Source organism: Streptomyces sp. NPDC017991, assembly GCF_044328075.1.
In the GTDB taxonomy this organism is placed as follows: domain Bacteria; phylum Actinomycetota; class Actinomycetes; order Streptomycetales; family Streptomycetaceae; genus Streptomyces.
Window position 1 is genome coordinate 285,861 of the sequence record NZ_JBIRGP010000010.1, and the last position, 56,510, is coordinate 342,370.

General features: G+C 71.3%; 49 protein-coding genes (2 of these 49 cut by a window edge). 24 read left to right on the forward strand and 25 right to left on the reverse strand.

Going from position 1 to position 56,510, the window contains the following annotated elements; translation table 11 throughout:
- Positions 1-490, forward strand: the 3' portion of a protein-coding gene (locus ACH4DZ_RS28735; protein ID WP_398290261.1) for a cytochrome P450. 737 nt of this gene lie to the left of the window's left edge; the window shows 490 of its 1,227 coding nt (coding positions 738-1,227); the start codon falls outside the window, past its left edge; it ends in the stop codon at positions 488-490.
- Between the two features lie 145 nt (positions 491-635).
- On the opposite strand, the gene ACH4DZ_RS28740 is transcribed toward ACH4DZ_RS28735, so the two are convergent.
- From ACH4DZ_RS28740 to ACH4DZ_RS28765, 6 genes are all read right to left on the reverse strand, one after another.
- Positions 636-1,901 (reverse strand): cytochrome P450, encoded by a 1,266-nt coding sequence (locus ACH4DZ_RS28740; RefSeq protein ID WP_398290263.1) that lies wholly within the window; start codon positions 1,899-1,901, stop codon positions 636-638.
- A complete protein-coding gene (locus ACH4DZ_RS28745; protein ID WP_107019020.1) occupies positions 1,898-2,515 on the reverse strand; it encodes an ATP/GTP-binding protein in 618 nt (205 codons plus the stop codon). The genes ACH4DZ_RS28740 and ACH4DZ_RS28745 overlap by 4 nt, the downstream gene beginning before the upstream one ends.
- Complete coding sequence (locus ACH4DZ_RS28750; protein WP_398290264.1) at positions 2,496-2,852, reverse strand: DUF742 domain-containing protein; 357 nt, start codon at positions 2,850-2,852, stop codon at positions 2,496-2,498. Before ACH4DZ_RS28750 ends, ACH4DZ_RS28745 begins: the two co-directional genes overlap by 20 nt.
- Entirely contained in the window at positions 2,849-3,268 is a 420-nt protein-coding gene (locus ACH4DZ_RS28755) for a roadblock/LC7 domain-containing protein (RefSeq protein WP_398290373.1), read from the reverse strand. The genes ACH4DZ_RS28750 and ACH4DZ_RS28755 overlap by 4 nt, the downstream gene beginning before the upstream one ends.
- 124 nt (positions 3,269-3,392) lie before the next feature.
- A complete protein-coding gene (locus tag ACH4DZ_RS28760; RefSeq protein WP_398290265.1) occupies positions 3,393-5,111 on the reverse strand; it encodes an ATP-binding protein in 1,719 nt (572 codons plus the stop codon).
- 446 nt (positions 5,112-5,557) lie between these two features.
- A complete protein-coding gene (locus ACH4DZ_RS28765; protein ID WP_398290266.1) occupies positions 5,558-6,469 on the reverse strand; it encodes a LysR family transcriptional regulator in 912 nt (303 codons plus the stop codon).
- 113 nt (positions 6,470-6,582) lie between these two features.
- Here ACH4DZ_RS28765 and mgrA point away from each other — a divergent pair, with 113 nt between their 5' ends.
- The 5 genes from mgrA to ACH4DZ_RS28790 all read left to right on the forward strand — a co-directional run bounded on the left by mgrA (position 6,583) and on the right by ACH4DZ_RS28790 (position 13,038).
- Positions 6,583-7,575, forward strand: a complete 993-nt coding sequence (gene mgrA / locus ACH4DZ_RS28770) for an L-glyceraldehyde 3-phosphate reductase (RefSeq protein ID WP_398290267.1) — start codon at positions 6,583-6,585, stop codon at positions 7,573-7,575.
- 564 nt (positions 7,576-8,139) lie between these two features.
- The gene (locus ACH4DZ_RS28775) at positions 8,140-8,550 is read left to right on the forward strand and encodes a hypothetical protein (protein ID WP_398290268.1); all 411 of its coding nucleotides are present in this window, start codon (positions 8,140-8,142) and stop codon (positions 8,548-8,550) included.
- A gap of 78 nt (positions 8,551-8,628) precedes the next feature.
- Entirely contained in the window at positions 8,629-10,965 is a 2,337-nt protein-coding gene (locus ACH4DZ_RS28780) for an FHA domain-containing protein (RefSeq protein WP_398290269.1), read from the forward strand.
- A gap of 19 nt (positions 10,966-10,984) precedes the next feature.
- Positions 10,985-12,085: a hypothetical protein gene (locus ACH4DZ_RS28785; RefSeq protein WP_398290271.1), complete on the forward strand. Its 1,101-nt coding sequence runs from the start codon at positions 10,985-10,987 to the stop codon at positions 12,083-12,085.
- Positions 12,085-13,038 (forward strand): serine/threonine-protein kinase, encoded by a 954-nt coding sequence (locus ACH4DZ_RS28790; RefSeq protein ID WP_398290272.1) that lies wholly within the window; start codon positions 12,085-12,087, stop codon positions 13,036-13,038. The genes ACH4DZ_RS28785 and ACH4DZ_RS28790 overlap by 1 nt, the downstream gene beginning before the upstream one ends.
- A gap of 71 nt (positions 13,039-13,109) precedes the next feature.
- Here the strand turns inward: ACH4DZ_RS28790 and ACH4DZ_RS28795 are convergent, their stop codons facing one another.
- Both ACH4DZ_RS28795 and ACH4DZ_RS28800 read right to left on the reverse strand, forming a co-directional pair.
- Entirely contained in the window at positions 13,110-13,757 is a 648-nt protein-coding gene (locus tag ACH4DZ_RS28795) for a class I SAM-dependent DNA methyltransferase (protein ID WP_398290273.1), read from the reverse strand.
- A gap of 30 nt (positions 13,758-13,787) precedes the next feature.
- Positions 13,788-15,065 carry a streptophobe family protein gene (locus ACH4DZ_RS28800; protein WP_398290274.1) on the reverse strand — a complete coding sequence of 426 codons (1,278 nt, stop codon included), beginning with the start codon at positions 15,063-15,065 and terminating at the stop codon, positions 13,788-13,790.
- A 174-nt stretch (positions 15,066-15,239) separates the two neighbouring features.
- Here ACH4DZ_RS28800 and ACH4DZ_RS28805 point away from each other — a divergent pair, with 174 nt between their 5' ends.
- Positions 15,240-16,532, forward strand: a complete 1,293-nt coding sequence (locus ACH4DZ_RS28805) for a DUF6777 domain-containing protein (RefSeq protein ID WP_398290275.1) — start codon at positions 15,240-15,242, stop codon at positions 16,530-16,532.
- A gap of 15 nt (positions 16,533-16,547) precedes the next feature.
- Here the strand turns inward: ACH4DZ_RS28805 and ACH4DZ_RS28810 are convergent, their stop codons facing one another.
- A complete protein-coding gene (locus tag ACH4DZ_RS28810; RefSeq protein ID WP_398290276.1) occupies positions 16,548-18,014 on the reverse strand; it encodes an esterase in 1,467 nt (488 codons plus the stop codon).
- A gap of 149 nt (positions 18,015-18,163) precedes the next feature.
- Positions 18,164-19,390 (reverse strand): epoxide hydrolase family protein, encoded by a 1,227-nt coding sequence (locus ACH4DZ_RS28815; RefSeq protein WP_398290277.1) that lies wholly within the window; start codon positions 19,388-19,390, stop codon positions 18,164-18,166.
- A gap of 158 nt (positions 19,391-19,548) precedes the next feature.
- Between ACH4DZ_RS28815 and ACH4DZ_RS28820 the strand changes: the two genes are divergently transcribed.
- Positions 19,549-20,031: a VOC family protein gene (locus tag ACH4DZ_RS28820; RefSeq protein ID WP_398290278.1), complete on the forward strand. Its 483-nt coding sequence runs from the start codon at positions 19,549-19,551 to the stop codon at positions 20,029-20,031.
- A gap of 230 nt (positions 20,032-20,261) precedes the next feature.
- Here ACH4DZ_RS28820 and ACH4DZ_RS28825 read toward each other — a convergent pair whose 3' ends face one another.
- The gene (locus tag ACH4DZ_RS28825; protein WP_398290279.1) at positions 20,262-22,034 is read right to left on the reverse strand and encodes an ABC transporter ATP-binding protein; all 1,773 of its coding nucleotides are present in this window, start codon (positions 22,032-22,034) and stop codon (positions 20,262-20,264) included.
- Between the two features lie 273 nt (positions 22,035-22,307).
- On the opposite strand from ACH4DZ_RS28825, the gene ACH4DZ_RS28830 reads away from it, so the two are divergent.
- From ACH4DZ_RS28830 to ACH4DZ_RS28855, 6 genes are all read left to right on the forward strand, one after another.
- Positions 22,308-23,891 (forward strand): ABC transporter substrate-binding protein, encoded by a 1,584-nt coding sequence (locus ACH4DZ_RS28830; RefSeq protein ID WP_398290280.1) that lies wholly within the window; start codon positions 22,308-22,310, stop codon positions 23,889-23,891.
- Positions 23,892-23,893: 2 nt separating this feature from the next.
- Positions 23,894-24,850, forward strand: coding sequence for an ABC transporter permease (locus ACH4DZ_RS28835; protein ID WP_398290282.1), 957 nt, complete (start codon positions 23,894-23,896; stop codon positions 24,848-24,850).
- The gene (locus ACH4DZ_RS28840) at positions 24,847-25,746 is read left to right on the forward strand and encodes an ABC transporter permease (protein WP_398290283.1); all 900 of its coding nucleotides are present in this window, start codon (positions 24,847-24,849) and stop codon (positions 25,744-25,746) included. Before ACH4DZ_RS28835 ends, ACH4DZ_RS28840 begins: the two co-directional genes overlap by 4 nt.
- Positions 25,746-27,500 (forward strand): dipeptide ABC transporter ATP-binding protein, encoded by a 1,755-nt coding sequence (locus ACH4DZ_RS28845; RefSeq protein ID WP_398290284.1) that lies wholly within the window; start codon positions 25,746-25,748, stop codon positions 27,498-27,500. Before ACH4DZ_RS28840 ends, ACH4DZ_RS28845 begins: the two co-directional genes overlap by 1 nt.
- A 254-nt stretch (positions 27,501-27,754) precedes the next feature.
- Entirely contained in the window at positions 27,755-29,770 is a 2,016-nt protein-coding gene (locus ACH4DZ_RS28850; protein WP_398290285.1) for a CocE/NonD family hydrolase, read from the forward strand.
- Complete coding sequence (locus ACH4DZ_RS28855; RefSeq protein ID WP_398290286.1) at positions 29,737-30,417, forward strand: TetR/AcrR family transcriptional regulator; 681 nt, start codon at positions 29,737-29,739, stop codon at positions 30,415-30,417. The genes ACH4DZ_RS28850 and ACH4DZ_RS28855 overlap by 34 nt, the downstream gene beginning before the upstream one ends.
- 2 nt (positions 30,418-30,419) lie before the next feature.
- Here the strand turns inward: ACH4DZ_RS28855 and ACH4DZ_RS28860 are convergent, their stop codons facing one another.
- Positions 30,420-31,382 (reverse strand): SGNH/GDSL hydrolase family protein, encoded by a 963-nt coding sequence (locus tag ACH4DZ_RS28860; protein WP_398290287.1) that lies wholly within the window; start codon positions 31,380-31,382, stop codon positions 30,420-30,422.
- A gap of 155 nt (positions 31,383-31,537) precedes the next feature.
- Here ACH4DZ_RS28860 and ACH4DZ_RS28865 point away from each other — a divergent pair, with 155 nt between their 5' ends.
- Positions 31,538-32,830, forward strand: a complete 1,293-nt coding sequence (locus ACH4DZ_RS28865; RefSeq protein WP_398290288.1) for an MFS transporter — start codon at positions 31,538-31,540, stop codon at positions 32,828-32,830.
- On the opposite strand, the gene ACH4DZ_RS28870 is transcribed toward ACH4DZ_RS28865, so the two are convergent.
- Positions 32,778-34,211 (reverse strand): pyridoxal phosphate-dependent decarboxylase family protein, encoded by a 1,434-nt coding sequence (locus tag ACH4DZ_RS28870; protein WP_398290289.1) that lies wholly within the window; start codon positions 34,209-34,211, stop codon positions 32,778-32,780. The genes ACH4DZ_RS28865 and ACH4DZ_RS28870 overlap by 53 nt on opposite strands.
- A 263-nt stretch (positions 34,212-34,474) precedes the next feature.
- On the opposite strand from ACH4DZ_RS28870, the gene ACH4DZ_RS28875 reads away from it, so the two are divergent.
- A complete protein-coding gene (locus ACH4DZ_RS28875; protein WP_398290290.1) occupies positions 34,475-35,170 on the forward strand; it encodes a L,D-transpeptidase family protein in 696 nt (231 codons plus the stop codon).
- Between the two features lie 123 nt (positions 35,171-35,293).
- Here the strand turns inward: ACH4DZ_RS28875 and ACH4DZ_RS28880 are convergent, their stop codons facing one another.
- The 3 genes from ACH4DZ_RS28880 to ACH4DZ_RS28890 form a co-directional block, all read right to left on the reverse strand.
- Positions 35,294-35,713: a hypothetical protein gene (locus ACH4DZ_RS28880; RefSeq protein ID WP_398290291.1), complete on the reverse strand. Its 420-nt coding sequence runs from the start codon at positions 35,711-35,713 to the stop codon at positions 35,294-35,296.
- 219 nt (positions 35,714-35,932) lie between these two features.
- Positions 35,933-36,739, reverse strand: coding sequence for a sensor histidine kinase (locus ACH4DZ_RS28885; RefSeq protein ID WP_398290292.1), 807 nt, complete (start codon positions 36,737-36,739; stop codon positions 35,933-35,935).
- Positions 36,736-37,005 (reverse strand): hypothetical protein, encoded by a 270-nt coding sequence (locus ACH4DZ_RS28890; protein ID WP_398290293.1) that lies wholly within the window; start codon positions 37,003-37,005, stop codon positions 36,736-36,738. Before ACH4DZ_RS28890 ends, ACH4DZ_RS28885 begins: the two co-directional genes overlap by 4 nt.
- Before the next feature lie 243 nt (positions 37,006-37,248).
- Between ACH4DZ_RS28890 and ACH4DZ_RS28895 the strand changes: the two genes are divergently transcribed.
- From ACH4DZ_RS28895 to ACH4DZ_RS28910, 4 genes are all read left to right on the forward strand, one after another.
- A complete protein-coding gene (locus ACH4DZ_RS28895) occupies positions 37,249-40,275 on the forward strand; it encodes an AfsR/SARP family transcriptional regulator (RefSeq protein WP_398290294.1) in 3,027 nt (1,008 codons plus the stop codon).
- A 69-nt stretch (positions 40,276-40,344) separates the two neighbouring features.
- Positions 40,345-40,620, forward strand: coding sequence for a hypothetical protein (locus ACH4DZ_RS28900; protein WP_398290295.1), 276 nt, complete (start codon positions 40,345-40,347; stop codon positions 40,618-40,620).
- A 16-nt stretch (positions 40,621-40,636) separates the two neighbouring features.
- A complete protein-coding gene (locus ACH4DZ_RS28905) occupies positions 40,637-42,511 on the forward strand; it encodes a RiPP maturation radical SAM C-methyltransferase (RefSeq protein WP_398290296.1) in 1,875 nt (624 codons plus the stop codon).
- Between the two features lie 20 nt (positions 42,512-42,531).
- Positions 42,532-43,998: a S8 family serine peptidase gene (locus ACH4DZ_RS28910; protein WP_398290297.1), complete on the forward strand. Its 1,467-nt coding sequence runs from the start codon at positions 42,532-42,534 to the stop codon at positions 43,996-43,998.
- 11 nt (positions 43,999-44,009) lie between these two features.
- Here the strand turns inward: ACH4DZ_RS28910 and ACH4DZ_RS28915 are convergent, their stop codons facing one another.
- Positions 44,010-44,780, reverse strand: a complete 771-nt coding sequence (locus tag ACH4DZ_RS28915; protein WP_398290298.1) for a hypothetical protein — start codon at positions 44,778-44,780, stop codon at positions 44,010-44,012.
- Positions 44,781-44,971: 191 nt separating this feature from the next.
- On the opposite strand from ACH4DZ_RS28915, the gene ACH4DZ_RS28920 reads away from it, so the two are divergent.
- Complete coding sequence (locus tag ACH4DZ_RS28920) at positions 44,972-45,658, forward strand: response regulator (protein WP_398290299.1); 687 nt, start codon at positions 44,972-44,974, stop codon at positions 45,656-45,658.
- A gap of 123 nt (positions 45,659-45,781) precedes the next feature.
- On the opposite strand, the gene ACH4DZ_RS28925 is transcribed toward ACH4DZ_RS28920, so the two are convergent.
- The 4 genes from ACH4DZ_RS28925 to ACH4DZ_RS28940 form a co-directional block, all read right to left on the reverse strand.
- Positions 45,782-46,984, reverse strand: coding sequence for a Gfo/Idh/MocA family protein (locus ACH4DZ_RS28925; protein WP_398290300.1), 1,203 nt, complete (start codon positions 46,982-46,984; stop codon positions 45,782-45,784).
- A gap of 62 nt (positions 46,985-47,046) precedes the next feature.
- A complete protein-coding gene (locus tag ACH4DZ_RS28930) occupies positions 47,047-48,396 on the reverse strand; it encodes an ABC transporter substrate-binding protein (RefSeq protein ID WP_398290301.1) in 1,350 nt (449 codons plus the stop codon).
- Positions 48,397-48,406: 10 nt separating this feature from the next.
- The gene (locus tag ACH4DZ_RS28935; RefSeq protein WP_398290302.1) at positions 48,407-49,339 is read right to left on the reverse strand and encodes a carbohydrate ABC transporter permease; all 933 of its coding nucleotides are present in this window, start codon (positions 49,337-49,339) and stop codon (positions 48,407-48,409) included.
- 17 nt (positions 49,340-49,356) lie between these two features.
- Positions 49,357-50,328, reverse strand: coding sequence for a carbohydrate ABC transporter permease (locus ACH4DZ_RS28940; RefSeq protein ID WP_398290303.1), 972 nt, complete (start codon positions 50,326-50,328; stop codon positions 49,357-49,359).
- Positions 50,329-50,501: 173 nt separating this feature from the next.
- On the opposite strand from ACH4DZ_RS28940, the gene ACH4DZ_RS28945 reads away from it, so the two are divergent.
- Both ACH4DZ_RS28945 and ACH4DZ_RS28950 read left to right on the forward strand, forming a co-directional pair.
- Positions 50,502-51,692 carry an ROK family protein gene (locus tag ACH4DZ_RS28945; protein WP_398290304.1) on the forward strand — a complete coding sequence of 397 codons (1,191 nt, stop codon included), beginning with the start codon at positions 50,502-50,504 and terminating at the stop codon, positions 51,690-51,692.
- A 117-nt stretch (positions 51,693-51,809) separates the two neighbouring features.
- Positions 51,810-52,022 (forward strand): hypothetical protein, encoded by a 213-nt coding sequence (locus tag ACH4DZ_RS28950; protein WP_398290305.1) that lies wholly within the window; start codon positions 51,810-51,812, stop codon positions 52,020-52,022.
- 95 nt (positions 52,023-52,117) lie between these two features.
- Here ACH4DZ_RS28950 and ACH4DZ_RS28955 read toward each other — a convergent pair whose 3' ends face one another.
- From ACH4DZ_RS28955 to ACH4DZ_RS28970, 4 genes are read right to left on the reverse strand one after another with little or no spacing between them, the layout of a single operon-like run.
- Positions 52,118-52,945, reverse strand: a complete 828-nt coding sequence (locus tag ACH4DZ_RS28955; protein ID WP_398290306.1) for a carbohydrate ABC transporter permease — start codon at positions 52,943-52,945, stop codon at positions 52,118-52,120.
- A complete protein-coding gene (locus ACH4DZ_RS28960) occupies positions 52,942-53,835 on the reverse strand; it encodes a carbohydrate ABC transporter permease (protein WP_398290307.1) in 894 nt (297 codons plus the stop codon). Before ACH4DZ_RS28960 ends, ACH4DZ_RS28955 begins: the two co-directional genes overlap by 4 nt.
- Positions 53,825-55,171, reverse strand: a complete 1,347-nt coding sequence (locus ACH4DZ_RS28965; RefSeq protein WP_398290308.1) for an ABC transporter substrate-binding protein — start codon at positions 55,169-55,171, stop codon at positions 53,825-53,827. The genes ACH4DZ_RS28960 and ACH4DZ_RS28965 overlap by 11 nt, the downstream gene beginning before the upstream one ends.
- Before the next feature lie 38 nt (positions 55,172-55,209).
- Positions 55,210-55,944: a sugar isomerase domain-containing protein gene (locus tag ACH4DZ_RS28970; protein ID WP_398290309.1), complete on the reverse strand. Its 735-nt coding sequence runs from the start codon at positions 55,942-55,944 to the stop codon at positions 55,210-55,212.
- 270 nt (positions 55,945-56,214) lie between these two features.
- On the opposite strand from ACH4DZ_RS28970, the gene ACH4DZ_RS28975 reads away from it, so the two are divergent.
- A protein-coding gene (locus ACH4DZ_RS28975; RefSeq protein WP_398290310.1) for an alpha-N-acetylglucosaminidase crosses the window boundary here: on the forward strand, positions 56,215-56,510 show its 5' end (the start). The gene runs 1,900 nt beyond the window's last position; the window shows 296 of its 2,196 coding nt (coding positions 1-296); its start codon is at positions 56,215-56,217; its stop codon lies off the right edge, out of view.

The following is a 56,510-nucleotide window of genomic DNA, read 5'->3' on the forward strand; positions in this document are numbered from 1 at the left end:
CCTCGCCAACCTGCTGATGCATCCCGAGCAGTTGGCGGCGGTCCACGAGGACCGGAGCCTGATCCCCGCGGCCTTCGCGGAGACGCTGCGCTACACCCCTCCGGTCCACATGATCATGCGGCAGTCGGCCACCGAGGTCGAGGTGTCCGGCGGCACCATCCCGCAGGGGGCCACGGTGACGTGCCTCATCGGAGCCGCCAACCGGGACGAGCGCCGCTACGGCAACCCCGACCGGTTCGACATCTTCCGGGACGACCTCACCACGACCTCGGCGTTCTCGGCCGCGGCCGACCACCTCGCGTTCGCGCTGGGCCGGCACTTCTGCGTCGGCGCGCTGCTCGCCAAGGCGGAGGTCGAGATCGGTCTGAACCAACTGCTCGACGCCATGCCGGACCTGCGTCTCGCCGACGGCTTCGACCCCGTGGAGCAGGGCGTCTTCACCCGGGGCCCGCAGTCACTGCCGGTACGTTTCACCCCGGCCGGCACCTGACCACCCCCATGAACTCCGTGTGCCCGGAATCGGCGAGGATGATTCCGGGCACACGGCACTCCGATCGGCTGCGCCCCGAAGGGGCGCGGGGAACTGCGCTCCAGCCCCGACGCGCCCGCAGACACACACCGCACCCGGCGGAGCGCTAATGCACCGCCGGAGTGAACTGCACCGGCAAGGAGTTCAGCCCGCGCATCCAGATGGACGGACGCCAGGTCAGCTCCGAGGGATCGACGCCCAGCACCAGGTCGGGCAGTCGCTCCAGAAGGGTCTCCACCGCCGTGCGTGCCATCACGTCCGCGAGGAGCGGCGCCGGATACGGGCAGCGGTGCTCGCCGTTGCTGAAGGACAGGTGCGAGGAGTTCTCCGCGCCGACATGCGACTCGGGCCAGATCTGCGGATCCGTGTTGGCCGCCGCGAGGCCGAGGACGAGGCAGTCGCCCTCGCGGATGAGCCGCCCGCCGAGCTGGGTGTCGCGCACGGCCCAGCGGCCGATGAAGTTCTGGGTCGGCGTGTCCAGCCACAGCACCTCGTTCAGCGCGTCGCCGACACTGACCCGGCCGCCGGAGACGTTGACCGCGAACCGCTCGTCGGTCAGCAGCAGACGCAGGGTGTTGCAGATCCAGTTGGCGGTCGGCTGCTGGGCCGCGGCGATGACGGAGATCAGGTCCTGCACGATCTCCTCGTCGGTGAGCCCCGCCGGGTCCTGCAGCATCCGTGAGGTGACATCGGGCCCCGGCCGGTCCCGCTTCTCCTTCACCAGCTGCATGATGCGCGCCCCGACGCGCATGTACGCGGCCACCGGGTCGTCGCCCTCACCGGCGTCGAGCGAGATCCGCAGGTCGTCGACGAGCTGCTCGGTGTCCGCGCTGCCCTGCGGCATACCGCACATCCACAGCACGGCGCGGGCCGGCAGGGCGTGCGCGTACGTGCCCATCAGCTCGGTCTGCCCGCTGCCGCCGAACGAGGCGATCAGCTGCTCGGCGATCGACTGGCACTCGCGGGCCAGTTCGAACTGGTCGACCCCCTCCAGCGCCTGCGTGATGACACCGGCCCGGCGCTGGTGCTCCGGACCCTCGGTGAACAGCACGGACGGCTGGTAGCCGACGAACGGCATCAGGGGCCAGTCCGCCGGAATGTTCGGCCACTGGTTCCAGCGCCGGGAGTCCCGCGCGAACAGCTCGTCATGGCTGGTCACATAGCTGACCTCGGGATAACCGAGGACGAGCCAGGCCGGGATGTCCCCGTCGAGGAAGACCGGAGCCACCGCTCCGTGGTCCCTGCGCATCGTGCGGTAGAGCTGAGAGGGCGTCTGCTGGTACTCCAGGCCGCCCAGCTGCACGGCGGAACCGTGCGCGGGGCAGCCCGGTGGGGGAGTGTTCGAGGAACGGGAGCCGGTGGTGTCGCTCACGACGTTCCCTCCTGGGACAGGGCCAGTGCGTAGAGGTGGTCCACGAGAGTGATCAGGACTTCCTTGCCCGACGACCTGACCCGCGCGTCGCAGTCGACCATGGGCACATGGTCGCCCAGCGCGAGTGCCTGCCGGATCTCGTCGAGCGAGAACCGCTGCTCGTCGTCGTCGAAACGATTGACGGCCACCACGAACGGCGTCTTGTGGTGTTCGAGCCTGTCGATGGCGTACCAGGAGTCCTCCATGCGCCGGGTGTCGACGAGGACGATCGCGCCCAGGGTCCCGGAGAACAGCCGGTCCCACAGGAACCAGAAGCGTTCCTGGCCCGGTGCGCCGAACAGGTAGAGCACCATCCGCTGGTTGAGGCTGATACGCCCGAAGTCGAAGGCGACGGTGGTCGTGGTCTTGCGCTCCACACCCGCCGTCTCGTCGACGCCCTGCCCCGCCTGCGTCATCACCTCTTCGGTGTTCAGCGGCCGGATCTCGCTGACCGAGCGGACCAGGGTGGTCTTGCCGGCGCCGAAACCGCCCACGACGACGATCTTCAGTCCGGTCTCGGCGGCATCGGCCAGCGGCGTGCGCTGGGCGGGCAGCTCAGAGGTTGCGGAGCCCATGGAGCACCTCCTGCAGCAGGGCGGTTTCGGGGAGGGCCGCGACGGAATCGGCCGCGCGGGGGTGACGGGCGCTCACCTTGCCCATGGCATGGAGGTCGCCGAGGAGGATCCGTACGACGGTGATGGGCATCTTGAGCTCCGCCGAGACCTCGACGAGTGCCGTCGGGTGTCGGCACATCTCAAGGATCCGGACGTGCTCGGACTGCATCCCGGCGGCCGGCTCGCACTCACTGACGATCAGCGTGACCAGGTCGAAGGCGTCATCGGCTTCGCTGCGTCCGCCCGTGACCGTGTAGAGCCGGTCGGGGTCGCCGATGTCCACGGGTTTGCGGCTCACGCCGAGGCACCCCTGATGACGGGGGTACGGGGTTCGGCCCGCAGATGGTCACCGATCTGCTCCACCAGCTCGGTCATCTGATGACCGACGACGCCGGGGTCGGCGCTCTCCTCGGCGACGACCGCGAGGTGCGCGCCCTGGCCGGCCTCGACGATGAACAGGAGGCCTCCGTGGAACTCGGTCATGGAGTGCCGGACACCGCCGGTTCCGTCGCCGAACTCCATGGACGCGCCCTGCGCGAGAGCCTGGATGCCGGAGCAGATCGCCGACAGCTGGTCGCCCTGGTCGAGGGTCAGGTGTTCCGTCCAGCACAGCTTCAGACCGTCCCGGGACAGGACGAGTGCGTGGCGGGTGCCCGGCGTGCGCTCCAAGAGGTTCATCAAGAGCCAGGTGAGGCTGTTGTCAGTGGTCTCCATGATGGGCGGGCCGGGTGTTGACCAGTCGGTGGTCACCCGGCTCGTTCCTCCAATCCAACGGGGTGCGGCGAATCAGTGCGGGGTGGGCTTGCGGAGCTCTGAACTGTGCGAAGGGCCGGGCGCTCTAGCCGCCCGCCCCGGGCCCGGTCCCGGGCCCGGTGTCCTCGCCGGGAGCGGCGGGGGAGCCGTCGGCGGCCCCTCCGGCGTGCCGGCCGCGGTGGAAGGCGCCGAACCGGCTTCCGGCGTCGCGCGCCGGACCGTCCCCGTCGGGCTCCGCCTTGGACGGCTCGGCAGCGGTCTTCGACCGGCCCCGTTCCGCCTCGGCCATGGTGCGGCCGGGAGCCCGGACCGGTAGTCCGCCCGGAGTGGCCGCGCCGCGCCGGCGGGGGATGTCGACCGGGGGCGCCTCGTCCACGGGCGCGGTCGCCTGCGGAGTGCGTACCGGAAACGATTCCTCTGCCGGGATCGGCGCGGGGGCCGGTGGCGCGGCCGGTACGGCGGCGGGTGCGGCGGCCGGGAGGTCCGCGCCGGGGCGCGGACGCTCGGGACCGACCGGCTCGCGCTGCTGCGCCACCAGCTGGGGCGGCAGCAGGACGACGACGCCGGTGCCGCCGCGCGAGGAGGGGCGGTAGTTGACGCTGATGCCGTGCTTGGCGGCGAGCCGTCCCACCACGCTCAGGCCCAGCCGGGTGCCCTGGAGTGAGGCGAGGTCGGTGACCTGGCCCGACACCGACTCCTCGGCCCGGCGCATGGAGGCGTCGGACATCTTCAGTCCGCTGTCCTCGATGGTGATGACGAGACCGGCGCTGCGCTCCTCCACGTACACGTGGACCTCGTCGATCGGCGGCGAGAAGTTGGCGGCGTTGTCCATGAGTTCGGCCAGCAGGTGCATCACGCCCTCGGCGGCGAAGCCCGCGATGGAGGCCTTGCTTGAGTTGTGCAGCCGCACCCGCCGGTACGCGGCGATCCGGCCGACGGAGCCGCGCAGGATGCTCTCCATGACGATCGGCTTGTTCCACACGCGGCTGGAGCGACCACCCATCAGCAGGGCGAGCCGGTCGGTCATGAGGCCCAGCTGGGAGGTGCTGTGGTCCAGCCGCAGCAGGTCGCCGAAGATCTCGCCGCCGTGCCGGTCCTGCATGTCCCGGAGGTCGGCGAGCATGCCGACGGTCTTGGCCTGGACCCGGCTGAGCGCCTTCGCGGAGGCGGCCTGGGCGGCGGCGGACCGGCGCTCGCTGTACGCCAGTTCACGGATGAACGATTCCGCGGGGGAGCGCAGCAGCGGGTTGGTCGGCCAGTCGAGCTTGGCGAGCACGGTGTCGGCCGAACTGCCCTCGCGAAGGAGGGACACCGCGGCGGGCAGGGTGTCGTTGGTCAGACGCTCAAGTTCCTGCGTCCCCTTGGCCAGTTCGCGGCGCATCATGTCGAGGTCCGACTGCGCGTCGGTCGTCCGCCGTACGGACTGGGCGACCTCGGTGGTGAAGACGTGCAGCATCCGGCGCAGATACGGGTCGGAGGGGGTGGGCAGACCGGCCAGGACCTTGTCGGCGCCGGCGCCGTTCTTCAGCTGCTCGGCCACCGCCGGCAGGGTCACGTTGACCAACTGGTCCGTCTCGGCGCCGTGCTGGCTCCAGTTGTTCTTGGTCATCTCCAGTTCGCCGGTCCGCGACACCGTCTGGCGGTGGGCCTTGCGCAACCGGGCGGCGGTGAAGGCGACGACGGCGGCTATGCAGCCCCAGGCGGCGACCGCCGTGCCCGCCACCCAGGGGCGGGCTCCCTCGGGAGCGAGGCCGACGGCCGCTCCGGCACCCGCGGCCGTGACGACCAGGACCGCGGGGAACATGACCGGAGTGGAACCCGTCCTCTGCGCAGATCGGCGCTGACGGGGGCGAGCAGGCACTGGCATTCCGCGGTCCCTCGGTCCGTGCGAGCAGGAGTACGTCCACAGGTGAGACAGCGCCCGGAACACGGAAGGTGGTAGGCCGCCTTCCGGATCAAGCGCGTCGCTCATGCTAGTCACCGGACCTGGCTGTAGGGCCCGGCAGGGGTCTCATCCCCCCGATGACTTCACATCGTCGGGAAATGGCTACCTCGAAACGTCTGTGTGGTAGATGAACTGAGTTGCCGTCAACCGGACGCTGACATGCGGCAGTCGGCATTTTCATGCGCTTTGCCGCTCCCGAGCCGTGTTCGAGCCCTCGTCACCTTCGAATCCGGGGGTGCATTTTCGGCCAACTAGCCGCTGATCCTGGCCGATGATCCGACTGTCGGCACGGTGTGACGGTTGGTTCAAGAGTGGTGTGGCCCGTCGTGGGCCGGTGCCAGGGCGTCCGTGTCGAGCAGGGACATGAAGGCCCTCGCCGCCGGGCTGGTCGCCTCCGGCGGCGGCAGCATCGCGACCGTCTCGTACGGCGTCTCGGTGTCGGCCTTGAGCGGGAAGGCCGGGAGGGCCGGCCGCTTGTGGGCGAAGTGACGCGGTACGACGGCGATGCCGAGGCCCTCCTCGACGAGGTCGAGCAGACTGTGCACATCGTTCACCTCCAGGGTGACCGTGCGCTGCACCCGTGCCGCCGCGAAGGCCGCGTCGGTGGTGCGGCGCGGCCCCCAGTCGGGGTGGAAGTCGACGAAGGCCTCGCCGCCCAGCTCGTGCGGGGTGACAGGACCGCCGCCCGCCAGCCGGTGCGAGGGATGGCAGACGACGGTCATCGGCTCACGGGTCAGCGGCAGGCTGCGCAGCTGCTCCGTGTCGGCGCGGGTCGTCACCGCGAACGCCAGATCCAGCCGGCCCGCGGCGACGTCCTCCGCGAGCGCGCCCGAGCCGGCCTGCCGCAGCCGGATCTCCACGTCCGGATGCCGTCTGCGGAACTCGGCGAGCAACGGGGCCACGTGCACGCCCGCGATGCACTGCTCGGTGCCCAGCGAGAGCGTGCCGCGCAGCACGCCCTGTACGGCGGCCACCGCGTCGTGGGCCGCGCGGACCTGTGCCAGGATCCGCTCCGCCTCGGTCAGCAGGGCCCGCCCGGCCTCCGTGAGCGTGACCCGGCGGGTGGTGCGGACGAACAGGGGCGCGCGCAGCTCGCGCTCCAGCGCGCGGATGGAGGCGGACAGGCCGGACTGCGACACCATGAGGCGTTCGGCCGCCCGGGTGAAGTGCTGGTCCTCGGCGACGGCGACGAAGTGCTGAAGGTGGCGCAATTCCATGATTGAGAAGCGTATCCGCTGAATCCCATCCGATTCTCCTGTTGGACCGCTGTCCGTGGGGCAGGCGAGAGTGGACAGCGGTCCACTCCGTACCGACCCCTCTGGAGAACGTGTTGTACACCGCACACACCGACCGCTACGCGGACATGCCCTACCGGCGCACCGGACGCAGCGGCCTGAAGCTGCCCGCCCTCTCCCTGGGCCTGTGGCACAACTTCGGCCCCGACCGGCCGGTGGACACGCAGCGCGCGATCCTGCGGCGAGCGTTCGACCTGGGTGTCACCCACTTCGACCTGGCCAACAACTACGGGCCGCCGCCCGGCGCCGCCGAGTCCGCCCTCGGTGAGGCGCTGAAGGCCGACTTCGCGCCGTACCGCGACGAGCTGGTCATCTCCTCCAAGGCCGGCTACCTGATGTGGCCGGGCCCCTACGGGGAGTGGGGCTCGCGCAAGTACCTGCTGTCCTCGCTCGACCAGAGCCTGGACCGCATGGGCCTCGACTACGTCGACATCTTCTACTCGCACCGCCCCGACCCGGAGACTCCCCTTGAGGAGACGATGGGTGCCCTGCACTCGGCCGTCCAGCAGGGCAAGGCGCTGTACGTCGGTGTCTCGAACTACTCGCCGGAGCAGACCCGTGAGGCCGCCCGCATCCTCGGCGAGCTGGGCACCCCGCTCCTCATCCACCAGCCGCGCTACTCGATCCTGGACCGGCGCCCCGAGGAGGAAGGGCTCCTGGACGCGCTCGACGAGCTGCGGATCGGGTCCATCGCCTACTCGCCGCTGGAGCAGGGTCTTCTCACGGGCCGCTACCTGGACGGGATCCCGGAGGGGTCGCGGGCCGCGAGCGACAGCCCCTTCCTGAGCGCGGACAAACTGACCGAGGAGCTGGTCGCCGACCTGCGCGCCCTGAACGACATCGCCAAGTCCCGCGGGCAGTCCCTCGCCCAGATGGCGCTGGCGTGGGTGCTGCGGGGTGGGCGGGTCACGTCCGCGCTGATCGGTGCGAGCAGTCCGCAGCAGCTGGAGGACAGTGTGGCTGCCACGGGGAACCTGGAGTTCTCGCAGGAGGAGCTCGACCGGATCGACGGGCTCGTCAACGGGTAGCGCTCCGCTTGGGGGCGTGGTGGTTTGGCGGCGGGCCCGGTGGGGGTTGGTCGCGCAGTTCCCCGCGCCCCTTGGGGGGTGGGGCGTGGTGGTTCGGCGGCGGGCCCGGTGGGGGTTGGTCGCGCAGTTCCTCGCGCCCCTTGGGGGGTGGGGCGTGTGGGTTGGCTGTGGGTTCGGTGGGGGTTGGTCGCGCAGTTCCCCGCGCCCCTTGGCGGGGTGGGAGGGGGTGCCGGATCCGGGGCGCCCCGTCGTGGGTGGCCGGTCGGGGGTGCCGGATACGCTCCGTAGCCGGCCGTCCCCGGGCAGGGTGATGGCGTCGAAGCCGGTGACGCGCGCCGCCGGGGGCGGATCCCGTACAGCCCATCCGTTTCGGCCACGCAGGGCCTCGAATATGCCAGGAGACTGGCCGGAAAGACATGGTGACACTGTGTCAGGAGTGGCGATACTCAAAGGCTAGGGCAATTCACCCTTCACCACTCCTCGGAACAGCGCCACGGTGCACGCCGGAACGAGCCGCGGGAAAGAGAGGCCGACAGGCGGCGGCGGATGCGATGGGGAGTGATCGTGCACGATGAATTCCTGTGCCACGTCACCGCGTACGGGGTCTGTGGCGGAATGTGGGTCGGCGTACCACTCGGCACCTATCGGGCGCCCACGCTCGCCCTGGCCATGTGGTGGTTGCGGGACCGGGCGTCCTGGATCGCCGAGCGCCTCGATCCCGACCCGGGTGCCCCCTACTTCCCGCCGAACTCGATGGCCCCCGTCGCGGGCACGAGCCCCGATGTGCCCGGCCTGCTGCGCAGGTGGTGCGGCGACGACGCGCAACAGGCGCTCGCCGCCGAGGAGTTGGCCGCCGGGCATCTGGTGCGCATCGCCACGAGCGACGAGACCACCGAGTACGAACTGCTCGCGGAGTCGGTCGACGCCCTGCGGATGCAGCGGACCCTGCCCCTCCTGTCCGTCCCGGCCGCCTGAACCGGCATCCCTCCTCCGGTAGCCCGGGCTACGCGCCCGCAGCAGGCGCGTATGTGGACGAATAGCTAGAATTCAGGCATGGGAGAGCGGTCTGCGGTGCCCGAACTCGTCCTCGAAACGGAGACGGGCTCCACGGTGCTGACCCCGGACCACGCGTACCACGTCGGCCGGGACCCGCTCTGCGACATCGTCATCGAGGACGCCCGGGTCTCCTGGCACCACGCGGTCCTGCGGCCGGGCACCGATCACTGGACGCTGGAGGACGAGAACAGCACGAACGGTACGTACGCCGACGGCCGCCGCGTCCACGAGTGGGACGTCGGAGCCGGCAGCGTCATCCGCTTCGGCGCCCCCGCCGACGGCCCGTGCGCCGTGCTCGCCGACCGGGCCCCGCCCGCCCCCGAACGGCCCTCGGCCGTCTCCCTGCCCGCCGCGACCGGCACCTTCCGGCAGCCCACCAGTGTGCGGCCACTGCCCTCCCGCACGTTCCGTATCGGCCGCGGCGGCGACAACGACCTCGTCGTCGACGACCTCGGCGTCTCCCGGCTCCACGCGGAGCTGCGCGCGCTGCCGGACGGGACGTACGAGATCGTCGACCTGGGCAGCCACAACGGCACGTTCCTCAACGGGCAGCCCGTCACCCGGGCCCGTATCGGCGCGGGCGACATCGTCGGTATCGGCCACTCGGCGTTCTGCCTGGTCGGCGACCAGCTCCAGGAGTACGTCGACACCGGCGAGGTCTCGCTCGACGTGCAGGACCTCGTCGTCGCCGTCGACCGGGGCCGCAGGACGCTCCTCGACCGGGTCTCCTTCCCCGTCGGCGAGAAGTGCCTGCTGGCCGTCGTCGGGCCCAGCGGCGCGGGCAAGTCCACGCTCCTCAACGCCCTGACCGGGCAGCGGCCCGCCGACCGGGGCACGGTCCTGTACGACGGCCGCGACCTCTACCGGGACTACGCCGAGCTGCGCCGGCGCATCGGCCTCGTACCGCAGGAGGACATCCTGCACGCCCAGCTCACCGTGCGGCGCGCCCTCACGTACGCCGCCGAGCTGCGCTTCCCCCAGGACACCGCGAAGGCCGAGCGCAGGGCCCGCGTCGACGAGGTCATCCGCGAACTCGGTCTCGAACAACGTGCCGAGCAGCCCATCCACAGCCTCTCCGGCGGCCAGCGCAAACGCGTCAGCGTGGCCCTCGAACTGCTCACCAAGCCGTCCCTGCTCTTCCTCGACGAACCGACCTCCGGCCTCGACCCCGGTATGGACCGCTCCGTGATGCACATGCTGCGCGGACTGGCCGACGACGGGCGGACCGTCGTGGTCGTCACCCACAGTGTGCTCAGCCTCGACGTCTGCGACCGGCTGCTCGTCCTCGCGCCCGGCGGAAAGGTCGCCTACTACGGGCCGCCCGACGAGACGCTCGCCTTCTTCGGCTACGAGCAGTGGCCGGAGGCGTTCGAGGCGTTCGAACGGGACCGCGACCGGGATTGGGCCGGCGACTACCGCGCGTCGGTCCAGCACCGCCGGTACATCGTGAACTCCTCCACCCAGCCGCGCCTCCCGCAGCCTGCACCCGCACCCGGTACGTTCCCCCGGCCGCCCAAGGCGCAGAGCTGGGGCTCGCAGCTGGGCACACTCGTACGCCGGTACGCGGCGGCTCTCGGCGCCGACCGCACCTTCCTGGCCATCATGATCGCCCTGCCCTTCGTGATGGGAGCGATGGCCCGGGCCCTGGCGGGAAGCAGGCTCACGCAGGAGACGGCGATGAACGCGCTGCTCATCCTCTGCGTCGGCGGAGTCCTGACGGGCGCGGCCAACGCCGTGCGCGAACTGGTCAAGGAACGGGTGATCTACCAGCGGGAACGGGCCGTCGGCCTGTCCAGATCGGCGTACCTGATGTCCAAGGTCGTCGTTCTGGGCACGGTCACCGTGCTCCAGGCCGTCGTCCTGACCCTGGTGGCCCTGTTCGGCGTCGACCTGAACGCGCCCGGCGGCGAGGGAGTCCTCCTGCCGCCCCTCGTCGAGATCACGGTCGCCGTCGCGCTGCTCGCCTTCACCGCGATGATGCTCGGGCTCCTCGTCTCCGCGCTGGTACGCAAGGAGGAGGTCACGATGCCGCTGCTCGTGCTCCTCGCCATCGTGCAGGTCGTGTTCTGCGGCGCGCTGCTCAAACTCGACGGTGTCCCCGGCATCGAACAGCTGTCGTGGCTGGTGCCGTCGCGCTGGGCGCTCGGCGCCATGGCCGGCACCGTAGGACTGGCCCGGCTCGTGCCGGGCGAGCTGACGGCCGACCCGCTGTTCCGGCACTCGGCCGGTGTGTGGCTGCTCAACATGGGCATGCTCGTCGTCCTCTCGGCCGTCTTCGGCTACCTCGTGTTCCGGCTGCTCAGACGGCACGAACCCGCGGTCATGCGGAAGTAGGAAGGGGGAGCCGGACGCGATGACGACGACAACTCCCGGATTCCGCCCCACCCACGTGGTGCCGCGGGACGGCATGGCTGCCTGGGACGCCCCCGACCCGGCCCGGCCCACCGTGCCCCTCGACGCCCTCCTGCCGGTCCGGCTCATGGAGCGCCGCGGCGACTGGGGGCACGTCCTCTGCGCCAACGGCTGGTCCGCGTGGGTCGACGGCCGGCTGCTGGTGGCCGTCCCGCAGGACCCGCCCACCGCCGGACAGCCGCTCGCCCGCACCGCCGACCCGCGTCCGCTGCTGGCCCGCGTCGAGGAGACACTGCGCCGCTACCGGCAGCACGTGGAGGATCTGGCGGCCGGCCGCCTCGACCGGGAGGCGTTCCACGACCTGACGACGGGGACGCGGGTCGGGATCGTCGTGGAGGGGGAGGCGGTCTGGCTGTACGAGGCCGAGCACGAACGGTGGGTGTACTGCGACGGCACACGCGTGAGCACGTACGCGACGCGGGAGCCGCCGTCCGCGGCGGTGGGGGGCCTGGACCCACCGGTTGCCGGGGCTCCGCCCGAGCCACCCGCCGGGCCCGGTCCCGGCCCGTCCGGCACCGCGTCCCCTTCCGGCCCCGCGGCGACCGGCCCAGCGACGACCGGCCCCGCACCGCCCGCCGCGGGCGGCCACGCGCCCACGCAGGTCGTGCGGGGCGTGGGGCCCGACCCCGCACCGTTCGCGCGGCCCCCCGAGCCGCAACCGACACGCGGCGCGCGGAGTGCCGCGCCGGAGCTGCCTCATGTCGAGCGGGGGGTCGCACCGCAGTCGGCTCAAGGCGCCCCGGGGAGCGGACCCGAGCCACCGCCGGGCGGGCTGGAGGGCGGGCCGCAGCCGACGCGAGCCGTGCGGAGTGCCGAGGCCGGGCCGGTGCGAGACGTGCGGGGTGTTGGCCCCGAGCGCACTCGGGGCGTGCGGGAGGACGGGCCCGAGTCGACGCGAGCCGTGCCGGGTGGTGAGCCGGAACCTGGCCGGGGTGTGGCAGACGCGGGGCCGGAGCCACCCGAGGGTCAGGAGGGGATCCGGCATGCCCCGACCCGGCTTGTCACGGGTGACGGCGACAGTGCCGGTCACGGTGACGAGTGATGGCGTACGACACGGGTCCGCACTCGGGGCGACCCTCCGAGCTGATCGGCAGGCAGATCGCGGGCTACCGGATCGAGCGCGAGGTCGGCCGGGGCGGCATGGCCGTCGTCTACCGTGCCAAGGACCTGCGCCTCGACCGCACGGTCGCCCTGAAACTGCTCGCCCCGGAACTCGCCCGCAACGACACGTTCCGCAAACGCTTCACCTACGAGTCACGCGTGGCCGCCGCGATCGACCACCCCCACATCGTGCCGGTCTTCGAGGCGGGCGAGACGGACGGTGTCCTCTACATCGCCATGCGGTACGTGGCGGGCCGCGACCTGCGTCATCTCCTGGACAAGGAGGGGCCGTTGGCCGTCACGACGGCCACCCGCATCGCCGTCCAGGTGGCGTCCGCGCTCGACGCCGCCCACGACCACGGGCTGGTCCACCGGGACGTCAAACCCGGCAACATCCTGGTCGCGGCGGGCACGGACAACGACCACCCCGAGCACGTCTACCTCACCGACTTCGGGCTGACGAAGAAGTCGTTGTCCCTGACCGGCTTCACGACCGTCGGCCAGTTCGTCGGCACGCTCGACTACGTGGCACCCGAGCAGATCTCCGGGCGTCCCGTCGACGGCCGCTGCGACGTCTACAGCCTCGCCTGTGTCGTGTACGAGACCCTGGCGGGCGGGCCGCCGTTCCAGCGCGACGACGACATGGCGCTGTTGTGGGCGCACCAGTACGACGTGCCGCCGGCGGTGTCCGGGAAGCGGCCCGATCTCGCCGGTGGCGTCGACGACGTCCTGGCGAAGGCTCTCGCCAAGAGCCCCGATGACCGGTACGGGTCCTGTCTCGCGTTCGTGGCGGCGTTGCGGGCGGCGGTGGTGGGGGAGCCCGAGCGGGCTTGGGCTCCGCCCTTGCCTCCGGAGTGGGCTCGGCCCGTGTTTCCCGAGGCCGGGGGCCTGTAGGCGTCGATCGTCGGGTGCGGGCCGGGGGGGCCTGTCGCGCGGTTCCCCGCGCCCCCTTCGGGTCGGGGCTGTCAGGTCCTGGTGAGCAGCAAGTGGGCGTGGGGGAACTGGCGTTCGTCCTCCCTGGGGGCCCTGACGAGGCGGGCCTTTTCCGTGAAGCCCGCCGCTGTCAGCAGGTCGGCCACGCGGTCGGGGGACCAGCGGTAGGCGAGGGCCACCTTGTGGTCGAAGGACTCCGCGAGCTCCGAGGGGTCGTCGTGGGCCTGGAACGCGAGCAGCAAATGACCGCCCGGCGCCAGTACGCGGTGGAACTCCGCGCACACGCCGGGCAGTTGCTCCGGCGGGGTGTGGATGATCGAGTAGCGGGCCATCGCCCCGGACAGCTCGCCGTCCGCGAGGTCCAGCGCGGTCATCGAGCCCACCTCGAACCGCAGGTCCGGACGGGCCGCACGGGCGAGGGCGATCATCTCCGGAGAGAGGTCGATGCCGGACACGTCCAGGCCGAGCGAGTCCAGCAGAGAGGTCACATGGCCCGGACCGCAGCCGAGGTCGGCCACCGGGCCACCGCCGCCGTCCGCACGTACGAAGGCGGCGAACGCGCCGAGCATCGCCCGGTCCAGCGGGAAGTCCTCCAGCCCGTCGGCGAAAAGCTCGGCGTAACGGCCGGCCCACATGTCGTAGGCCGTTCGGGTGGTGTGAAGGAAGTCCGGCTCGATCATGGATGCGTACGGTAGTACGGCTCGCGGTCCTCAGTCCCTCGGATTCTCCAACTCGCCGTGATGACGCGTACGGGAGGCGAGCAGCGCGCCCAGGAAGCCGGTGACCAGGCCCCAGAGCAGTGCGAGACCGAGCGCGCCCCACAGCCGCGGTCGCAGGAAGAGTTCGCCGGACAGTCCGCCGCCGAGGTCCCCGATGCCGAACAGCGACAGCCCGTAGTGCGCGTCGATCCGGCCGAGCAGGCAGACGGTGAGCACCGTGAGCGCGAGCGCGACGGCCATGTGCAGGCCGTGGCGCCAGGCACGCGTCCGGGCCGGGGAGCGCGAGGCCATCAGGAAGGCGACGGCCAGCAGGAGCGCCGCGTCGACGACCACGAGCCACCACACCCTGCCGTCCTGCTCCGAGAGCGTGCTCAGATTCAGGGTCGAGAGGTCCGGCGTACGCAGCACACGGTCCAGCACCTGCGGCATCGGCAGCCCGAACGGTCCCTCGACCCGGCCGTCCCAGGTCGCTCCCAGACCGATCGTGAAGACGGGCCAGACGAGGTTCGGCAGCCCGAGGAGCACCACGGCGAGCGTCTGGGCGGCATGCCCCCGGGTCACCGCCACCACCAGCGCGATGACCACCCCCAGGGCGACGTACGCGAGCAGCAGCACGACCATGGCGTACGCGGCCGGCCGCACCGACTCCTGGAAGCGCAGCAGCCGGGGCGGGAGCGGCGCCCCGGGCGAGACGAGCAGCGCGAGGACGAGGACACCGGCCAGCCACAGGAGGCCGAAGGCCAGCGTCACCGGTACATCGGTCTCGAACCCGACCCGCGGCGAGGAGGCGCCGAACAGATCGCCGAGGTCGGAGAGCCTGCCCTCACCGGGGGAGACCGCGAAGGTCCGGCGGGCCGACAGCGCCAGTGCGGTCAGGGCGAGCAGCCACAGGACGGCGATGCGGCCGGCCCAACCCGCCAGTTCGGGCGCGCCCGCGACGGCCCGGTGGCGCAACGGCCGCAGGAAACCGGCGGCGACGACCAGGGCTCCGGTCAGCGTCACCGAGAGCGGAAGCGCCGTCAGCCCCACGCGGGTCTCGGCGACCGCTCCGGCGTTCCCGGCGAACTGCACCGAACCGCCGACCGCGGTCACCACCGTCGCGGCGACGACCCGCGGGAACGCGCCGCCGGGGAGGTCGGCGGCCCCCGCCGCCCACAGTCCGAGCGCGGCGACCACGAGCATGGCGATCACCCCGGCGAGGACCGTCGCCAGGGCCTGGACCCAGCCGTGCCGGGACACCGCCTGGTCAGGGGCTGTAGAGAAGCTCACGCTGTCACGCTAGGCAGGCCTGTGGCGGCGCGCCTGCCGGGAGGGCCGACCGCGTCGGCTTGCGAGCGGCACGGGACCGATGCACACAATGGGCACGCTATTGGATGAAAGGGTAGGTAAGCGGCGCAAACTGCGCACAGTCCCGCAGTGTCGCTACGCCGGGAAGAGGAGCTCGTGAGCGTCGAACCGCCGTCCTCCGGTCGCCCCACAGGACCGCCGTCCGGCCCCCTGTCGGGGCCGACCCGGCCGAACCCCGTACCCCCACCAGGCGGAAGCGGCCCCACGGGCTCGTCGATCGGCGGACCGGGCGAGGGAAGTGGCACCGGGGCGGGAACGGGAGGCGGGTCGGGCGGCGGGGCCTCCGGCCCGCCCGGCTCGGGCGCGGGCAAGGGACCCGAACGGCCCTGGTGGAAGTCGGTGCCACGGGTCGCCCTCATCGCCGCCGCGGTCGTCGTCGCCGTGGTCCTGGCCGTGGTCCTCACCCGGCCCGACGGCACGACCACCGCCACGGACTCGGACGGCGAGGTCTTCCTCCAGGCGGCGGGCAAGTCCGGGCCCGATCCGTTCACCGGGTCGACGGCACGGGACAGCTCCGCCGCACCCGTGACGCCCTCGCCCACGGACACCTCCGGGTCGGGCAACGTCACACGGGGCGTGGACGGGTCGACACCCGGCCTCTACGGCGGAACGCGTGACGTGGCCGGCTGCGACGTCGAGAAACAGATCTCGGCGCTGGACCGGGCTCCCGACAAGCGGCAGGCGTTCGCCTCGGTGCTGGACCTCAAGACCTCCGCGGTACCCGCGTATCTCCGCTCGCTCACCCCCGTACAGCTGCGGATGGACACCCGCGTCACCAACCACGGCTACCGTGACGGCAAGGCCAGGCGCTACCAGGCCGTCCTTCAGGCCGGCACGGCGGTCCTCGTCGACGACCGCGGTGTTCCCCGGGTGCGCTGCGCCTGCGGCAACCCGCTGCTGCCGCCGGTCGCGCTGAAGACCACACCCAGGCGGACCGGTGACTCCTGGCCGTCGTACTGGCCGTCGAACGTCGTGGTCGTCTCGCCCGCGACCCAGGTCGTCGACATCTTCGTGCTCTTCGACCCGGACAGTGGCGACTGGTTCACCCGGCACAAGGGCGACACGGGCGGCAAGGACAGGAAGACGGATCCGCCGGCGAACCAGCCGTCCCCGTCCGTGAGTTCCCCGCCGCCCTCGTCGGACTCCCCGTCACCGTGTGTGTCCGTGGGGGACGGCGCCCCCGTGCCACCGGGCGGGTCGGCGAGACCGTGCCCCTCGACCTCCCCGGACACACCGTCGTCGCCCTCCGAGGAGTCCGGGGCGCCCTCGTCCGAACCGCCGGCGCCGGACTCCTCCGAGCCGGCGCCCGACGACACCTCCGGCACGACGACGGAGTCGGCCGCGAGTCACAGCGTCCCGGAGTCGGCCGCGACCTCTCAAGGCCTGTGAGGAGCCTCCCGGGGACTACTCGTCGATCGCGGCGCCGAACGCGGCGCCCAGGTGCGGCGCGCCGAGGGTTTCGGCACCGTACGTCCACGCGCCCGCGGCCGTGACGCCGCCCGCCCCGGCCGACAGCACCCAGACGAAGCCGTCGCCCGCGTTCTCGCCCGGCGCCGAGGCCAGCAGCCCGAAGCGGCCGTCCCTGTTGGGGTCGGTGAGACGGACCTGGCCGCCCCACTTGTCGCCCTTCTCGGGGACACCGGGCACATCGGCGGAGTCCTGGTCCCACGACTTGGCGCCCGTCGCGGTCAGGCCCGCGGACGCGCCGCGCAGTACCCACACCGCGCCCGCGTCGGCGACCGTGCCGATGTCCTCGCCCGCGGCGCCGATCGCCACGTCCGCGTACCCGTCCCCGTCCGTGTCCGCCACGGAGAGGTCCGTGCCCCAGCCGTCGCCGCGCTCGGCGGTGCCGGGAACGCCGGGGGAGTCCTGCGTCCACCACTGGATCTCGTCCGCGGGCCCGTTCCCGCCGCCGTAGCGCACGCCCACCAGACCGCCGGTCATGGTCTCGCCACCGTCGTCGGGGGAGTTCGGCTCGCCGGTCACCAGGTCGTCGTAGCCGTCGTTGTCGATGTCCCCGGACGCGGTGACCGGGCCCCCGCGCAGATCCCGCTCGTACGTCAGTCCGTCCGCGTTCCCGGACAGGTACGTGGACCAGCCGTGACCGGGCTCGTCCCCTGCCGTCACGCCCGAGACGACAAGGTCCGCGAACCCGTTCCTGTCGTAGTCGCCCGTGGTCAGCGACGTGGGCAGGATGTGGCGCTCCTGCGCCCGGGCGGAGAGCCGTGCGGACGAGCGCCGCTCCAGCGAACCGGTCGCGGCGGGGTCGTAGGCGAACAGCTCCAGGTCGTCGTGGTCGAGGACCGCCAGCAGGTCGCCCGGCGTCTCGTTCGTGAAGTGCGCCGCGGCCAGTCCCGTCCCGAACTGCTCGCCCGCGGTGGGCTCCTGGGTCTCCAGCCAGTCGCTGGCCGCACCGGAGAGGCCCGCCTTCGAGCCCCACAGGATCGCGACACCGCCCGCGTCCGCGACCGTACCGAGGTCTTCGCCGGGGATGCCGACGATCGCGTCGTCGTACCCGTCCCCGTCGAGGTCGCCGGTGCCGACCGCCCTGCCGAAGCCGTCGCCCGTCTCCGCCGCTCCCGCGACGCCCGCGGTGGACTGGCTGAAGCGGGCGGCACCGGTCGTCCCGATGCCTCTCGACGAGCCGTACTGCACGGTCACGAGTCCCGCGCCCTTCTTGCCGCTGACGGTCGCGTCGGGGGCGCCCACCAGCACGTCCTCGTACCCGTCGCCGTTGAAGTCGCTGTTGCGGTCGCCGGCCCGCGTACCGCCGGGAGTGCCCGCGTACGCGGAGGGCGCGGATGCGATGCCCAGTCCCGCGAGCAGAAGAAATGATGCCGCGGCGAGTGCTGTGGAACGGTTTTTGCGCATGAGTCGGCTCCTGTCAGGAAGAACGGCTGGGCAGCGCGGGGGTGTCCGGAAAGGGCCCGTTCCTTGTCCGGCGCCCTGTTTGACACCGCATGGGGTCCAAGGGTTGTACGGGAGTTCCGACGCCGTTCACAGCAGGCCGTGCCGGCACATCAACTCGCGCTGTCGCCGCCGCCCCGCAGCCGGCGGAAGAACGCCCGTACGTCCCCGACGAGCAGGTCCGGCTGCTCCATCGCCGCGAAGTGTCCGCCCCGGTCGAACTCGGTCCAGCGCACGATGGAGTTCGTGCGGTCCGCGTGGTGCCGCAGCGGAATGAAGTTGTCCCGGGGGAAGACGGCGAGCGCGGTCGGTGCGGTCGACGGCTGCGCGAGCGCGTTCTCGCCGACGGCGTGCGCGCGCTCGTAGTAGACCCGTGCGGACGAACCCGCCGTGCCCGTGAGCCAGTACAGCATCACGTTCGTGAGCAGCTGGTCCCGGTCCACCGCGTCCTCGGGAAACTCGTCCGAGTCCGTCCACTCCTTGAACTTCTCGACGATCCAGGCGAGTTGGCCGACGGGCGAGTCCGTGAGCCCGTAGGACAGGGTCTGCGGCCGGGTCGACTGGATGTCGGCGTAGCCCTGCCGTTCGCGGGTCCACTCCTGGTGGCGCCGCCAGGAGGCGAGGGTGCGTTCGCGTTCCCGGGGGTTCAGCGCCGCCAGGTCCTCCGAGGTCGGCTCGGAGGTGGCCTGGGCGCCGGGCAGCAGGTTCAGATGGACGCCGATCACCCGGTCCGGGTGCGTCCGGCCCAGCTCGCGGGAGATCGCGGCGCCCCAGTCACCGCCCTGCGCACCGAACCGCGGGTAGCCGAGCCGGTCCATCAGCACGGCGAACGCGGCGGCGATACGGCGGTACTCCCAGCCGGTGTCGCGCGTGGGCCCCGACAGGCCGAACCCGGGGATGCTCGGCACCACCACGTGGAAGGCGTCGGCGGGATCACCGCCGTGGGCGCGCGGATCGGCCAACGGGCCCACGATGTCCAGGAACTCCGCGATCGAGCCCGGCCAGCCGTGGGTGACGATCAGCGGGGTCGCGTCGGGCTCCGGCGAGCGGATGTGGGCGAAGTGCAGGTCCGCCCCGTCGACGACCGTCGTGAACTGCGGCCACTCGTTGAGCCGGGCCTCCGCCGCGCGCCAGTCGTAGGAGTGCCGCCAGTACTCCGCGAGCTCCTTGAGGTAGGTCCGCGGGACCCCGTGGGCCCAGCCCACCCCTGGCAGCTCGTCCGGCCAGCGCGTGAGGTCCAGGCGCGCGTGCAGATCGTCGAGGTCCGCCTGGGGAACGTCGATGCGGAAGGGGCGGAGGTGGCTGACGGGCTGAACACGGTCGCCGTGCGGGGAGGTCATGGCGGGCCATGCTAGTGCCGTGACAGGCACTGGTTCCGGCGCGGACAGCGGGCCTGTGCATAAGAACGTCGGGAAAGTCGGCGCGCCACCGATGAGTTTCGCGTCGGGGACCGGTCGGTACGGATGACAGCGTTCCCGCTCCCCTCCAGGAGGTAGTCATGAGCACCGACGGATTCACCACGTGTCTCTGGTTCGACGGCCGGGTCGAGGAGGCCGCGAACTTCTATGTGTCGCTCTTCAAGAACTCCGAGCTGGGGAAGGTCGTCCGTGCCACGGAGGCCGGCCCCGGACCCGCCGGCTCCGTGGTCACCGTCGACTTCGTGGCCAACGGCCAGAAGTTCGTCGGGCTGAACGGCGGACCGCAGTTCAAGTTCACCGAGGCCATCTCCTTCCAGATCGACTGCGCGGACCAGAGCGAGGTCGACTTCTACTCGAACGCGCTCATCGAGGGCGGCGGCGAGCAGGGCCCCTGCGGCTGGGTGAAGGACAGGTTCGGCCTCTCCTGGCAGGTCGTGCCGACCAGGCTCATCGAGATGATCAGTGATGCGGACCAGGAGAAGGCGGGCCGTGCCACGGCGGCCATGCTCAAGATGCACAAGCTCGACCTCGCCGCCCTGGAGAAGGCGTACGCCGGGGAGTGAGGCGCCCGCCAGGGGGTGCGGCTCCCGCCATCGCACGACGGCCGCCACCGCACTGCGCCCGCCACCGCACGACGGCCGACGTCCGGCGGCCAGGCCGACAGCGGCCGTCCGGCACGTACCGCGCCAGAGCCGCCGCCCGCCCCTGGGCGCGGGCGGCCTGCGCGGGCCCGGGCCAAGGGGCGGAGCCGACCGCCCACGGCTCAGGGGCGGCTGGCGCCCTCACCCCGCGTTCAGGCCGGCAGGCCTCCGTGCAGCGCCGTGTAAGCCCCCGCCCGGGACATCAGCTCCTCGTGCGACCCGACCTCCCGGACCGCGCCGTCCCCCATCACCACGATCCGGTCCGCACCCCGGATCGTCGACAGCCGGTGCGCCACCACGAAGGTCGTACGCCCGTGCACCAGGCGGGCCAGGGCCTGCTGGACCAGCGCCTCGGACCGCGTGTCCAGCGCGGACGTCGCCTCGTCGAGGATCAGGACGCGCGGATTGCGGATGAGGGCCCGCGCGATGGCGAGGCGCTGCCGCTGACCGCCCGACAGCCGGGCCCCGTGCTCGCCCACCACGGTGTCGAGCCCCCGCGGCAGCCGGTCCACGAACTCCAGCGCGTTGGCGTCCCGCAGCGCCGCGCGCACGGTCGCCTCGTCGGCGTCCGCGTCGTCCATGCCGTACGCGACGTTCTCCCGCACGGTTCCGTCGAAGAGGATCGACTCCTGCGGCACCACCGACACGAAGCGCCGGTAGGTCCGCAGGTCCAGGGTGTTCATGTCGGCCCCGTCGAGCAGCACCCGGCCCGAGGTCGGCCGGATGAATCCGATGACGAGGCTGAGCACCGTGGACTTTCCCGCGCCCGACGCACCGACGAGCGCGATCGTCTCGCCCGGCGCGACGGAGAGGCTGAAGTCCCGCACGGCGGGCCGGTCGGCGTCCTCGTACGCGTAACCCACCCCCTCGAACTCGACGGCCCCGCGCAGCGATTCGAGCCGCGCCCTGCCCTCGTTGTCCTCCAGTTCGGGGGCCTGCAGCACCTCGCCGACGGACCGTACGGACTCCAGGCCCTTGGTGATGACCGGGGTCAGCCCGGCCAGCGTGGTCGTGGAGTTGGTGAGCGTGGTGAGGAACGCGCTGAGCATGACGACGTCACCGGGGGAGACCGCCCACACGCCGTAGTACGCGACCAGCGCCGCCGCGGTGAGGAAGACGACCCCGATCATGTTCAGGAACACCCAGGCCAGCGAGGCGAAGCGGCCGTTGAGGAGGTCGAGCCGCAGCCCCGAGGCCAGGACCTTGTGCAGCGTGCCGTCCATGCTCCGCAGGGCCTTGCCCTCCAGACCGTGCGCCCGCGTGACCGGGATGAGCCGGGTTATCTCCGTGACCCGTGAGGACAGCTGCTCGACCTCGTGCCGGAAGTCCTCGTTGTGGACGCGCAGCCGGCCCCGCAGCCGTGCCACGAGCAGTGCCGCGACCGGGACCACGCACAGGAACACGGGGACGAACTCGGGTGTGCGTACGGCGATGATGACCAGCCCGCCCGTGAGCACGGTGACCGCGCCGAGCCCCGTCTCGGCGGTCTGCTGCACCATCTGCTCGACCGTCTCCACGTCACGGACGACCTTCGCCTGGAGGACGCCCGCGCTGACGCGTGAGTGGTAGCCGATGGAGAGGTGCTGCATGCGCGTGCACAGCGCGGAGCGCAGGGCCGTGCCCATGCGGCGCACGCTGCCGTAGAGCAGCCGCACGTACAGCAGGTGCAGCGGCATGTTGACGACCAGGATCGCCAGGACGACTCCGGCGCTGAGCCAGAGGTCACCGATCGGTCCGTGCCGCACGACCGTGTCGATGATGGTCGCGGTGATCAGGGGCAGCAGCCAGACCGGGCTGTGCTTGACGGTGAAGACGGCGAACGCGGCGGCGAGCTTCCACCGGTCGGCCCGGAACAGATAGACGAGGGTGCGGATCGGGTGCTCGCCGCGGTAGCGGTGGTCGAGCGGTTTCTCCCACGAGGCCATGCCGGTCGTCCCTCCCCAGGGAAGTGGTGAACACGGGGCAAGCGCTTTCTCCCCCTCTCTCGATCACCTACACCCGCCGCCCCTCGCTCACCTGACACCGTCGGCGTCCGGCCTCCTCCGGCGGTCACGGGCCACGTAACGGCTCGGTTTCCGACGTAAATTTCCGCGTTCCGAGGGTTGGCGGACCTCCGCCGGCTGGTTATCGTTCACGCACTTCACTCAATCGTTCCGCTGAACGAATAGCGAACGCATAGCGAGAGGGACGGTCGGCCCATGCCCGACATCCATCACCCGGGACGGCGCTCCGTCCTTGCCGCGGCAGCCGCGGGCAGCGCGTCGCTCGGTGCGTCCTGGCTGCTCACCGGCTGCACGGGCGCCTCGGCCGCCCCCGCCCTGCCCAAGGGCGTGAAGCAGGGCACCCCCGACCGCGGCGGCACCCTCCGCATCGCCAGGCCGCCCGCCTCCGAGGCCGAGACCCTGGACCCGGCGAGCGCCCTGTCCGCGTACGAATACCTCGGCGCCCTCTACAACCGGCTGGTCCGTATCGGCACGGACGGCGACCTCGCCCCCGACCTCGCCGAGTCCTGGGAGCCGGACGCCAAGGCCCGCACCTGGACCTTCCGCCTCCGTCAGGGCGTCACCTTCCACGACGGCCGCGAACTCACCTCCGCCGACGCCGCGTACACCCTGCGCCACATCCTCGACAAGGCGACGGCGTCCCCGCAGGCCGCCGTCCTCGCGCCGCTCATCGACCCGGCGAAGCTGCGCACTCCCGACGCCCACACGCTCGTCGTGCCGCTGAAGACCCCCAACGCGGAGTTCCCGAGCCTGCTGACGCACTACAACTGTTACGTCATCCCCGACGGCAGTGCCCGGGGCATCGGCCGCACGGGCATCGGTACGGGCCCCTTCAGGCTGGAGTCCTTCGCCCCCGCGGGACCCGGCCGGATCACCGCGTTCAAGGACCACTGGGCGGGCCGTCCGGTCCTGGACGCCATCGACTTCTACTCCGTCGCCGACATGTCCGCCCGCTCGAACGCCCTGCTCGCCGGGCAGGTCGACCTCCTCTCGCAGACCAACCTCGACTTCGCGACCGCCCGGGTCGTCGCCGCCTCCGACCGCGCGACGATCGCCCGCGTCGAGAACGCCCAGTGGTACGTGCTGCCGATGCTCACCACGGAGAAGCCCTTCACCGACGTACGCGTCCGGCAGGCGATGAAGCTGGCCTACGACCCGGAGCACGTGGTGAAGGTCGCCCTCCAGGGCGCCGGCACGCCCGGCTGGGACAACCCCGTACCGCCGAGCGACCCCGCCCACCTCGCCACCCACCCGGAGCACGACCCGGAACAGGCCCGGCACCTGCTGAGGAAGGCGGGCCACGAGGGCCTGGCGGTCGACCTCTACACCTCCTCGTACGACCCGGTCTTCACGCCCATGGCCCTCGCCTACCAGGACTCGGCCAGGCGGGCCGGCATCCGGGTCCGGGTGAAAACGGCCTCGGCGGACTCGTACTACACGCAGATCTGGATGAAGAAGCCGCTCATGGCCACCTACTGGTACACCGGCAGACCCGTCGACCAGCTCTTCACGCAGGTCTTCCGCGGCGGCTCCTCCTACAACGAGACCGCCTGGTCGGACAAGGCGTTCGACGCGCTGCTCGACCGGGCCCGGCAGGAGACCGACGACCAGCGGCGGCGCGAACTGTACGGCGAGGCGCAGACCTTCGTCGTCGAGAAGGGCGGGGCGATGACCCCGATGTTCGCCGACCGGCTGGTCGGCATCTCGCGGAAGGTACGCGGCTACGCCGAGCACGGCTTCGAGTTCGACTACCTCGGCATCGGCCTGAAGGGAGCCTGACCATGCTCTCGTTCATCGCCCGCCGCGTCCTCGCCGCCCTCGGCACCCTCGTCCTCTCCTCCGTCCTGGTCTTCCTCGCCGTCCAGGCCCTGCCCGGCGACGTCGCCACCCAGGTCCTCGGCAAGGACGCCACCCCCGACGCGGTCGCCGCCCTGCGCGAAAAGCTCAAGCTCGACCAGCCCGCCTGGGAGCGGTACGCCGACTGGATCGGCGGCGCCCTGCACGGCGACTTCGGACTCTCCCTCGTCTCCGGCAAGGAGGTCGGCGGCGAAGTCGGCATGTACCTCGGCAACTCCGCGCTCATCGCCCTGGTGACCGTCCTGTTCGCCGTCACCGGCTCGATCGTCCTCGGCATCCTCGCCGGCCTGTACCGCGACCGCTGGCCGGACCACCTCATCTCGACGGTCAGCCTGGTCGGGATGAGCGTCCCCGAGTTCGTCGTCGCCACCGTGCTCGTACTCTGCTTCTCGGTCGCCCTGCCCTGGTTCCCCGCGGTCGTCCTCTACGGCCCCGAGGCGACCGTCGGCCGGCTCATGCCCGCCGTCTGGCTGCCCGCCCTCGCCCTGGCGATCGTCATGGCCGCCTACATCGTCCGCATGGCGCGCACCTCGGTCATCGACGTCATGGCGAGCGAGTACGTCACCACGGCCCGCCTCAAGGGCCTGTCGAACTGGCGGGTCGTCACCCGGCACGCGCTGCCGAGCGCCCTGCTGCCGACCCTGCACGTCATCGCCCTGAACGTCGCCTGGCTCGCGGGCGGAGTCGCCGTCGTCGAGAACGTCTTCAACTACCCCGGCATCGGAAAGCTGATGCTCGCCTCCGTCCAGAACCGGGACCTGCCCGTCATCCAGGCCATCGCCCTGATCAGCGCGGTCGTGTACGTCGTCTGCAACCTGGCCGCCGACCTCGGCGCCATGGCCCTCAACCCCAAGCTCCGTACGCGCGGGAGGACCCGATGACCACCCTCGACACCCCGGCGGACGCACCCGCGGCCCCCGCCGCCCCACCGTCCGCGGTGGCCCGCGCCTGGCGCACCGTGCGCTCCTCACGGGCGGCGGCCATCGGCCTCGCGATCGTCACCGTCCACGTCCTGATCGCCCTGCTCGCACCACTCCTCACCTCGTACGACCCGATCGCCAACAACGCCGACCAGGCGCTCCTCGGCCCCAGCGGGAGCCACTGGGCGGGCACGGACCAGTACGGCCGTGACGTCCTGGCCCGCGTCCTGTACGGCGGGCGGTACGCGATCGGCGTCTCCGTGGCCGCGACCCTCGTCACCCTCCTGATAGGTACGGTCGTCGGCTGCGCCGCGGCCCTGCGGGGCGGCTGGTTCGACGACGTGCTGGGCCGGGTGCTCGACGCGGTGCTCTCCATCCCGTCGGTGCTAGCCCTGCTGGTCGTCGTCACCGCACTCGGCACGGGCCCGTCGGTCATCGTCCTCGCCATCGCGGTCGTGTACGTGCCCCAGGTCGTACGCGTCGTCCGGGGCGCGGCCCTGGCGGTCGCGCCCGCCGACTACGTGACCGCGGCGCGGGCCCGGGGCGAGAGCACCTGGGCGATCCTGCGCCGCGAGATCCTGCCGAACATCACCGACGTGGTGTGCGTCGAGTTCGCCATGCGGGCCTCCTGGGTCGTGCTGCTGATCTCGTCGCTGTCCTTCCTCGGCTTCGGCGCCGATCCGCCGACGCCCGACTGGGGTCTGATGGTGGCCGAGAACCGCACCGCCATCACCGTCGTCCCGATGGCGAGCCTCGCACCGATCATCGCCCTGGCCACGCTCGTGGTGGGGCTCAACCTCGCGGCCGACGGCCTCTCCAAGGCATGGGGCGTCGACCGGATCAGGGAGGGGTCCTGATGACCGCCGCCGTCGTACCGGTGAAATCGCTCGTATCCGTGAACTCGCTGTCCGTGGCCTACCGTTCGGGCGGCCGTGACGTGCCCGTGGTGCGTGAGGTCTCCCTGGAGGTACTGCCGGGGCAGACCCTCGCCCTGGTCGGCGAATCCGGAAGCGGCAAGTCGACCGTCGCGGCCACGCTGCTGGGGCACCTGCGGCACGGATCGCGGGTGACGGGCGGCTCGGTACGGGTGGACGGGGCGGACGTGTTCGCCCTGCCCGCAAGGGAGTTGCGGCGGTTGCGGGGCGGCACCGTCGCCATGGTCGCCCAGAACGCCGGGCACGCCCTGACCCCTTCCATGCGCATCGGACGCCAGATCGCGGAGGCGGGCGGTGACGTACCGGTCGTGGACCTCCTCGAACAGGTCCGGCTGCCCCGCCCCGCCGAACTCGTTCGCCGCTACCCGCACGAGCTCTCCGGCGGCCAGCAGCAGCGCGTCGCCATCGCCATGGCCATCGCGGCCCGCCCCAAGGTCCTCGTCCTCGACGAACCGACGACCGGACTCGACGTCGTCACCCAGCGCGGTGTCCTCGACCTGATCGGCGCGCTGCGCGACGAACTCGGCCTGTCCGCGGTCCTGGTGAGCCATGACCTCGGAGTCGTCGCGCACATGGCCGACGAGGTGGCCGTACTCCGATCCGGCCGGATCGTGGAGGCGGCTTTGACGGGTCGGCTCTTCGCGAGGCCTCAGGACCCCTACACCCGACGCCTGTTGGCGAGCGTGCCGCGCCTCGACGACGCGGGCCTCGCGCGGGTGGGCGAGGCGGGTGAGCGGGAGGTGCGCCCGAGGGCCGTGATCCCCGAGGGGGCTCCCGTCGCCGTGGCCGCGCGGGACGTCACGATCGACTACGGGGCGAGTCGTGCCGTGGACGGTGTCTCCTTCGACGTCCGGCGCGGTGAGGTCCTCGCGCTGGTGGGGGAGTCGGGCAGCGGGAAGTCCACGCTCGCCTGGGCGCTGGCAGGGCTGCGTACGCCGTCCGGCGGCACGATGACGCACGGCTCCGGCCGCGACACGGGCGACCTCGCCCGGCCCGCCGGGAAGCGGCCGTCGGCGCTGCGGCGGAGGGTCCAGCTCGTCTTCCAGAACGCCGACACCTCCCTCAACCCGCGCCGGTCCGTGGGGGACGCGGTGCGCCGGCCGCTGCGGTTCTTCGGCACGGCCGACTCGCGGGCCGAGACCGTCGTACGTGCCCGGCGGCTCATCTCCGACGTGCGCCTCGACCCCGCCCTCGCCGACCGGCTGCCCGCGCAGCTCTCCGGCGGGCAGCGGCAGCGGATCGGGATCGCGCGGGCGCTGGCGGGTGAGCCGGACGTTCTCATCGCGGACGAGATCACGACCGCGCTGGACGTGTCCGTGCAGGCCGACGTGCTGCGGCTGCTCGACGATCTGCGGCGGGAACGGGAGCTGGCCTGTCTCTTCATCAGCCACGACCTGGCCGTGGTGCGGGGGATCGCGGATCGGGTGGTCGTGCTGTGGCGGGGGGTGGTGGTGGAGGAGGGGCCGACGGACGCGGTGTTCTCCGCGCCCGGGCATCCGTACACGCGGCAGTTGATGGCCGCCGTTCTGGAACCCGATCCCGAGGCGCGGGTTGTCGTGGCGGCTGCGCCGGAGTGGGTGGATGCGGTGGAAGAGGGTGACCTGTGGGTCGGCGGTGACGGGGTCGCCGACTCTGCCGGGGGGCATCGCGTGCGGCGGTGGCGGGCGGTGGGGTGAGGGGATGTGTCTTCGCCCCCGCCGCCCCTACCCTTCCCGTCACGTACTCGGGGGCGCTGCCCCCGAACCCCCGGTCCTCAAACGCCGGACGGGCTGAAACACCTCCAGCCCGTCCGGCGTTTGAGGACGAGCGCGCAGCGCGACAAGGGGGCGAGGGGGCGAAGCCCCCATGCGTGGACGGGAACGGGTAGGGGCGGCGGGGGCGAAAACACCCCACCTCGACCCCCCTCCACCCACCAAGGCAAGGAGCCAAGTTGCACTACCGTGAGCACTTCGACCGGCAGGTCGTGGTCGAGGACGTCTGGATCCCCACCCGCGACGCGCGGACCCACCTGCACGCCCGCATCTGGCGCCCGACGGACGCCGGCACGGCCCCCGTCCCCGCCCTCCTCGAATACCTCCCCTACCGCAAGACCGACTGGACGGCCCCCAGGGACGCCCAACGCCACCCCTGGTACGCCGGCCACGGCTACGCATCCGTCCGCGTGGACATCCGCGGCCACGGCGACAGCGAGGGCACCCCCGGCGACGAGTACGACGCACAGGAACTCTCGGACGGCGTGGACGTCGTCAACTGGCTGGCCGAGCAGCCCTGGTGCACCGGCAAGGTCGGCATGTTCGGCATCTCCTGGGGCGGCTTCAACGCCCTCCAGATCGCCGCCCTCGCCCCCGAACCGCTGAAGGCGATCGTCACCGTCTGCTCGACGGACGACCGCTACGACAACGACGTGCACTACACGGGCGGCGCCGTCCTCGGCGTGGACATGCTCGCCTGGGCGGGCACGATGCTCGCGTTCGCCTCCCGTCCGCCGGACCCGACGAGCGTGGGCGAGGACCGCTGGCTGCCGATGTGGCGCGACCGCCTCGAAGCCCTCGAACCCTTCCTGCACACCTGGCTGGCCCATCAGCAGCGCGACGACTACTGGCGGCACGGCAGCGTCTGCGAGGACTACTCGGCGATCGGCGCGGCGGTCCTCGCCGTCGGCGGCTGGAACGACCCGTACCGGGACACCGTGCTGCGGCTCGTGGAGCACCTGCCCGACGACCGTGTACGCGGGCTCGTCGGACCCTGGTCGCACCAGTACCCGGACCGCGGCCTGCCGCCCGGCCCGGCGATCGGCTTCCTCCAGGAGACCCTGCGCTGGTGGGACCAGCACCTGAAGGACGAGGACACCGGCATCATGCGCGAGCCGCTGCTGCGCGCCTGGCTCAACGACCCGGTCCCGCCCGCCACTTCGTACGAGGTGATGCCGGGCCGGTGGGTGGGGGAGGACGACTGGCCGTCCCCCGCCGTCAGGTGGGACGAACGGCCGCTCGGGCAGGGCGTCACCCCCGTCCTCGTGAGGTCGCCCCAGCACACCGGTCTCGACGCCGGCCGGTTCTTCCCGTTCGGCAACGCGAGCGACCTGCCGCCCGACCAGCGGGAGGAGGACGGCCGTTCGGTGTGCTTCGACTCGGAGCCGCTGGACGAGAGGGTGGAGATACTGGGCCGGCCGCGCGTCCGGCTGCGCCTCGACAGCGCGACACCGCGCGCCCATGTCATCGCCCGGATCTGCGACGTCGCCCCCGACGGCTCGTCCACGCTCGTCACCCGCGGTGTCCTCAACCTGCTCAGCAGGCACGGGCGCGACCGGGCCGTGGAGTGGACCCCGGGGACGTACGAGGCGGTGGAGTTCGAGCTGAACGGCGTCGGCTACGCCTTCCCGCCGGGACACCGGCTCAGGGTCGCCGTCTCCGACGCGTACTGGCCCTGGGTGTGGCCGCACGGCGAACGCGGCGAGCTGACCGTGCTGCCCGCCGAGAGCGCCGTACTCCTCCCCGTACGGGACCCCGCCTCCGACGAGGGCCGCGCGCCCATCCGTTTCGAGGAGCCCGAGCAGGCCGTACCGCTGGCCGTCGAGCACGAGCGGGCCGTCGGGCCGAGGCCGGAACGGCTGGTGACGCACGACGTGGCCGAGGGCGAGTGGACTCTGGAGGTCGACCCCCACTACGGCGGCTCGCGGGTCTACCCGGACGGGCTGCGCTACGACGAGAGCGCCCGCGAGACGTACCGGATCCGCTCCGACGACCCCCTGTCCGCGCGGGCGGTCTCCGAGTGGGCGATCCGGCTGCGGCGCGGCGACGACTGGGACGCTGAGATCATCACGCGTACGGAGCTGCGGGCCACGGCCACGGAGTTCATCATGGACAGCCGGATGGAAGCACGGACGGACGGAGAGACAGTGGTCGAGCGCGCATGGCACCGCACCACCCCGAGGACGTCCGCGTGAAGGCCGCGAAGACGCCCCGCCGGGCGGTCGCCGCGGCCGACCGCACGCGTCAGCCCACCGAGGTCCGCCGCCGGCTCATCGTGGAGGCCGCCGTGCCGCTCATCGCCGAGCGCGGCTACGCGTCCGTGGGCGTGCGGGACGTCGCCGCCGCGGCCGGGGTGTCGGTGGGCACGGTCACCTACCACTTCGGCTCCGTCCAGGAGATCCTCTCCGAGGCCATGGTGCTGAACATCGAGCGCTACTACGCGGCCCTGAACGACGCCGCCCAGGAGGCGTCCGGCGGTGCCGAGGCGCTGCGGCTGCTGATCGACGCGCTGTTCACGGAGGACACCGACCGGCACTGGCGGATGTGGTTCGACTACTGGAGCGCCGGCGACCGCGACCAGGACCCCGAACAGGCCTTCGCCGGCGGCCAGGCCGAACGGTACGAGGACTGGCACGGCCAGATCCGCGCACTGGTCGAACGGGGCGTGGCCGACGGCGAGTTCGACTGCGCCGACCCCGCCGGGTTCACCGTCCGCTTCGCCGCCCTCTCCGACGGCCTGGCCCTGCAGCGGCTGCGCCAGGCGCCTCCGCTGAGCACGGAGGACGCGCGCCGGCACATGTACCGGCTGGTGGAGACGGAGCTGGGGACCGGCGGACGCTGAGATCAGTCCGCCGCCGGGGTGACGGCCTGACCGACGGCTCGGCTGATCGCCCGGGTGATGCGCAGGATGCCGGGGGAGCGGACCGGGCACGGCTTGGGCGTCGAGGTGGTGGGTGCCAGGCAGAAGTGCAGGTGGTCGTCGTCGCGGTGCAGGGCGGTGCGGCCACTGCCCGGTTGCGTGCAGTAGGGCCCGTGCCCGCTCTCGTACGCGGTGCACGGCAGGTACTGGGTCCAGGTGTAGCGGGCCCCGGCGGCGCTCACCGTCTTTCCGGCGTCCGCGAGCAGATCGCCGGAGGCCTCGGCCTGCCGCTCGTACACCGCGTTGACACGCCGTACCCGGTCGGGAGTGATCGGGTCCGGGCCCTGCAGCACCCAGACGATCCTCGCTCCGCTCGCGGCCTCCGCGATCTGGTCCGTCAGCCGCCCGGCGTCGGCGGTGTAGCGCGCGAAGTACTTGTCCCGCTCCTCGTCGTACGTGATGCCGTCCATACAGGGCGTGTAGCCCCAGGCGTTGCCCCAGAACTGGAGCACCACGAAGTCCGGCCGCAGCCGGCGCACCAGGGCCGCCGCCTTGTCCTTCGGCGGGACGAGGGAGTCCTCGCCGGTGCCTTCCAGGTAGTCGCACAGCGTGGTGCCGGAGTAGGGGGCGCTGGTGTAGCGGGCCTTCGCCTCGTCCCGCAGGAGTCCGCCGAGGACCTTCTGGTTCTCCATGGCGAGGGAGTCACCGAGGTAGAGGACGGCGGGGCGCTCGGCGGCGGCCCCTCCCGTGCCGGCCCCTCCGGCGTCGGCCCCTCCGGTGTCGGCTCCGGCGCTCGCCCCGGGCGTGACGGCCGGGCGCTGATGCGTGGTCGAGGCGGTTCCGGGAGACGAGGGCGTGGCCGCCGCCTCGGGCCCCGACGAGGGATCCCCGCACGCGGTGAGCAGCAGGAGCCCCACCAGCAATCCCCCGACCCACGGCCTGCTCATACGGCAACTCCCGCCCCAGCCACCGAGAACGGCCCCCAGACAAGCACAGCGCAACAGGGAGCGGAAGGGCCGAGGCAATCACGTAGACGGGCTTAATGGTTCATGTAGATCTCTTCACTTGTGCTGTGGAATCGAGTCGGGCACCGTCGTAGATCATGCAGCCCAACTCTCCCTGGCGGACAGCCGACTTCAGGACGCTCTTCGGTGCGACCGCGCTCAGTCAGCTCGGTACGAACGTCAGCTATGTCGCCGTCCCGCTGATCGCCGTCACCGAACTCGACGCGAGTCCCGGCCAGGTCGGCGCCCTGGCGACCTTGAGCACGCTCGCCTTCCTGCTCATCGGGCTGCCCGCGGGAGCCTGGGTGGACCGGATGCGGCACCGCAGGGTACTGATCGTGGCGGATCTCGCGAGGGCCGCACTGTTCGCGTCCGTACCGCTGGCCTGGTGGCTGGACGCGCTCACGCTGGGCCAGCTGTACGCGGTCGTGCTGCTGAACGGCTGCGCCACCGTGTTCTTCGACGTCGGCTCGCAGAGCACTCTGCCCGGAATCGTCGGCCGCGACGCCCTCGTACAGGCCAACGCCGCCATGATGAGCCTGATGGCCGTGAGCAACGTGGCCGGCCGAAGCGCGGGCGGGACGCTGGTCCAACTGCTCACCGCGCCGCTCGCCGTCCTCTGCGCGGCGGCGAGTCATCTGGCCTCCGCGCTCCGGCTGACCGCCGTCCGACGCGCCGGGGCGCCGCCCGTGCCGAGCGGCGGGGTCGGGCTGCGGACGCAGATGGCGGAGGGCGTCCGGCACGTACTCCGCAACAGGGAACTGCGCGCGCTCGCGCTCACTGCCTCCCTCAACAACCTGGGCTCGCAGATCATCAACACCATGCTCCCCGTTCTGTTCGTCCGCGAACTTGACCTGCCCGCCAGCGCGTTGGGCCTGTACTGGGCTGCCGGCGGCGTCGGCCTCCTGCTCGGAGCCCGGTGCGCCCGCCCTCTCGCGGCGCGTCTCGGGTACGGCCGCACTCTCGGCGTCATGGGCCTGTGCCTGGCTCCCGCCGGACTGCTCGTCCCGCTCATCGACCGCGGACCGTGGCTGTGGATCGCGGGCACCGGCGGAGTGCTCGCGATGTTCAAGACGGGCATGGACAACGTGCTCGGAGTGAGCCTGCGCCAGCGGATGACCCCGGACGACCTCCTCGGCCGGATGAACGCGACGTTCAGGTTCGCCCTCACCGGCGCGCTCGCCGTCGGCGCCGCCATGGCGGGTCTGATCGGTGAACTGGCCGGTGTGCGGACGACGTTGTGGGTGGGAGCGGCCTTCCTCGCCACGGCGTTCCTGCCGGTCTTCCTCTCCCCGGTCCGTACGCGTCGCGCCCTGCCGGACCAGCAGCCGCCGCCCGTCAGGGTCGTTGCTCCACAGGCTCCACAGGCTCCACAGGCGCCGAAAGGCTGACGGCCCGCGTCACCGCTGCGAGCACCCGGTCCGTGTCGGGCTCGGCAGTCCGCCAGTTGCTGAACGCGGCCCGCAGCGCGTGCGTCCCCTCCAGAACGGTCGGTGTCAGGAACGCCTCGCCGGACTCGGCGACCGCCCGGCCCAGCGCGCGCACCCGCTCCTCGGTGGCGGACCCGGCGAGGGTGAAGCAGACGACGTTCAGCCGGACCGGCGCGAGCAGGCGCAGGCCCGGTACGCCCGCGATCCCCGCACCGAGGCGCCGGGCCTGGGCCACGTTCCGCTCGACGATCTCGCGATGCCCCTCGCGGCCGTACGCGGTGAGCGAGAACCAGGCCGGAAGCGCGCGCAGGCGGCGTGAGTTCTCCGGCGTGAGATGGACGAAGTCGGGCTCCCCGGTGGGCAGTCCGAGGTACGGCGACGCGTTGTGGAAGACCCGCACCTGAAGTTCCTGGTGGCGGGTGAACTGCACGGCCGCGTCGTACGGGACGTTGAGCCACTTGTGCAGGTCGACGCAGACCGAGTCGGCGGCGTCGATGCCGTCGGTCAGGTGCGCGTGCTCGGGGGACAGCGCGGCGAACCCGCCGAAGGCGGCGTCCACGTGCAGCCAGAAGTCGTACCGCTCCTTCAGTTCCGCGATCGCCCGCAGATCGTCGAAGTCGACCGTGTTCACCGTGCCCGCGTTGGCCACGACCACGGCCGGGCGTCCGTCCAGCGCTTCGAGCGCCTCGGTCAGCCGTGCCACGTCGACCGCCTCCCGGCCGCCGGGCAGCACCGGCACCGTACGCAGCCGGTCGCGGCCGATGCCCAGGACGGACAGGGCCTTGGGGATGCTGGAGTGAGGGCTGCCGGAGAGCACGTCGACCGGGCCGAGCGCGGCGGCGCCCGCCTCGGACACGCGGATCCCCTTGCGGTCGCCCAGCCACTCGCGCGCCAGGGCCAGCCCGACCGTGTTCGACATGGTCGCGCCCGTCACGAAGGCACCGCTGTGCGCTTCGCCCAGGCCGAACAGCTCCCGCAGCCAGCCCAGCGTCTCCCGTTCCAGGGCGGACGCGGAGGAATTGTCCCCGCCGGCGGCGTTCTGGTCGTAGGCGCTGGTCAGCCAGTCCCCGGTGACCGCGGCCGGCGTCACGCCGCCGGTGACGAAGCCGAGATAGCGGGAGCCCGCGGTGGCGGCGAAGCCGGGCGCCCACCGCTCGGCGAACCGTGTGAGGGCGCCCTCCGCACCCGCGCCCTCGGCCGGAAGGGGCCGCGGACCCGGTGCCTTGCCTTGCTGCACCACGGGCCGTGCCTCGATCCCCGACACCTCGCGGGCGGCGAAGTCACGGGCGGACTGGAGGAGTTCGGGGAGCCGGGAGAGGTCGTCGGCGAGTGAGGGATGCATGGCGGCAGCGTAGGCGGGCATCCGAGGGGGAGCAGGGGCCGATCGCCGGGAACCGGCCCCGTCCCGGGGAACCGACCCCGCTCCGGAGCGGGGAGCCGCGCCCGTACCGAATGACCCGGTTCAAGATCATGTCACCGTTTCGTTCCAGCCGGTCCACCACCACAACCGATCTCCCCCGGCGCGTGTCTAGCTGGCAGAGATCGACCGGATCGAAGCAGAACCGAAGTGGAACCGAAGCGGAACCGAAGAGGAAAGGCCTGGTCATGGGGGACATTCGCAGACGGTCAGCCGTCGCACTGGGGATCACCGGGATGGTGGTGCCGCTGACCGTCGCACTGGGCGCGGCGCCCGCGCAGGCGGCCAGTTGCACCACTTCGAGCGGCCCGTATCAGAAGCAGGTGGAGAAGTTCCTCGGCCGGCCGGTCGACGGCAAGCAGTCCACCGCCGACTGCAAGGCGATCAAGACCTTCCAGACCAAGCACGGCATCACCCCGAACATCGGCTACGCCGGATCCGTCACGTGGGGCGTGATGGATCTGATGACCAAGCAGAAGGCCGTCGGGACGAACCCGAACAAAGACGGCAAATGCCCGGTCAACAAGGGCCGGATCGCCTGTGTGAACCTGACGCTCCAGCTCAGCTGGATCCAGGACGGCAAGACCCTCGTCTACGGACCGGTGCCGGTGCGCACGGGCCGTAACGGATACGAGACCCGTACCGGCCTGACGAAGATCTACTGGCGGCACATCGACCACGTCTCGTCCATCTACGACGTGCCCATGCCCTACAGCCAGTTCTTCGATGGTGGCCAGGCCTTCCACTCGGTCGGCGTGAGCATGTGGAACCCGCCTGGCTCGCACGGCTGCGTCAACATGACGAAGACGGTCGCCAAGAAGTACTGGTCGCTGCTGAAGAAGAACGACGACGTCTACGTGTACGGCCGCAAGCCGGGCACCTGAGCAGCACCGCGAGCCGGGCATCCGAGCGGCACCGGACGCGCCGCGGGTGAACGCCCGCGTCCCGCCCCGCCGGTGAGGCGGGACGGGACGCGGACTCCCCCCTTGCGGAAATGGTTCGGGGCGTCAGAGCAGGACGTTCACCGTGCCGACGTTCACATAGCCGCCCAGCGGTGCGGGCGACCCGGCGGGGTTGCGGTAGGCCAGGGAGGCGATGAGCGAGTACGTGCGCCCGGCCTGCAGCGACGACAGGACGATCTCCTGCCGGTAGTCGGGATTGCCGTTCAGCGGGACGGGCACCGGCGTCGACGGCTCGTTGAAGTCGTGCGGGCCGCCGATCTCGTCCACGCTGACATGCAGGTTCCAGGTGCCCGCCAGCAGCGGCACGAGGAAACCGGTGAGGTTCCACTCGACCCGTACGGTGACCGGCGTGCCCTTGTTGACGACATCGGCGGGGCTGCCGCCGGGGTCCAGGACGATGGCGCTGATGCGGCCGTCGAGTGCCGTGGTCGGGACCGGAAGGGACTGGAAGGTTCCAGAGGCCATGCGATGACTCCTTGTCGGGGACTTGCCGGTTGTGGACACCTCCCACGGTGCGGCGCCCGGCCCGTCCGGAGCAGAGGCAGGCGTCCTGTCCGCGCCGGGACGACGTCCCGGGAGCCGTGGGACGCGCTCGGGCCGGACGGAGCGGAGGGGGCGCCCGGGGTGGCGCGGAACGGCGGAAGTCGCCCGGGGGCCCGCGGCGCGCGAGGCAGGCGGGAATTGTTAGACAGGCCCTAGGCCGCGCGGGGGCAGGGGGAGGCGTACGCGCACTTCGGTGCCGCTGCCCCGGACCGTACGGATGGAGAGGGTTCCGCCCGCTGCCTCGGCGCGGTGCCGTATCGACGTCAGCCCCACCCCGGCCGGCGCGCGGGCCGTACCGCGCCCGTCGTCGGCGATCGTGACCAGCAGCGAGCGAGGCCCTCCGGACAGGGTGACCCGCGCGTGCCGGGCGCCGGCGTGCCGCACGACATTGGTCATCGCCTCCGTGACGATCCGGTACACCGCGCTCTCCACGGCCGAGGGCAGCGCGGGCAGCGCGTACGCCACGATCTCGACGGCCGTCGGCGGCGGAACGAACCGGGCGTGGTCGCGCAAGGCCTCGACCAGCCCGAGGGAGGCGACCGCGGCGGGAGGCAGCGCGTCGACCAGCCGGCGCACCTCCACCACGGCGTTGGACACCTCGGTACGGATCCGGTGCACCAGAGTGCGCTCGATGTCCAGATCGCGCCCGTCCAGCCGGTCCGACAGGGCCCGGGCACACAGCGCCATGCCCGACAGCAGGGGGCCGAGGCCGTCGTGGAGGTCGTGACGGAGGCGGGTGCGCTCCACGGCGACGGCCTGCCGGACGTGTGCGTCGGACGGGCCGCGGGACAACAGGACGGGAACCATGGCGGTGAGCGCCGCACACAGTGACCCGATGCCGTAGAGGGCGAGAGCCACGTCGGCCTGCGCCGAGAAGAATCCGACGGCGGCGAGCTGCGGGGCCAGGCAGATCGGCACGGCCACGACGGCCCGCGTCCTGCCCTTCACGCGTCGGGCGTCCGCACCGTGTGCCAGGCTCCCCGCGGGTGGACGGCCCGCACCTGGCGCAGCGCCCAGCGCATCCGGGGCACGGCGGTCTCCGGGCGCTCGCCGTAGGCGCAGGCGAGTGCGCCCGCGCAGCCGCGACTGCCGCCGTTCAACAGGATCGCCCGCCGGATCGCCTCGGTGATCTCCGTATGCGTGGGCTCGGATCCGGTGACCAGGTCGCTGCTGAACAGCGCCTCGGCCCTGGCCGCGGTGAGTAGGTCGGTCATGGCTGCCCCCGTGTTCGTGGATGTCTGAGCCCGACGTCGAAGCCGAAGCCGAAGCCGAAGCCGAAGTCGATGGTGAAGGGGCCGAGGAGGAGGGGCGTGTCACCTCCCGCCCGGCCCTGAACACCAGGCTGCGGGGCGGCGTTGCAGCCCCCGCTGCAGGAGCCGTTGCAGTCCGGGCAGCGGTGTTCACACCGGTTTGGCGCTAGCGTGGACGACAGGTGCCACCTGAGGCGGGAGCCCGCGATGACTGGGCCTGAGCCGTTCACCGGACTGCGCTTCCAACTGCTCGGACCGCTGCGGGCGTGGCGGGGCACGACCGAGCTTGACCTGGGGCAGATGCAGCAGCGCGTGGTGCTCGCCGTGCTGCTCCTGCACGCCGACACCCCGATGGGCCGGGATCAGCTCGTCGACGCGGTGTGGGGCTGGGCCGTACCGGCGCGCGCGGCCAACCTGCTGCAACGGCACGTCTCCGGACTGCGCCGCGTCCTGGAGCCCGAACGGCCGCCCCGGGCACCGTCGGGGCTGCTCGCGTGGACCGAGGCCGGCTATCTGCTGACTCCCGGACCGGCCCAACTGGACGTACGTGCTTTCGACGGCCTCATCGAACGGGCGCACTCGGCCCGAGCCAGGGGCGACCGGGCCGGAACCGCCGAGGCGCTGCACGCGGCCCTGGGCCTGTGGCACGGCCGGCTCTGCGAGGGCATGACAGGGCCGTTGGTCGACGCCGAGCGCGACCGGTTCGCGGAGCGGCGCCTGAGCGTCCTGGAGGAACGCATCGAGGTCGATCTCTCCCTCGGCGACGACTTCGACCTCGTCGGCGAGATACGCCGGCTCACGGTCGAGCACCCGCTGCGGGAAGGCATCCACGGGCTGCTCATGCTGGCCCTGCACCGAGCCGGGAGGCAGGCGGAGGCGCTGGCCGCCTTCCACCGGGCCCGCCGTCTGCTGCGCGACGAACTCGGCATCGAGCCGGGACAGCGGCTGCGCCGCCTGCACGCGAGGATCCTGGCCGACGATCCGGCACTCGCCACGGGCCCGGACCTCGGCACAGGCACAGGCCTCGGCACAACCCCGGACCTCGGCACAGCCCCGAACAGCCACACGCCGACCGCGGCACCGGAGGGTCACGCGCCCGCCACCACGGCCGGCACCGGCCTGCCGTCGACCGTCGTACCCGCCCAACTCCCGCATCCGGTCAGCGGTTTCGTCGGCCGGGAGGAGGCGATCGCCCGGCTCGACTCCTTCCTGCCGGGCGCGGGCGCGAGTGCGGGCACGGGCGGGGGCGGGGGCGCGAGTGCGGAGCCGGGGCCGGGGTCCGGCGACGGCGCGACGGTCGTCATCACGGCGATCGGCGGCACCGCCGGAGTCGGCAAGACCACCCTGGCCGTGCACTGGGCCCACCGGGTCCGCGCCCGGTTCCCCGACGGGCAGCTCTACGTCAACCTGCGCGGCTTCGACCCGAGCGGCAGCGCCATGCACCCGGCCGAGGCGACCCGCGGGTTTCTGGACGCGCTCGGTGTGCCGGCGCAACGCATCCCCGTCGACCCGGACGGCCAGACAGGCCTCTACCGGAGCCTGCTGGCGAACCGGCGCATGCTCGTCGTCCTGGACAACGCACAGGACGCCGACCAGGTGCGTCCCCTCCTGCCCGGCTCACCGGCGTGCTTCAGCGTCGTCACCAGCCGCAACCTGCTCACCGGACTGATGATCACCCACGGGGCCCAGCCGCTCGGCCTCGGACTGATGTCCCAGACCGAGGCCAAGGACGTACTGGGCCGCCGTATCGGCACGGACCGTCTCGCCGCCGACCCCGACGCGGTGCGGGACATCATCGCCTCCTGCGCCCGCCTTCCGCTCGCCCTGGCCATCGTGGGCGCCCACGCCGCCATCCGCGGGCAACAGCCGCTCGAATCACTGGCGAAGGAACTGCACGCCGCGGGCAGCGCGCTGGACCTGCTCGACGGCGGAGACTCGGCCACCAACGTCCGCAAGGTGTTCTCCTGGTCCTACGAGCGCCTGTCCGAGCCGGCCGCCCGACTGTTCCGGCTGCTCGGACTGCACCCCGGCCCCGACATCGGCACGGCCGCCGCGGCGAGCCTGGCCGGGCTGCCCCTCGGCCGGGCCCGGAGGCTCCTGGCGGAACTGACCGGCGGCCACCTTCTGGCCTCACCGTCGGACGACCGCTACGAACTGCACGACCTGCTGCGCGCCTACGCCACCGAACTCGCCCTGACTCGGGACCCGCCCGCCGACCGGATGGCCGCACTGCACCGCATGCTCGACCACTACCTGCACAGCGCCTACCGGGCCAGCCTGTACGTGAGTCCGTACCGGGACGACCCCATCACTCTCGCCCCGCCGCTGCCACCGGTCACGGGCGAGCACTTCACGGATCACGACGAGGCGCTGTCCTGGTTCCTGCGGGAACACCCGGTGCTGCTGGCGCTGCAGCAGGAGGCCGCGCACAGCCGGTTCGACACCCACGTCTGGCAGCTGGCCTGGGCGCTGCAGCCCTACTTCGACCGAGCCGGACACTGGCACGACTCCGCAGCGGCACACGAACGGGCCCTTGAGGCCGCACGCCGTGCGGGGAGCGCGCACGGCAAGGCCGTCAGCCATGGGGGCCTGGCCTACGCGTACATGCGGCTCAGCCGATATGAGGACGTCGCCACCCACATGCTGCAGGCACTCGGCCTGTACGAGGCGCTCGGGGACGTCCTCGGTCAGGCGCACGTGCATCGGACGCTTTCCTGGCTGAAGGACGAGAAAGGGCAGTACGAAGAAGGGCTCGGCCACGCCCGCAAAGCGCTGGAGTCCTTCGAGGCGGCCGGCCACCGCACCGGCCGGGCGCGGGCGCTGAACGCGGTGGGGTGGTTCTGCTCCCGACTGGGCCGTCACCAGGAGGCGCTGGGCCACTGCGCGGCGGCGCTCGACCTGCTGGAGGAAGCGGGGGACCGGTTCGACCAGGCCGACACCCTGGACAGCCTCGGCCACATCCACCTCGACCTCAAGCAGTACGAGCAGGCCGCCGAGAGCTACGAACAGGCGCTCACCATCTACCGGGAGATCGGTGACCTGTACAACGAGGCCGACACCCTCTCGTCCCTCGGCGACGTACTCCTCGCCACCGGTGACCGGGGCGCGGCGGGGGCGGCGTGGGGGAGGGCGGCGGTGCTTCTGGAGGAGCTCGGACACCGGCAGGCCGCGCAGGTACGGGCACGACTCGCCGCCGAAGCGGAGGCGGGGGTGCCGGAAGAAAAGGGCCCTTGACGTAAGGGGGGCCCGGCGCCAGACTCCCCGGCGTTCAGTGCCGACCGTGAACGTCCGGAAGAGGGCGCCGTGAAAGAGAACTTTGTGAATTGGGAGGACATCGCGCATCTTGCGAACGTTTTGGAGGGGATGCGGGACCGGTTCGATGAGCGTGAGAAAAGGGCTCTGGAATTAGTGTTCGAAGCTGCCGGTGATGAGCTCACCGGCAGGAAAGAAGCGCAGTACTTGGGAACCATATGGGGCGGTTCCGACTCCCGCCAGAACCGGGAAGCTGTCAAAGTCAACCTGCTCTACGTGCCGGAGGGCGACGGAGGCGGGAATGGGCCAACGGAAGGCGGGCGGTGAGACAGAGAAGCCCGCGATGCCGAGCGGTAGCGCTCCGCGCTGCAGGCAGTGGCCCGTCGTCCTGGTGTGCATGCCCTTCATGGACGATCGCCGGCCCTCTCTCCAGGCCGGGTTGCTGAGCGCCCTCGCGACAGCACACGGATTCCCCTCGATCACCCTCCACGCCAACCTGGACTTCGCCGCCGGTCTCGGCGTGAAGATGTACCGCGCTCTCGCCGGCGACTTCGGACACCTGGTCGGGGACTGGCTGTTCTCCCTGGAGGCGTTCGGGTCCACCGCGCCCGACCCGCGGAACGAGTTCCTCGACCTGTACGCCGAGGGCCTCGCGCCCGCCCTCGGTACCCCCGTCCGCCAAGTGCGCGACCGACTCCTGCGCATCAGGCGCGACGACGTCCCCGCCTATCTCGACGCCCTTGTCGAGGCGTACCCGTGGGACCGGTTCCGCGTAGCCGGTTTCACTTCGACGTTCCAGCAGAACGCGGCATCCATGGCGCTGGCCCGGCGGCTCAAGCGACGGCATCCCGCACTGTTCACCCTCTTCGGCGGCGCCAACTTCGACGCTCCCATGGGCCCGGAGTGGGTACGCGCGGTGGAGAGCATCGACGCGGCGGTCATCGGGGAGGCGGACACCGCTTTTCCTCTGCTGCTGTCCGCGCTGGCCGACGGCGGCGACCTCGACACCGTGCCCGGGCTGGCCCGCAGGAAGGCGGGAAAGGTGGTGACGGGGCCTCCGGCACAGCCCGTCCGGAGTCTCGACGACCTTCCGATGCCGGACTACGACGAGTACTTCCAACGAGCCGAGAACCTCCGGCTGCAGCCGCGCACGGCGTTCCGCACCGTCCGTATCCCTCTGGAAACCGCCCGCGGCTGCTGGTGGGGGATGAAACACCACTGCACCTTCTGCGGCCTCAACGGGGAGGCCATGTACTTCCGCTCCAAATCGGCCGGGCGAGTTCTCGACGAATTCGCCCACCAGACCCGCCGGTACGGCAGTTTTCGATTCGAGGCGGTCGACAACATCCTCGACACCCACTACTTTCGGACGTTGCTTCCCGCTCTGGTCGAAAGCGGCGCACACTACGAGATCTTCTACGAGGTGAAGGCCAATCTGTCCCGGGCCCAGATCAAACTGCTCGCCGACGCTGGTGTTTCGCAGATCCAGCCCGGAATCGAGTCGTTGAGTTCCCGGGTGCTGAGTCTTATGCGCAAAGGCGTGACGGCCGCACAGAACGTGAACCTCCTGCGGTGGGCGCGCCATTACGGGATGGATGTGCAGTGGAACCTCCTCTGGGGATTTCCGGGCGAAAGCCCGGAGGACTCCTCCGAGCAGGCCGCCGCCGTACGGGACCTCTGGCATCTGACGCCGCCGGGGGACGCGGGCCGTCTCACCCTGGAGCGGTTCAGCCCGCTGTTCTCCGACCAGGACAAGATCCTGCGCGACCTGCGCCCCGAACCCGGCTACGCACGGGTGTATCCCGCGGACATCGATCTCGACCTCGTGGCGTACTTCTTCCGCTGCGAGATCGAGGGAGCTCTCCCCGACGCCGACCACCGGCCCCTGCGCGAGGCGATCGCCGACTGGCAGGGCGCGTGGCAGGACGACGCGCAGCCACCCGTACTGGAGTACCGGCAGGCGCCGCACTACGTCCAGATCCACGACGGCAGAAGGAAGGAGAACGAGGGCACCTACGTCCTCGAAGGCCCGACGGCAGACCTGTACCTCGCCTGCTGCGACCGTCCCGTGACGGCGGCCGCTGTGCACGAGCGTCTCGGGCTGCGGGGACCCGTCGACGGGGTGCAGCACGCCCTGAACGAATTCGCGAAGGCCGGGCTCGTCTTCAGGGACGGCCCCAGGAACCTGGCTCTGGCCGTCCCGGCCACCCGGCCCTGACTCATCGGGGGTACACACTCATGGCCTACAGCGTCGAACACCGGCTGCCCAGCAAGATCTACGCACACGTGTCGCCCAAGTCGCGAGGTGGCGTGTCCCTCTTCGACTTCGACGCCCACAAGATCACGTCGGACAACGCGGAGCAGTTCGTCTCGGACGTCGACGTCATCCAACGGGTCTGGCAGGAACTGACCGAGCACGGCTTCACCGTCCTCGACCCCTGCTACGACCTACCCGACGACAGCAGCACGGTGAGTATCAACATCGCCGCTCCCCCGGCCGTCTACGAGGAATACTTCGAGACGATCCTGGTCACGGAGGAGCGGGAGGTCATCCAGCCGGGTGCGGTGAACCTGCGCAGGACCCGTACGTACATCGACACCGCCAGGGCCGACCGACCCGGTTTCATCTCGCCCGAGGGGCTGCCCGCGGCAAACCTCCTGGAGGGCGTGGCCCTGGAACAACCGGCCACCACGCTGCGCGGCGCCGGCCCGGTGCCGGATCCCGGCTACTTCCATCTCACCACCGACCAGGTCGCCGAATACCTGGGCGCGAGGTCGGTGCACGCCCGTGGCTGTACGGGCAAGGGCATCCGGCTGTCCATGGTGGACACCGGGTGGGAAGAGCACCCGTACTTCACCGACAGGGGATGGAGCGGCACCGTCCTCCTGGGGCCGGGCGCCGCCGACGTGGAGGTCGACGAGGACGGACACGGCACCAGTGAGTCGGCCAACGCGTTCGCGGTGGCACCCGGCATCGCCTTCACCATGGTCAAGGCACTCTCGACCAACCTGTTGGGGGCGTTCATCGAGGCGGCCCGGCAGGATCCCCCGCCGCAGATCATCAGCATGAGCCTGCAGTACGACCGTAAGACGGAACTGGCGGCCCTTGATCCGCTCCTGGCGGCGGTGGTATCGCTCGCGGTCAGGAACGGCACCATCGTGGTGTGCGCCGCGGGCAACGGCCACTTCGCGTTCCCGGCCCAGCATCCCGACACCATCGCCGTCGGGGGTGTCTACCGGACCGACGGCGGCCGGCTCATGGCTTCGAACTATGCGAGTGCGTTCACCAGCGCTTTCTACAAGGATCCGGTGCGCACCGTTCCGGACGTGTGCGGTCTGGTGGGGATGCGCCCCGACGCGACGTACATCCTGCTGCCCACCCCCCGCGGCTCCACGATCGACCAGGACCAGTCGAGGAGGGCCGCGGACGGCACGACGCCCGGCGACGGATGGGCGCTTCTGAGCGGCACGTCCGCCGCGGCGCCGCAGGTGGCCGGAGCCTGCGCGCTGCTGCTGGAGAGCGACCCCTCCGCGTCACCGAGCCAGGTCAAGAAGCTGCTCATGCAGACTGCCAGCCCGGTCAGCGAGGGGTGGAGCAACCTGGACACCGGCGGTCTGTCCGCCCGTGCGGGCGCGACAGGAAGGGGACTCGTGAACGTCGACAGGGGATTCGACCTGGTGAGGGGCCTGCGGGCGATGGGATGACTCGGAAAGCCTCAGCCCCGCCCCGCCGCCACGGGCGCCCCGGCACCCGGATCCCGCGCGTCCCGGCGCAGTTGCAGCTTGAGCGCCTGGACGAGGTCGAAGAGCTCCTGGCTGCGCTCGGCGTACCGGCGCCCCACATCGCAGACGAGCCACGCCGACGCACCGAGCACGACGGGCAGATAGACGTTCTCCGGCAGCGGCTCGTCGTCCCAGTGGCTCACCATCACCGCGTTGGTGACGAGCAGGGCGACGGTGTACAGGACACATGTGAGGAACAGGGCCGACCGCGCGCGGTCGTGCAGGCGGTGTGCCATGGCGACGGCGGCGGCGAATACCCCGAACCCAAGGATCGGGAAGCCGCGCAGAGCGACCGAGCGGTAGACCTCCGACCGGTCACTGGGATGCTCGCCGCTCCAGTAGCCCAGGCTGCCCAGACCCACCCAGGTGGCGACCAGGTCGAGGAGCCAGAACGCGGCGACGCCGAGTGCCACGGTCAGTACGACGGTGGTGGTGCTCGGCTCGATCCTCGGCCGCGGACCGACGATCCGCGTGCACGCGCCGGGTGGCCCGGCGGCCCGCCGGCAGTCGGCGTCGGTGGAGCGCTGCAGCACGGGCAGACCGGCCAGGACGAGTCCGAACGCGCAGGCGCCGACCTGGGCGATCTGCTCGGCGTCGGTCGTGTGCAGCAGACACGTGAGCACGGCGGTCAGCAGGGGAGGAAGGGCCTGCAGGGCGGCTGTCGTGCGAGGACTTACGGCGAACTGGGGCGGGAAGATCGACAAGGTGCTCCCTCGTTTCCGGCGCCGGGCTCGGCACGGAGTACACGACAGAGTGGCCGTCCGCCCCGCCGCCGTCCTGATGCGCGGGTCCCGTTCGTGGCGGGAAGGACGTCCGCCACGAACGGGACACACCCTCCGCCGCCGGGACCAGGGCCGGGACCCGTCAGGGTCGTTGAACGACTTCGGGAGGGTCGATGAACGGCGGAGCCGACAGCCGGGCCGTCCGCGTCGTCCTCGCCGACGACCACCCCATGTACCGCTACGGCCTGGCCGCCGTGCTCGCCACCAGCGGGACCGTGGACGTCGTGGCCGAGGCCGGCAACGGCGACGACCTGCTGGCGGCCGTCGAACGCACCGCCCCCGACGTCGTGGTGACCGACCTGGCCATGCCCGGTCTGGACGGCACCGCGGCCACGCGTGCCCTGCTGGCCCGCCACCCCTCCCTCGGCGTGCTCGTGCTGACCATGCACGAGGACGACCAGGCCCTGTTCGGGGCGCTGCGCGCCGGTGCCCGGGGATATCTCCTCAAGGACGCCGACAGCGCGGACATCGTCCGGGCGGTTCTCACCGTCGCCGCCGGAGACGCGGTCTACGGCAAGGCGGTGGCCCACCGCATCATCGCCTTCTTCACCGGCGCCCACCGCGCGTACGCCGCCCAGGTCTTCCCCGAACTGACCGAGCGCGAACGGGAGGTGCTGGACCTGGTGGCTCTCGGGCACGGCAATCACCAGATCGCCGGGCGGCTGGTCCTGTCGGAGAAGACGGTCCGCAACCACGTCTCCGCCATCCTGTTCAAGCTCCAGGTCTCCGACCGCGCCGCGGCCGTCGCCCGCGCCCGTGACGCCGGGATGGGCGGGCAACCGCCGTCCCCGTCCGGGTGAAACACAGCTCCGGTGAAACACAGCTCCGGTGGAAGCACAGCTCCGGGTGCAGGACAGCAACGTACGGGGGCCGGTGCCGCGCGGAAGCCCCCGCGGCACCGGGCCCCTTCACGCGTAGGCCGCTCACACCTCCGGCGCGTCCCCGAAGTCAGGGATCTCCAGCCGCGCCCCGCCCTGCCGCGCCGACTCGTGCGCGACGATGCCCGGCAGGGTGTAGCGGGCGGCCACCCAGGCGTTCACCGACGGCAGGGTCCGGGTGTTGACGGCGGTCACGAAGTCGTCCACCAGGAAGTGGTGGCTGCCCTCGTGGCCGTTGTGCAGGTGGTCGAACTCCCTCGGCAGCCGGGCCCGGTCGTGCACCGGAGCCGACCCGGACGTGAAGGCGGCCCGCAGTTCCGGCGCGATGTGCTGGAGGGAGGGGTCGTCGGGGGACATGGTGGGCTTGGGCTCAAGGAGTTCGCTGATGTCCTTGACGCCCTTCTTGTCCTGCCAGAAGGCCACCGTGGCGAGCTGTTCCATGCTGGCGTCCGTCCCGAAGAACCGGAAACGCGACTCCCGGATGTGCGAGGGATAGCCGACCCGCCGGAACTCGTTGGTACGGAACGAGCCGCCGCCCGCGACCTCGAACAGCGCGGTGGCGTTGGAGCAGTCGTTGCCGAACTGGCTGATGTCCTTGTCGAAGACGCCGTCCCCGCGGTCGTCCTTGACCCCGATCGCGGACACGCTCACCGCATGCGTCTGCCAGGCCCCGAGGACCCCGCCCACCGAGTGCGTGGGGTAGAGCAGCGGGGGGTAGCTGGCGGTCGCCTTCCAGTTCTCGCCGCCGCTGTACTGGTAGGCCTCGTAGAACCCGAGGTCCATGTCGTGCACGTAGTCGCCCTCGGCGTAGAACAGCCGGCCGAAGGAGCCCTCCGCGATCTGGTTGCGGGCATGGACGGTCGCCGGGTTGTACTGGCTGGTCTCACCCATCATGTACGTGAGCCCGGTGGCCCGTACCGTGTCGATGATCGAGGCGATCTCCTCGTGGGTGATCGCCATCGGCACCGCCGAGTAGACGTGCTTGCCGGCGTTGAGGCCCTGGATCACCAGCGGGCCGTGGGTCCAGCGCTGGGTGAAGATCGCGACGGCGTCCACCGCCTCCGACTCCAGCATCGCCCGGTACGAGGGGAAGGTCCCCGACAGCCCTTCGGCGGCGGCCAGTTGCTCGGCCCGCTCGGGCAGGAGGTCGGTGACGTGGACCTCGCCGACACCCGGGTGGGCGAGAAACAGCTTCGCGAACTGGCCGGAGAACTGGCCGGCGCCGACGATGCCGAGGGAGAACGTCATGGAGTGTGTGCCTTTCACTGTCCGAGTCACTGTCCGGGTCACCGGCCGAGTCACTGTCCGAGTCACTGGCCGAGGATGAAGTTGATCTGGTCGTTGGTCTTGGTCAGGCCCTTCACCGGGGCGTTGTTGGCGAAGACGTCCTGCATGGCGGGGCGCATCAGGGCGTACACGTCCGCCGCGTAGTCGGTGACCGGGAAGGAGAAGGTGGTGAAGTCCTTCTTGTCCGCGACCGGTCCGGTGAACGCGGACACGTCGATGTCCTTCTTCTTGTACGCGGCCACGGCCGCCTCGGTGCCGCCCGGGGTCGCCGGGAAGACGATCCCGTAGCCGCCGACGGTCTTCTGGCACTCGTCGGAGGCCAGGTACCGCACCCACTTCTTCGCGCCCGCCTTGTTGTGCGCGTTCTTGGTGATGGAGTCGGCGAGGCCGTTCATCATGGTGGCCCGCTTGCCGGTCGGACCGGCCGGGGTGACGGCCGTCCCGACGTCGAGGCCCTTGGTGCCGTAGTACGTGGAGATCATCCAGGCGCCGTCGAAGGCGGTCGCCGCCCTGCCCGAGGCGACCTGCGCGTTGGGCGGGTTGGCGCCGTCGGTGTAGTCGGTGAACGGGGCGAGGTAGCCCTTCTTCGCGAGGCCGAAGTACCAGTCGACCACCGACTGGAAGGTCTTGTCGTCGTACCGGTACTCGGTGCCCCAGCGCGCCTTGTCCGTGTACCTCCAGCCCGCCGAGGCGGCGAACGGGCTCCACGTGGTCTGCCCGTCGCTGTCGCCGGCGCCGCCGGTGGCGAGCCCGTACACCTCGACGTTGTTCTTGTCGAAGCCCTCCTCGTCGCCGCGCTTCCCGTTCCTGTCGACGGTCAGGTGCGCGACGGCCTTCTCGAAGGTGCCGCCGTCCTCGGGGTTCCAGGAGAGGTCGCCCATCTCCTGTGCGGCCAGCCCGGCCTTCTCGGTCATCTTCCTGTTGTAGAAGAGGGCGACGGTGTCCCAGTCCTTCGGGGCGCCGTAGCGGTGACCGTTCCGGCCGGTCCAGTTGGCGGCGAGCCCCGGCTGGTAGGCGGATTCGTCGATGCCCAGGTCGTCCAGCGGTTCGAGTACGTTCAGGTCGGCGAACTGCCCGAACTTCTGGATGTGGTCGGTGAACACGTCGGGCTCGGTGCCCGCGATGAAGCTCGCGGTGAGCTTGGTCCAGTAGTCGGCCCAGCCCATCTGAGTGATCTTCACGTCCAGGCCCGGGTTCCGCTTCTCGAAGTCCTTGGCGCAGGCCTGGTAGGCGGGCAGCTGGTTGGAGTCCCAGAGCCAGTACGTGACCGTGTTCGCACCGGCCCCGGCGGCTCCGCCCTGCGTGCAGCCCGTCACCAGGGACAGTGCCAGCGCCCCGGTCAGCGCCACGACCGTACGCGTACGAATTCGCATGCCCGTCCCCTTACTTGATGCCGGTGAAGCTGATGGTGCCGACGATGCGGCGCGCGAAGAAGCCGAAGAGCACGAGCATCGGGAGAGCGGCGATGAGCGTCGCCGCCATCAGACCGGACCAGTCGTAACCGGTCTGCGGTGTCTGCGCCCGGAAGATGGCCAGTGCCACGGTGAGCACGCGCGAGCTGTCGCTGTAGGAGACCATCAGCGGCCAGAAGTAGTCGTTCCAGGAGGTGATGTACGTCAGCACGCCCAGGGTGAGGACGGGGGAGGACGCCATCGGCAGCATGACGCGGAAGAAGATCCGGATCTTCCCGGCCCCGTCGAGCAGCGCCGCCTCCTCGACCTCCCGGGGCACGTTCATGAAGAACTGACGCATGAAGAACACCGCGAACGGGGTCATGAACATCGTCGGCAGGGAGATGCCCAACAGGCTGTCGACCAGGCCGAGTTGCTTGATGAGGACGAAGTTCGGCAGCAGTGTGAAGATGGCGGGCACCATCAGCCCGGCCAGGAACAGCCCGAACACCTTGTCCCGGCCGCGCCACCGCAGCCGGGCGAAGGCGTACGCGGCCATGGCGGAGAAGAGGATCTGGCAGACGGTGATCAGGGTGGACACGATCACCGAGTTGAGCAGATAGCGCCAGAACTTCAGTCCGCCGCCCGAACCGCCCTGGGCGATGGCCTCCTCGGTGGACTGCAGACCCAGAGCCCGTTCGAAACCACCGGTCGTCGGGTCCACGGGCAGGACGTCGCCGGGGTGGGCCGCGAGCGCCGTGTTCGACGACAGCGCGGTGCGCAGGATCCAGTAGAACGGCAGCAGGGTGACGAGGACCATCGCGGCCATCACCGTCCAGGCCAGGACCTTCCCGGGGGAGGGCCTTCGGCGCTCGGGCCGTACCTTCGTTGGCGTTGGCGTTGGCGTTGTCGTCACGGCGGTCATGTCGGTCGCTCCCTTCATCAGCCGAGGTCGGTCTGACCGGCTCGGGTGAGCCGGTACTGGAGGACGGTGATCGCGCTGAGCACGACCAGGAGCGCCACGGACATCGCCGAGGCGTAGCCGAACTGGAAGCGGCCGAACGCCGAGCCGTAGATGTAGAACTGGAGCACGTTGGTGGCGTTGGCGGGACCGCCGTTCGTCGTCACCGCCACCGTGTCGAAGACCTGGAACGAGCCGATCACGGTCATGATCAGCACCACGGCCAGCACCGGCCGCAGCAGCGGCATGGTGATCCGCCAGAACATCCGCCACTCGCTCGCGCCGTCGACCTTCGCGGCCTCGTACATGTCGCCGGGGATGGCCTGCAGTCCGGCGAAGAGCAGCAGCGCGGTGTAGCCGACGTGCCGCCACACGTTGACCAGCGCGATCGTCGGGATCGCCCACGTCTCGTCCGCCAGGAACGGGATGCGGTCGAACCCGAGGCCCGCGATGATCTCGTTTCCGATGCCGAGCTGGGTGTCGAGCATCCACAGCCAGACGATGCCCGCGACGACGTTCGACATCAGATACGGCGTCAGCACGACGCCCCGCAGCACCGCGGACTGGGTGAGGCGCTGCAGGAGGACGGCGATGGCCAGCGCGGAGACCGTCTGGACACCGATGTTGATGAACACGTACTCGACGGTGACCTTCAGCGAGTCCCAGAAGATGGGGTCGTTGACCATGCGCCGGTAGTTGTCGAGGCCGACCCACTCCGCCGGGGTCAGCAGATTGAAACGGGTGAAGCTCAGATAGATGCCGCGCAGCGTCGGCCACAGCAGGAAGACCAGGAAACCCAGCATGGCCGGCGCGATGAACAGTGCCGCGAGGGCTCCGTCACCGCGTCCGCCACCGTCACGTTCTCGCTTCCTGCCGCTCCTCGGCTGCGGAGCTGTCCCCTCGACGCCGCGCAGTGGCAGACGCGACGGTGGGCTGCTTGAGGCGACGGTCATCGGGAGACTCCCTCGTCTGCGGCTCGTCCTCGGGCCCCACTTACTTTTGGGCCGAAAGAATCCGACCGTCAAGAGGTCTGCGCGTAACTTTTCTCCTCGGGGGTGGAGGGGTTTACGCAGCCCGGGGTGGCATGATTACTTCTGCATCGAAAGAAACGACGAGGGGGTCGGTCATGACCGCACGCGCCGCCAGCTGGCTGCCGCTCAGTCCCGGTGAACGCTCCGTGGCGATCGAGGTCCTCACGCACGGCCCCCTGTCGCGCAGCGACATCGCCCGACGGCTCGACCTGTCCGCGGGCAGCCTGACCCGCCTCACCAAGCCGCTCATCGAGTCGGGCCTGCTGGTCGAGGTCCCCGAGGGCAGCGCGCTTCCCGACGCCGAGGTGCGCCAGGGCCGGCCCTCGCAGCCCCTCGACATCGTCGCCGAATCCCGCACCTTCATCGGCTTCAAGATCACCGAGGACATGGTCTACGGGGTCGTCACGACCCTCAGGAGCGATATCGTCGCCCGCCACGACCTGCCCCTGACCGGCCACGATCCGCAGCACGTCGTGGAGGTGCTGCGGGCGGTCACGGCGGAGTTCGCCCGGGACTTCCCGGGCCTCGCCGGGATCGGCATCGGACTGGGCGGGCGCGCCTCGGACCGCTCCGTCGTCGACGAGTCGGCCTTCCTCGGCTGGCGAGACGTCCCCCTGGCGCGGCTGCTGGAGGAGCGCACCGGACTGCCCGTCGTCGTCGAGAACGACGTGAACGCGCTCGTCGAGGCCGAGAGCTGGTTCGGCGCGGGGCGCGGCCTCGACCGGTTCGCGGTCCTGACCATCGGCGCGGGCCTCGGCTACGGCCTGGTCAGCGGCGGCAAGCGGGTGGTGACCGCCGAGGACGGGCGAGGAGTCGGCCGCTTCTGGATGGTGAACCCGAACGGCCCGCTCACGCCCGAGGGCGGACGCGGCAGCGCCATCTCCCTGCTGACCATCCCCAGCATCCGCTACCAGGTCCGGGCCGCCACCGGCCGCGACGTCTCGTACGACGAGGTCCTCGCGCTGGCCGCCGAGGGCGAACCCATGGCCGCCCGGGTCGTCGACGAGGCGGCGCGCGCCCTGGGCACCCTCGTCGCGCAGATCGCCAATTTCGCCATGCCCGAGAAGATCCTCCTCGCCGGGGAAGGAGTGGGCCTGGTCGACGCGGCCGGTCCGGCGGTCGAGCAGGCGATCCTGGCCAACCGCCATCCACAGGCCGACCCGGTCAACCTGGAGACCAAGGTGTCCGACTTCCACGACTGGGCGCGCGGCGGTGCCGTACTGGCCATCCAGACGCTGGTCCTGGGCGCCGGATCCGGATCCGTGTCCGGGGCGAGGCCCGTCTGACGGTCCGGCCGTACGGCTGTTGCATACGGGGACTTGACGCAGTGGCCCTTGTCACAGCCGCCGAAAGGCGGTAAGGATCACAGTCTCCACTCACATGGTCTTCACGCACAGCCCCGTATGATTCACGCTATGTCCACCACTCACCGTCGTGCGCCGGGAGCCACGCAAAGGTCAGCCGCCGAGGTCAACGAAGAGATCCGGGCCCTGTGGCTCCGGGCCGGCGGAACACTGAGCGGTGAGCAGCGGCGGGACTACCAGCGACTGGTCCTGGAGTGGGCGGCCGCCGCCCCCCGGCCCGACGCGAACGCGGACTCCTCGCAGGCGGCCTGACCGTCAGGTCCGCCCCCGAGCCCCGTCGACACCGCGGCGCCGCTGCACCGCGTAACCCTCCACCGGTCAGCCCTCCACCGCTCGCCCCTGCACGCTCAGCCCTTCATCGCCCCCTGCAGCAGTCCCGCGATGAAGCTGCGCTGGAAGACGACGAAGAGGATCAGGATCGGCAGCATCACGATGATCGTCCCCGCCGCCAGCGTGGGGATGTCCGTGCTGTTCTGACCGACGAAGAAGCCGAGACCCGCGGGCGCCGTGTGCTTGGTGGTGTCCTGGATGAGGACCAGCACCAGCAGGAACTGGTTCCACGACCACATGAAGACGAGCAGCCCGAGCGTCATCAGGGACGGCCGGGCCAGCGGAAGCAGGATCCGAACCAGGATCGTCGCCGAGGAGGCCCCGTCCATGCGGGCCGCCTCCACCAGCGACGTGGGCGTCGACAGGAAGTGCGTGCGCATCCAGAACACGCTGAACGGCATGAACAGCGCGATCTCCACCAGGATCACGCCCAGGTACGAGTTGGTCAGCCCGAGGCCGCGCAGGTCGAAGTAGAGGGGCACCACGATCAGTTCCACCGGGATCGTGAGGCCGGCGATGAAGAACGCCGCCACCGCGTTGCCGCCGGGAAGCTTCATCGTGCCCAGCGCGTACCCCGCCAGCGCGGCGAGGACCAGACAGGCCGGTACGACGCCGACCGCGATGACGAGGCTGTGCCGGATGAGGTCGGAGAACCCGGCCACCGACCAGGCCGTCTCGTAGTTGTCCCAGCTCCACCGCTCCGGCCAGGTCAGGCCCACCACCGGTGTGCCCGCGGGCTGGAGCGAGGCGAGGAAGACACTGAGGAACGGGATCACGACGACGACCGCCATGACGGTCAGCAGCGCATAGCCGGACCAGCGTTCCGAGCGCGCGACGGTGTTCATGTCCGATCCCTCGACAGTCGGTTGATGAGGTAGACGATCGCGAGTATCAGGACGCCCAGGACGACGGCCAGGGCGGCGGCGAGCCCCACCTTGCCCTCGGAGAACGCCAGCCGGTACACGAGGAGGCCGGGGACCGTCGTCTGCTCGCCCGGACCGCCGTTCGTCGTCACGTACACGATGTCGAAGCTGGCCAGCGCGGCCACCGTCGTGACGGTCATGGCGACGGCGAGCTCACCGCGCAGATGCGGCAGCGTCACGGACACGAACTCGCGGACCGGGCCCGCGCCGTCGATCCGGGCCGCCTCGTAGAGGCTGGGGTCCACCTTCTGTACGCCGCTGAGGAAGAGCATCATGCACAGCCCGCTCAGCACCCAGGTGCCGACGAGTCCCACGGCGATCAGCGCGGCGTCGAAGTCGCCCAGCCACGCCCGGGCCACCCCGTCCAGCCCCACCGCGCGGAACACCTGGTTGACCACCCCGTCGTCCCCGTACAGCCAGCGCCAGGTCACGCCGACCGCGACGAGCGGAACGACCTGCGGCAGCATGAACAGGAAGCGGTACGCGCCCATGCCGGGCCGCCGGTAACGGGCCAGCAGGCCCGCCGACAGCAGCCCGAGCACGATCGGCACGAAGGAGAAGAACACCACCAGCACCAGGGCGTTGAAGACTGACCGGCGCAGGATCGGGTCCTGGAAGATCTCCGCGTAGTTGCCGAGCCCGACCCATTCGCCGAGCGTGACACCGTCCCACTCGAACAGCGACAGATACGCCGTGTGCAGGGCGGGCAGCACCGCGAAGGCGAAGTAGACGGCGAACGCGGGCAGCACGTACACGTATCCGCGCCACCGTCTGCGTGCCTCCCGGTTCCGGACGGGCGGCCTACTCGCCATGATGGTCCTCCCACTCGTCCTGAAGAGAGTCGAGGTAGTCGGCCGGCTTCACGCGGTCCGCGATGAGTTTCTGGACGCCGGAGCGCAGCCGGTCGAGCATCGCGGGCGCGGCGAAGTCGGGGAACGTCGTGATGCCGTCGTCGGCCACGGCCCGCCGGTGGCCCGCCGCGATGTCCGCGAGCACCCCCGTCGGCTTCTTCACGGCGTCGGGGTTGGGCGGCATGAAGCCGTTGTCGCTGATGATCTGGCCCGCCTCGGGGGAGGTCAGGAAGTCGAGGAACGCGCCTGCCGCCTCGGGGTGTTCGGTCTTGGCCGACACGGCGTACGACACGCTGAACCCGGAGGCCACCGTGGGGGAGCCGGCCTGTTCGCCGGGCATCGGGAAGAACCCGACGTTGTCCCCCATGACGCCGGCGAGCTGCCCGGCCGCCCAGTTGCCGTTGATCAGGAAGACGCTGTCGCCCTTGGCGAACTGGGCGGTCGAGTCGACCTGCGCGGTGCCGTTCGCGGACTCGTTGTAGTACCCCTTGCGGCCCCACTCGATCATGACTTCACTGGCCTCGGCCGCCGCCGGGTTCTCCATCGTGGCGCCCTTCTTGCCGTTCACCCAGTCCCAGTACGCATCCGTGGGCATCATCTGGTTGAGCAGGGCGGCCCACAGGTGCAGTCCGCCGGAGTCGAGCGCGCCGACCCCGAGCGGGGTGAGGTCCGCGTCCTTCGCCGCGGCGAGCTGCTTCGCGAACTCGTCCAGCGTCCTCGGGGGAGCGTCGATCCCGGCCTTCGCGGCGAGTTCCTTGTTGTAGTAGATGCCCGTCATGGACAGGCCCGCCGGGACTCCGAACAGGGCGCGCCCGCCGGTGGCCTCGCTCGTCCGCCCGGCCGTGAGCTGGTCGAGGCTGACCGGGGGAATGGCGTCGTCCCAGCCGTACGCCTCCCGGTAGGGCGCCAGGTCGAGGATGTGGCCGTCCGCCGCGAGGTCGGTCATGCCCACCGCGTACTGGGCGATGTCGGGAGCGGTGTCCGAGGTCATGGTCAGCTTGAGGTTCTGGACGTAGTCCGAGAACGTCTTGTACTGCGGCTCGACGCCGATGTCGGGGTGGTCCTTCTCGAACGCGGCGATCAGCGCGTCGACCATCAACGGGGCGTCGGCGAACTGCAGACGCAACGTGACGTCCCCGTCCGGCACGTCGGTCGAGGACGGCACGCTCGTGGGGCCCGGCACCGCCGTCGCGCTGCCCGGGGTGAGCGCGTCGCACGCGGCGAGCGGGAGCACGAGGGCGACGGCGCAGACCGTCGCGGCGACGCGGCGGCGCACCCGGTGTGTGCTGTCCATCATCGGCCTCCTGGCGTTGCCTCGTCGTTCGGGTCGGTACGTCAGTCTCTCGGGCAGCGGTCCTTGTACCGTTCCAGCAGCTCGTCGTTGCGGCGCTGGGCGTCGCCGTCCGTGTTCTGACTGATGATCAACGGCGGTGTCCGCCCGTGGTGTTCGACGAGCAGCTGGGCCGCCCGGCAGGTCAGCGCGTTGACGAGAGCCGCCCCCAGCACGGTCGACAGGGCTCCCACGGCCAGGTCGCCCAGGGGCACCACCGTGTCACCGGGGCTGCCGTGGGTGTCGATGACGATGTCGGCGACGTCGAGCAGCCGCTGTCCGCCGACGTGCCGCGACTCGGTGGCCAGGGAGTGCGCCCGGCTGGTGACGGCGACGACGGTCGCGCCTAACTCCCGCGCACCCACGGCGAATTCGACGGGCACGGCGTTGATCCCGGAGTTGGAGACCACGACCACTACCTCACCGGCCCTGATGTCGGCCGTACGGAGGACGGCCGCCGCGTAGCCGCTGACGCGTTCGGCCGCGCCGGCGTGGCGCGGGGCGACGGGGGAGAGCGCCGGATCGGCGATGACGTCGACCGGTGCGAGGCCCCCGGCGCGCTGCAGCGGTTCTACGGCGACGAGTTGCGAGTGACCGCTGCCGAAGTAGTGGACGACACCGCCGGCCGCGATGCTGTCCGCGACGGCCCGGGCGGCACGCTCGATCGCCGGCCGCTCGGCGGTGGCCATCGTGGTGAGGGTCTCCTGGAGGGCGGCGAAGTAGGCGAGATCGGCGTTCATCGTGTCGAGGCCACCTGGTCGTCGTGTCGAGGCCGTCTGAGGGGTCGAACGGAGCCGCTGATGTGGCTGTGGACCGTACCAGAGGGGTATGGGGCTGCCCAGCCCCGCGACCAACCCGCCTTCTTTCCGGTCTACTTCCTTGACCGCCCCCGCGCGGCACGGCTAGCTTCGAGAGTTCTGTGGTACGTACCACGATCCATGCCGCTGTCCACCCCACCGTCAACTCCGCCGTCGACCTCGTCGCCGGTCCCGTCAGGAGTGGTCCGGACGATGACACCAGCCGAGGAAGCGGGCGCGGGCACCCCGGCCGCCCGGCAGCTGCTGCGGCGCCTGCTGGGGGACCGGGCCGCGGAGTTCAGCGCCGAGGTGGTCCCCGGGGGCGACGGACCCGACTGGTACGAGGTCGACGCCGGACCGGGCCCGGTCGAGCTGCGCGGGTCCAGCGGGGTCGCGGTCGCCTCGGCGCTGCGCTGGTACCTGCGGACCGTGTGCGGGACGCAGATCACCTGGGACGCCCCCGTCCCCCGGCTGCCGGACCGGTTGCCGCGCACCGGCACGGCACCCCG

Bases quoted from the DNA above. Each gene is read 5' to 3' on its own strand.
- ACH4DZ_RS28855 (WP_398290286.1), top strand. From the start codon at position 29,737: ATGGCACCGCACCACCCCGAGGACGTCCGCGTGAAGGCCGCGAAGACG.
- ACH4DZ_RS28760 (WP_398290265.1), bottom strand. From the start codon at position 5,111: ATGTTCCCCGCGGTCCTGGTCGTCACGGCCGCGGGTGCCGGAGCGGCC.
- ACH4DZ_RS28880 (WP_398290291.1), bottom strand. From the start codon at position 35,713: ATGGCCTCTGGAACCTTCCAGTCCCTTCCGGTCCCGACCACGGCACTC.
- ACH4DZ_RS28795 (WP_398290273.1), bottom strand. From the start codon at position 13,757: ATGATCGAGCCGGACTTCCTTCACACCACCCGAACGGCCTACGACATG.
- ACH4DZ_RS28870 (WP_398290289.1), bottom strand. From the start codon at position 34,211: ATGCATCCCTCACTCGCCGACGACCTCTCCCGGCTCCCCGAACTCCTC.
- ACH4DZ_RS28745 (WP_107019020.1), bottom strand. From the start codon at position 2,515: ATGGGCTCCGCAACCTCTGAGCTGCCCGCCCAGCGCACGCCGCTGGCC.
- ACH4DZ_RS28965 (WP_398290308.1), bottom strand. From the start codon at position 55,171: ATGATGGACAGCACACACCGGGTGCGCCGCCGCGTCGCCGCGACGGTC.
- ACH4DZ_RS28835 (WP_398290282.1), top strand. From the start codon at position 23,894: ATGCTCTCGTTCATCGCCCGCCGCGTCCTCGCCGCCCTCGGCACCCTC.
- ACH4DZ_RS28970 (WP_398290309.1), bottom strand. From the start codon at position 55,944: ATGAACGCCGATCTCGCCTACTTCGCCGCCCTCCAGGAGACCCTCACC.
- ACH4DZ_RS28955 (WP_398290306.1), bottom strand. From the start codon at position 52,945: ATGAACACCGTCGCGCGCTCGGAACGCTGGTCCGGCTATGCGCTGCTG.
- ACH4DZ_RS28960 (WP_398290307.1), bottom strand. From the start codon at position 53,835: ATGGCGAGTAGGCCGCCCGTCCGGAACCGGGAGGCACGCAGACGGTGG.
- ACH4DZ_RS28895 (WP_398290294.1), top strand. From the start codon at position 37,249: ATGACTGGGCCTGAGCCGTTCACCGGACTGCGCTTCCAACTGCTCGGA.
- ACH4DZ_RS28755 (WP_398290373.1), bottom strand. From the start codon at position 3,268: ATGGAGACCACTGACAACAGCCTCACCTGGCTCTTGATGAACCTCTTG.
- ACH4DZ_RS28780 (WP_398290269.1), top strand. From the start codon at position 8,629: ATGGGAGAGCGGTCTGCGGTGCCCGAACTCGTCCTCGAAACGGAGACG.
- ACH4DZ_RS28845 (WP_398290284.1), top strand. From the start codon at position 25,746: ATGACCGCCGCCGTCGTACCGGTGAAATCGCTCGTATCCGTGAACTCG.
- ACH4DZ_RS28875 (WP_398290290.1), top strand. From the start codon at position 34,475: ATGGGGGACATTCGCAGACGGTCAGCCGTCGCACTGGGGATCACCGGG.
- ACH4DZ_RS28945 (WP_398290304.1), top strand. From the start codon at position 50,502: ATGACCGCACGCGCCGCCAGCTGGCTGCCGCTCAGTCCCGGTGAACGC.
- ACH4DZ_RS28865 (WP_398290288.1), top strand. From the start codon at position 31,538: ATGCAGCCCAACTCTCCCTGGCGGACAGCCGACTTCAGGACGCTCTTC.
- ACH4DZ_RS28920 (WP_398290299.1), top strand. From the start codon at position 44,972: ATGAACGGCGGAGCCGACAGCCGGGCCGTCCGCGTCGTCCTCGCCGAC.
- ACH4DZ_RS28785 (WP_398290271.1), top strand. From the start codon at position 10,985: ATGACGACGACAACTCCCGGATTCCGCCCCACCCACGTGGTGCCGCGG.
- ACH4DZ_RS28815 (WP_398290277.1), bottom strand. From the start codon at position 19,390: ATGACCTCCCCGCACGGCGACCGTGTTCAGCCCGTCAGCCACCTCCGC.
- ACH4DZ_RS28830 (WP_398290280.1), top strand. From the start codon at position 22,308: ATGCCCGACATCCATCACCCGGGACGGCGCTCCGTCCTTGCCGCGGCA.
- ACH4DZ_RS28765 (WP_398290266.1), bottom strand. From the start codon at position 6,469: ATGGAATTGCGCCACCTTCAGCACTTCGTCGCCGTCGCCGAGGACCAG.
- ACH4DZ_RS28950 (WP_398290305.1), top strand. From the start codon at position 51,810: ATGATTCACGCTATGTCCACCACTCACCGTCGTGCGCCGGGAGCCACG.
- ACH4DZ_RS28825 (WP_398290279.1), bottom strand. From the start codon at position 22,034: ATGGCCTCGTGGGAGAAACCGCTCGACCACCGCTACCGCGGCGAGCAC.
- ACH4DZ_RS28840 (WP_398290283.1), top strand. From the start codon at position 24,847: ATGACCACCCTCGACACCCCGGCGGACGCACCCGCGGCCCCCGCCGCC.
- ACH4DZ_RS28810 (WP_398290276.1), bottom strand. From the start codon at position 18,014: ATGCGCAAAAACCGTTCCACAGCACTCGCCGCGGCATCATTTCTTCTG.
- ACH4DZ_RS28930 (WP_398290301.1), bottom strand. From the start codon at position 48,396: ATGCGAATTCGTACGCGTACGGTCGTGGCGCTGACCGGGGCGCTGGCA.
- ACH4DZ_RS28910 (WP_398290297.1), top strand. From the start codon at position 42,532: ATGGCCTACAGCGTCGAACACCGGCTGCCCAGCAAGATCTACGCACAC.
- ACH4DZ_RS28890 (WP_398290293.1), bottom strand. From the start codon at position 37,005: ATGACCGACCTACTCACCGCGGCCAGGGCCGAGGCGCTGTTCAGCAGC.
- ACH4DZ_RS28860 (WP_398290287.1), bottom strand. From the start codon at position 31,382: ATGAGCAGGCCGTGGGTCGGGGGATTGCTGGTGGGGCTCCTGCTGCTC.
- ACH4DZ_RS28905 (WP_398290296.1), top strand. From the start codon at position 40,637: ATGCCGAGCGGTAGCGCTCCGCGCTGCAGGCAGTGGCCCGTCGTCCTG.
- ACH4DZ_RS28925 (WP_398290300.1), bottom strand. From the start codon at position 46,984: ATGACGTTCTCCCTCGGCATCGTCGGCGCCGGCCAGTTCTCCGGCCAG.
- ACH4DZ_RS28820 (WP_398290278.1), top strand. From the start codon at position 19,549: ATGAGCACCGACGGATTCACCACGTGTCTCTGGTTCGACGGCCGGGTC.
- ACH4DZ_RS28790 (WP_398290272.1), top strand. From the start codon at position 12,085: ATGGCGTACGACACGGGTCCGCACTCGGGGCGACCCTCCGAGCTGATC.
- ACH4DZ_RS28935 (WP_398290302.1), bottom strand. From the start codon at position 49,339: ATGACCGCCGTGACGACAACGCCAACGCCAACGCCAACGAAGGTACGG.
- ACH4DZ_RS28940 (WP_398290303.1), bottom strand. From the start codon at position 50,328: ATGACCGTCGCCTCAAGCAGCCCACCGTCGCGTCTGCCACTGCGCGGC.